The following is a 57671-nucleotide window of genomic DNA, read 5'->3' on the forward strand; positions in this document are numbered from 1 at the left end:
GGGCGTGGCACCCCCAAAGGGGCTACCAGCTACCCCCGCCTCCTCCGCCGCCCCCCCCCCCGGACGATCCACCACCGCTGAATCCCCCGCCACCGCCGCTCCAGCCGCCGCCAAACCCGGAATCGCCCGAGCTGAAGCCGGACCCTGAGCCGTAGGAGGTGACCGGCGCGATGGCCGACGACCACGTATCTTGGAACGTGGTCAAGTCGCTCATCAGCGTCGCCGTCCAGTAGCCGTCGTAGGGGCCGACGTACCAGCCGGGTTGGCGCAGCCCGATTCCGTCGAACGCCCGCGTCCACACGTCCACGAGACCGAACGCGATCGCGAACGGGAGGAGCTCCTCGAAGAGCGCCTGATCGGGAACACGATCGACCAAGTAGTTCAACTCTTTCTTGTGGGCTCTCGCGATGAACTCCTCCAGCCCGCGGAGGGCGTGTCGGACCTTGGCGCCTTCGGGCGTCAACAGGTCCGTTCGAACCACGGCGATGAACCCGACAACCACGGCCGCCGCCAGTCCAAGAAGGACGGGCAAGCCCGCAAACAAGAAGCCCGCCGACGCCGCCACGAAGAGGACCAGGCAGAGCACGATGCACCCACAGCCCTCGGTGCGGTTGGCCCGCGCCCATCCTCGCGCTGCCATCTCTCGTCCCGCGCCGTTGTTCAGATCGCGGTACGACTCGGCAAACGCCCCCTCGAGCAGATCCGCCGTCACGATCGGGCCGAAGGGCTCCAGAGCCTCGAACAGCCGCCGGTCCGAAGGGGTCAGGTTCTTCGCGCCCTCCAAACTGCCCACTTCGAACTGGATGCCCTCGTCGGCGTGGATCAGCCGTCCGGCGCCCTTCTGGGCGAGTCCCACGATGGCCCCGACGATATCGCCGGGATCCACCTTCCCATCCATCAGGTACCCCGCCTCGATGGGGCCAACCCCCTCCGGCGCTTCGTATCGCACGACGAGAGGTCCCGGGTTGCGCTTGAAGTGGTCCTTGTACAGCCACCAGAAGAGTCCCGCAGGGATCAAAGGGATCACAAAGCCAAGCGGATTGGAGGGCAATCGCTCGTACGGAAGGGGGTCGGGGGTGGGGATGAACCCGGCGGGGTCCGAGGTGTCGCCCCCCTGCCCTTCAGGATGGGACGACGGAGGGGGTGGGGCTTCGAAGGCCTCGAGCGGGAGGCCCAGCACGAGCGTCGCGCCCTCGTGCGGCTGGAGCGTGCGTTTGATGCGGACCCGAAGCGTGGTGGGCGATGGGTAGCTGAGGTCGACCAGCGGTGCGTTGCCGACGAACTTGCCGCCTCGTTCGAGTTCCCCGCCGTCCCGAGAACCGCGCGCGCCCACAAGGACTCGGGCGCGCACGGAGCCCTCCACCTTGGGAAACCCGACGTCGACGGTCGCTTGGCGAATCGACGTCGGCCAATCTGTGGGGAGGACGTTCCAGAACAGCTCGTCGTGCGGACCGATGTTCGCGTCGGTTTCGAAGCGGGTGAGGGCACCTTGGACGCGGTAACGGATGCGGTACGACACGCGCCCGCTTTCCCACCGGTTGGCATCTCCGATCCGAAGGGCCCAGTCCCCGCCCTGATTCGACTGCTGAGCCGGAACCGGAGCCCAACTCCCTCCGCGTTTCAACTCGGTGGAGAGGAGGTCGTATCGGACCTCGCGCACCCTCCCACCGCCTTGCGTGCGGAAGGGGATGTTTCGAAGCAACCCGTGCTGCCGCTCGAGGAACCGCACCGATATCGTCTCCTCGATCTCGACCGTCCGGTCGCGAAGGAGCTGGTACGAGGAGTGGAAGCTCTCGGTTTCGAACTTGGCGCCCAGCGACAAGGCCGCGAGCGAGAGGGCCACAAGCAGGCAAGCGACACGCACCCAGAAGGTACGAAGGCCGGGCCCCGCAGGATGCACCCCCCGTATGCCCCCGTTCATTGCGGGTGCTCTGCCGCACGCCCGTCAAGCGGGCGTGGCACCCGCCCCCCCTTTTGCGCCCTTAGCGTTCCTTGCGTGTGCTCTGCCGCACGCCCGTCGAGCGGGCGTGGCACCCGCCCCCCCCTTTTGCGCCCTTAGCGTTCTTTGCGTGTGCTCTGCCGCACGCCCGTCGAGCGGGCGTGGCACCCGCCCCCCCTTTGCGCCCTTAGCGTTCTTTGCGTGAAACTCTCCCCCTTGCGCCCTTAGCGTTCTTTGCGTGAAACTCCCCCTCCCCCGCGCCTCAGCGTGTGCGTGAAACCTCGACGGCCCACCCATGGCCCCGGTCGTCCCAGTTCGTCACGGTTCCTTCGGACCGCGTGCGCGCCAACGCCTCGAGATCCAGTTCCGCAAAGGCGATCTCCTCGCGATGGGCGTGCGTGGCCGCCAAGACACCGTCGGCCGGGAACGGAGGGTGGTTCGGCGCGACGATCGCAGCGCTGCCGTACGTCGAAGGAACCGGCTCGCGGCCAAGCGATCCCACGAGCGCGGCGTGGAGGACGAACACGTGGTTCTCGAGCGCCCTCGCATGCGCGGCTTGCCGCACGCGGTGGTATCCGTGCTTCGTTTCCGTGAACGAGGGCGCCGCGACAACCCTGGCCCCGTGCTCGGCAAGAGCCCGCACCGAGCCTGGAAACTCGAGGTCGTAGCAGATCGCGACTCCGAGGCCAAGCTCCGGGTTCGTGCGCAGGATCTGCCCGGGAACCAACCCCCACACGTCCCGCTCGTATCGGGTGAGGAGGTTCTTGGGGTGGCGTGAGCTGCCGTTCGGCGAGGCGGTCACGCAGACGTTCTCGACGCCGCCCGCCCCTTTCGCAAAGTGCGAGCCGCCCACCAGCGTGATTCCGTGGCTCCTGGCGAGCGTTTGAATCCACGCTTCGAGGAGGGGCGCGTACTCGGCCAGCGCGTTCGGGACGTTGCCCTCCGCCACCTCTCCAAGGGCCCCGAGCAGTTCCAGGACGAACAGCTCCGGCAGGACCACCAGTTGCGTCTCCCCCACGCAGGCGGCCTCCACGCACTCGCGCAAATGGTCGGCGAACTCGGTCTCCGTCCGTATCCTCCGCAGCCTCCAGGCCACGGCCGCAACCCTCAAACCCACGAACCGCAGTCTACTGGTCCGGCGAAGGCCCGGCGGGGGAGTGGCACGCAAGGAACGCAAAGAACGCTAAGTGCCCGCGGCGCAAGCTGCACCCCTGCGCAAATCCCTTGCGCCCTTGGCGTTCCTTGCGTGAAACCTACGATCCCCTTGCGGTCTTGGCGTTCCTTGCGTGAAACCCGCGAATCCCTTGCGCCCTTGGCGTTCCTTGCGTGAAACCCGCGAATCCCTTGCGCCCTTGGCGTTCCTTGCGTGAAACCCGCAAATCCCTTGCGCCCTTGGCGTTCCTTGCGTGAAACCCGCGGGCCCACGAGACGTTTCACTCACATGAAGTGGGTTCTTGCGATCGCAGCGGCGGCCTCGATGACGGCCGCGTCGGGCCAGCAGCTTCCGCGCCGGACACCGGTGCCCGTCCGCCTGCAGATCCTGCACGCCGACCCCTGGTTCGTGAAGGGCATGCTCGAGGGCCAGCAATTGGTCTCGCCCGAACTCAGCTCGATCTTCGGCTTCATGGGCTTTCCCGAGGGCACCGGCAACGCGATCAACAGCCTCTTTTCGGGCGGCAAGCTGATCGTGAACCCCACGGACAACAGCCTGTGGTTCTTCCCCGACTGGGATCGACGGAGTTAGGCCTTGGGCCTTGGGCCTGCGGTGTCGGGTCCCTTCTGGGCGGCGCTTTCCAGTATGCTCATCGGCATGGTACGAACCGTCTTTCTGGCGCTGAGCGCTGTGATCTTTCTTGCCGGCTGTGGATCGGGGTCCGACAACGCCCCTGCTCCCGACACCTCAACGACTCCGAACGAAACGAGCGCGGCGGCTCCGGCCCCCGAGGGCGGGGCCACCATGGCTTCGTACGCGGAGGTGCAGGCGATCTTCGACAAGAGCTGCGTCCAGTGCCACGGCGCGGGCTCGCCCAAGGAGGGCATCGATCTGCGCTCCTACGAGTCCGTGATGAAGGGTGGCGATGAGGGCCCGGTCGTTGTGGCCGGGGACCCCTCCGGAAGCCTGCTCGTCAAGGCCTTGCGCGGCAATGGCGCCAAGCAGATGCCGTTCATGCAGTCCGCGCTCCCCGAAGAGGAGATCGCAAAGGTCGAAGCTTGGATCAAGGACGGAGCGAAGCAGTAAGGGTTCGTTTGTCGTTTGTCGTTTGTCGTTTGTCGGGGTCGGGGTGGAACGGGATCCGCCCCGACCCTGTTCTTTGAGGCATGGCCTCCGAAAAGACCGACTCCAAGAATCGGATTCGGCGTTGGGCGTTGGGAGTGCTGCTCGTTTGCCTCCTTGCCTACGGGCTTGAGACATTCGTTGCCGAAGATGCCTGGGGCTCGATGTGGGTCCTCCACCTCCCCCAAGTGCTCTTCTTCGTGCCCGCGGGGATCGTCGGTCTCCTCGCTTGGCGTGCCCGAGACCTGTCTGCGGTAGGGATTTCGATCGGCGCGACCACGGTCGCCCTCCACCTTTGTGCGCCCTGCTGGCGGGGCCTGCTTCCCTGCGACGCGACGCGCGAGCGCTCGGCAGCCGTCAAGGTGGTCACGTTCAACGTCCAGCACGATCACGGGGGCGCCGAACGGATCGCAGCCCTACTCCGGAAGGAAGCTCCCGATGTCGTCGCGTTCGAGGAGGCGTCCTTTCTCGGCGACCGCAGCTCCGAATCGAAGCTCGTCGTCGACGCTTTGCCCGGGTTCCACTGGTACCGCGTGGCCAACCAGGCGATCGCCTCCCGGTGGCCCCTCGGCAGGCGCTGGGTGTCCGAATTCAAAGTGCCCACCCACACGTGGGCGATCTTCGCCGAAGTCCTTCGGGACGGGCGACCCGATCAGCCTTTGTTGGTGGGGGCGGTCCATCTCAATCCGTTGAACTGGGACCGGTTTCTTTCGCCTGAAATCGGCAAACTGCCCGAGCATCTTCGAACCACGGCGCGCATCCGGGAGCGCCAGGCCGAAGAGCTCGTTCGGGAGCTGGCCAAGGTGGACGCCGACGTGCCCGTCGTCCTTTGCGGAGACTTCAACGGCCCTCCCCGAGGGGTGGTTTACAGCACACTGACCCGGGGCCTCCGCGACGCGTTCCGACAAGCAGGGGTCGGCATGGGATGGACCATCCCGTCGGTGTGCCCGGTCACGCGTCTCGACTACGTGTACGTCCGCCCGTCCAGCACGGTCCTAAGCGCCCGCGTCCTTGGCAATGCCGGTTCCGACCACCGCCCCCTGATGGCCGAGCTCATCCCCTAACCACAAACCACAAACCACGATTCCCCCCTAGCTGCACCCCGACGTTTCGCCGCACGTGTTGCACTTGAGGCACACGCCGTTGCGCACGAGCGTGAACGCGCCGCAGTTGCCGCACGGGTCGCCTTCGTAGCCCTTCATCTTCGCCTCGCGGATCTGGTCCGCGAGCAACGAGGGCGGGACGACCGCCCGCGTCGCCGCCACGCCGGCCGGCGATCCGACGCGCGTGCCGGGCGTGTCGAGCTGGTACGTGGGGCTGCCCACGGCCTTGGAGTTGCCTTCGAACGGAAGCGTGTCCTGGATGGTGCCCACCGCGAAACCCGCGGCCTCGTGGTCCTCAGTGGCGCTGCCGGGCGCCGTGCCTTCGAACGTGCCTTGGTCCTCCTCCTCCTCGTAGTCGGGGAGTTGGGAAGGCGTGCCCACGGCGTCGCCTCGAAGGTCCTCGGGCTTGACCTGCACGAGGTCCGTGCGGCCCAGATACGAGAGCGCGAGTTCCCGGAACAGGAAGTCGATCACCGACGTGCTCATCTTGATGTTGTCGTGGCCCTGCACCGAACCGTTGGGCTCGAACCGGGTGAACACGAACGCGTCGACGAACTCCTCGAGCGGCACGCCGTACTGAAGCCCCAAGGAGATCGCGATCGCAAAGCAGTTCATCAGCGAGCGGAACGCCGCGCCCTCGCGGTGCATGTCGACGAAGATCTCTCCGAGCGAGCCGTCTTCGAACTCGCCGGTGCGCAGGTACACCTTGTGCCCACCCACACGCGCCTTCTGCGTGTACCCGCGCCTTCGGTTCGGCATGAGCCGCCGTTTCGCGATGTAGCGGTACACCAGCTTCTGCGCGGTCTGCATCACCTCGTTTTCGACCGCCGGCTCCTCATCGCCCAGCGACGCCTCGAGGATGGCCGCCGCCGCCTCGTCGCTCGACGCGTTGAGGGGCTGGCTCAGCTTGCTGCCGTCCCGGTACAGCGCGTTGGCCTTGAGGCCGAGCTTCCACGAGAGGGTGTAGGCATCGTCGATCGCCTGGATCGACGCGTCGCCCGGCAGGTTGATCGTCTTGCTGATCGCGCCAGAAAGGAACGGCTGCACCGCGGCCATCATGCGGATGTGCCCCTCGGCCGAGATGAAGCGCCGGCCCTTGCTGCCGCACTTGTTCGCACAGTCGAACACCGGCAGGTGCTCGGCCTTGAGGTGCGGCGCGCCTTCGATCGTCATCGTGCCGCACACGTACTCGTTGGCGGCCTCGACCTGCGCCTTGGTGAAACCGAGCCGCCCCAGGAGGTCGAACGACCAGTCGTTCATCTCCGCGTCGGTGATCCCGAGCACGTCCCGGCAGAAGGCCTCGCCGATCGTGAACTTGTTGAACACGAATTTGAGCTCGAACGCGTTCTCAAGCCCCTGCTCCAGCCGCTCGATGATCTCCGGCGTGAAGCCCTTGGCCGCCAACGACTTCTCGTTGATGTGCGGCGCGCCGGCAAAGGTCTTGTGCCCCTTGCAGTACGCCACGATCTCGTCGACCTCCTCCGAGGCGTAGCCCAGGGTGTTGAGCGCCACGGGAATCGACTGGTTGATGATCTTGAAGTAGCCGCCTCCCGCGAGCTTCTTGAACTTCACAAGCGCGAAGTCCGGCTCGACGCCGGTGGTGTCGCAATCCATGATCAACCCGATCGTGCCCGTCGGCGCGAGCACGGTGACCTGTGCGTTGCGGAACCCGTGCTGTTCGCCGAGTTCGACCGCCCGGTCCCACGCCTCGCGCGCGGCTTTGAGCATCTCGGTCGGGCACTCGTCTGGATCGATCCCCACGGGCAGGATCGAGAGGGCCTCGTACTGATCCTTCTGCGCGTTGTACGCCGCGCGCCGGTGGTTGCGGATCACTCGAAGCATCGACTCGCGGTTCTTCTCGTACTTGGGGAAGGGCCCCAGCTCGCCGGCCATCTCCGCGCTGGTCGCGTACGACTCGCCGCCGAGCACCGCGGTGAGGGCGCCCGCGATCGCTCGCCCCTGCTCGCTGTCGTAGGGGATCGCCATCTGCATCAGCAGCGCGCCGAGGTTGGCGTAGCCCAGGCCGAGGGTGCGGAAGTCGTAGCTGAGCTGCGCGATCTCCGGGCTGGGGAACTGCGCCATCAGCACGCTGATCTCCAGCACCGCCGTCCAAAGCCGGATCGCATGGCGGTACCCGTCGAGGTCGAACGAGCCCGTCTTGGGATCGAGGAACTTGATCAGGTTGATCGAGGCGAGATTGCACGCCGTGTCGTCGAGGAACATGTACTCGCTGCACGGGTTGCTCGCGTTGATGCGCCCGTCCGCCGGGCACGTGTGCCACTCGTTGATCGTCGTGTCGTACTGGATCCCGGGGTCGGCGCACGCCCACGCGGCGTTGCAGACGTCGCCCCAAAGCTCGCGGGCGGGCATGGACTTCACAACCCGCCCGTCGAGGCGCGACGTCAGGTTCCACTCGCCGTCGCTCTCGACCGCGTGGAAGAATTCATTAGGCACCCTAACGGAATTGTTCGAGTTCTGGCCCGAGACGGTGAGGTAGGCCTCGCTCTCGTATCCGGTGTCGAACGTCGGGAACTCGATCGACGTGATGCCCTGGGTCGCGAGCTGCAGCACGCGCTGGATGTAGTTCAGGGGGATGTTCGAGGCCTTGGCCTCGGCAATGGCTTTGCGGAGCGCGTCGTTCTTGCGGGGGTCGGCGTTGATCGACCCGCCTTCGGTGCGGCATGAGGCAAGAATGGCGTTGAGGTGCTTCTGGTTGAGCTGGCTGCCGGTCACCAGGCTCGCGACCTTCTGCTCCTCGACGACCTTCCAGTTCACGAACTGCTCGACGTCCGGATGGTCGATGTCGAGGCACACCATCTTCGCAGCGCGGCGGGTGGTTCCCCCGGACTTGATGGCGCCGGCGCTGCGGTCTCCGACGCGCAGGAACGACATGAGGCCGCTGGACTTGCCGCCGCCCGACAGGCGCTCGTTCTCGCCGCGGATCTTCGAGAAGTTCGTGCCCACGCCGGAGCCGTACTTGAAGATGCGCGCCTCGCGCGTCCACAGGTCCATGATGCCTCCCTCGTTCACGAGGTCGTCCTTCACCGAGAGGATGAAGCACGCGTGCGGCTGGGGACGGCCGTAGGCGTTCTCGCTTCGCTTGAGCTTGCCCGACTTGGGATCGACGTAGAAGTGGCCCTGAGGCGTTCCGGTGATGTCGTACGCGAAGTTCAGGCCCGTGTTGAACCACTGCGGGCTGTTGGGGGCCGCGACCTGTTGGGCGAGCATGTGGCACAGCTCGTCGTAGAAGGCCTGGGCGTCCTTGGCTGTGTCGAAGTACCCGTGCTGTTCGCCCCATTGGCGCCAGCAGCCGGCGAGCCGGTGGAACACCTGCCGCGCGTCGGATTCGGAGCCGTCCGTCCCATCGGCCTGTTTGACGCCGGCCTTGCGGAAATACTTCTGGGCGAGGATGTCCGTGGCGACCTGCGACCAGTGCGCGGGCACCATCACGTTCTCCATCAGAAAAACCGTGGACCCATCGGGGTTGCGGATCTCGCTGCGTCGCGGTTCAAAGGGGATTCCGGCGTACGGATCCTTTCCTTCGGCGGTGTAGTACCGGCTGATCTTCATCCTTGTTGTTTCCTCCCTCCGAGGTTAAAAATCGATAGCTTCGCCCGACTCGGCACGGTCAAGCCGTGGGGGCGGGTGCTTGGGGCGGACGGCGGCTCGCACCGCTCGGGTCCGCCTGGCCGCGCGAACGCGACCGGCTCCCATACAGACCCTCGAGGGCCCATGAAAGACTCAGAAAAATGCGGCGATCGCGCGCCCCGAATCTGCGGTTTGTTTGAAACGGCAGCCGGGCGCCCTCGCCATCGCTTGCGTGTCATCGACGACCCTCCGCAGCGGTCCCGATCGCGTTCACGGACTCGACGATTTCCCGGAAATCGCTGAGCGAGGCGAATTCCCGGTACACGCTTGCAAACCGCACGTAGGCGACGGTGTCGATGCCCATCAGCGCCTGCATCACGCGCTCCCCGACTTCGGTCGAAGGCACCTCGTCCTCGAACTCCGTGAACAGATCGCGCTCGATGCGCTCGGCGGCCGCGCGAACGGTCTCGATGGGAACGGGGCGCTTGCCGCACGCGACCAGCATGCTGCCCAGCACCTTCTCGCGGCTGAACTCCTCGCGCGCGCCCCCGCGCTTCACTACGAACAACCGCGGCCTTTCGGGCGCCTCGAACGTCGTGAATCTACGACCGCACGCGTCGCACTCGCGACGGCGCCGAATCGCCTCGCCTTCTCGGGCGGGGCGGGAGTCGAGCACCTTCTGCTCGCAACTTCCGCAATAGGGGCATTTCATGGCAAGAAGCACAAGATGTTGTGCTTATGTTCAGTATACACCACGACATGTTGTGATGCAACCCACAAGGTTTGCACACCTTTTCCCCGCCCCTCTGGGAGTGCGCAAGCTTGCTCGCCGCCCCTCTGGGAGTGCGCGAGCTTGCTCGTCGCCCTGACCCCGAGCGGCTTGCCGCGAGCACGGGCCGGACAAACTCAAGGCAGCACGCGAGCAGGGCCGGACAAGTCCGGCGTCACACAAGGCGGCGCGCAAGCGCGCGCACTCCCAGAGATCAGCCCTCCACTCGGTTGCGGAGGAACGCCGCCCTGTCCCGGGCGGCCACCTCGGTGTTCGAGTTGCCGCGCACCTCGAGCATCGTGAGCCAGCGATCCACCTCGCGCGGGCTTGTGGGAAAGCCCTCCAACTGCGCGCTCGCCGCCCAGCGCACCCAGCCGAGCACCCGCAGCGCGTCCGCGAGCCCGATCGAGCGCGAGCCGATCGCGAACTCCGCGGCCTGGCGCGCCCGCTCCTCGAGGACCGCGCGCCCGATCTCCGAACGCGCGTCCCGCTCTTCCCGCAGCAGGTACTCGCACGCACCGACGAACTCCACCCGGGTGCCGCTGGAGATCGACACCTGGACGAATGCGCCCACCGCGCGGCTCGACTCTCCGAAGAGCCCTCTTGCAGCCAGCCCGCGGGCTCCCAGCGCCTTCAGCACCGACGGCAGACGCTTGCCCTGCGCCAACCCGATGAGGTGGAACATCGCCGACAGCCGTCGCCCCTCGCCCGCGTTGAACGGGCTCGCCGAGAGGTAACCGAACGCCGGCGTCCAAGCGAAGTCGAGCGTTTGGGACAACCCGTCGAGGGTCTCTCGCACCCGCGCATCCGCCGCATCGATGGACCAGCCCGGGCTCAGGCACTGGACCCGAAGGTGATCCTCCTCGTTGACCATCACGCAGCGCGAGCGCTCCTGGTCGAGCAGGAGCGCGCGGCCCGGCTCGTTCCACCGAAAGTCGTGCGAGGCCAAGCGGCTACCCACCAGGTAGTCGCGCTCGGCCTGCGTCGCGTGCCGCTGCACGTCGAATCCTCCGCCGGCCGCGGCCACGACCCGCTCGAGGATCTCGCGAAGCTCCGCCTCGGATGCGTGGTGCGGGAAGCGATGGCCCTTCAGGTTCCGCATGACCCGCGCGCGCGAGCTCAGCACCACATCGCCGTGGGGAGCATCGGAGTCCAGCCAAGCCGGGGGCGGCATGGAACGAAGCACCATCTCGCGCCAGGATTCGGAGGCACTGCTGGCGCGGGGCATAACCGATTCTAGCCCCTCTGGGAGTGCGCGGACTTTATCCGCGCTTTCACTTCTCCAGCCGGCCAGGCAAAGCGCCGATCAAGAGTCTGTCGCAAACTGCAGTGAAGGGCTCCGGGTGCCACGCCCGCTGGACGGGAGTGAGTTCAAGGTTGTAGCTGAAAGCCCCCGCACGCCCGCCAAGCGGGCGTGGCACCCAGGGTTTTGCGACAGTCTCTTCATCGGCGCACTCCCACAATGCTAGCGAACGTTGAAGTACTTCGCCTCGGGGTGGTGGACGATGATCGCCGATGTGGACTGTTCGGGCATAAGCATGAACTCCTCGCTCAGCTCCACCCCGATGTCCTCCGGCTCCAGCAACTCGAAGAGCTTCGCCTGGTCCTCAAGATTCGGGCACGCGGGGTAGCCGAACGAGTAGCGGGAGCCGTGGTACTTCGCGCCGAACAGACCCTTGACCGTCTCAGGCTCCGTGTCCGCGATGCCCATCTCCCGGCGAATCTGCAGGTGCCAGTACTCGGCTAGCGCCTCGGCAGTCTCGACGCCCATGCCGTGCACGTAGAGATAGTCCTGGAACTCGCCCTTGGCGAACAGCTCGCGCTCCAAGACCGACACGTCCGGCCCGACGGTCACCAAATGGAAGCCCACGGTGTCCACGGTCTCCGAGCCCAGCGGCTGGAAGAAGTCGGCCAGGCACTGCCGTCGGCCGTCGCGCTGGCGGGGGAACGTGAACCGTACGCGTTCGGTGCGCGCGTCCTCGTGGAACACGACCAGGTCGTTCCCTTCCGACGCGCACGGGAAATAGCCCCACTTCACCTTGGGTTTGAGCACCGACGCGAGTTCGCGCTGCATCCGCTCGAACACGGGCCGCGCGTGCTCCTCGAGCCACGCGTCGAAGGCGGGGTTATCCATGCCGTCGGGCCGCTTGAACTGCCATTGACCGCGCCACAGCGCCACGGGGTTGATGTACTTGTACACCTCGAAGAGATCGAACTTGGTGTGGCGGCGCGCTCCGTAAAACGGAAGCGGCGGCGGCGCGACGGGCTGCACTTCGCTGCGCGTACCGTCAAACACGTAGAGCGTCGGGTCCAGATCGGGAAGCCGGTGCGAGGCCACGCGTCCCTCGCCGACCTCGACCTCCGGCGTCGGAGCCTCCGACCCGCCGCACAACTCGCCCATGAGCTTCAGGCCCTCGAACGCGTCCTGCGCGTAAAACACCTTCCCCTCGTACTGCGCGCGCAGATCCTGCTCGACGTAGCCGCGCGTCAACGCCGCGCCACCCAGCACCACGGGAAAGCCGGACAGGCCGCGCTGGTTCATCTCCAGCAGGTTCTCGCGCATGATCACCGTGCTTTTGACCAGAAGGCCCGACATGCCGATGACCTGGACGCGGTGCTCGGCCGCCTTGTCGAGGATGTTCTGGATCGGCTGTTTGATGCCGATGTTCACCACCCGGTAGCCGTTGTTGCTCAGGATGATGTCCACCAGGTTCTTGCCGATGTCGTGGACGTCGCCAGCGACGGTCGCGAGCAAGATCGAGCCCTTCTCGCTCCCCTCGACCCGCTCCATGAGCGGCTCGAGTTGCCGCACGGCGGCCTTCATCACCTCGGCGCTTTGAAGCACGAACGGAAGCTGCATCTTCCCCGCCCCGAACAGCTCGCCCACGGTCTTCATGCCGTCCAGCAGGATGTCGTTGATGATCGCAAGCGGCTCGTAGGTCTCCAGCGCCTTCTCGAGACGGCCTTCCAGCCCCTTCTTCACCCCGTCGACGATGTGCTTCTTGAGGGCGTCTTCGATCCCGAGCCCCTCGAACGGGTCGCCGGTGGTCGCCGCCGCCCGCACGTTCTCGAACCGCGCCATCAGTTCGTGCAGCGGGTCGTAGGTGCAAACGCGATCAGCCATGCAAGTCCATTATGGGAGTGCGCGGATTCAACCGCGCTTTCAACGGGCGCAAGACCCTTGATGTCCACGCCGACTTGGCGGGCGTGCGGAGGCTTTCTGCGACCGCGTCACAAGGCACGCCCGTCCAGCGGGCGTGGCACCCAGACTCTCCGAAACCGCGCTCCCAAACTAGCTGGCCTGGTAGGGGTAGACGCTGATGCGGCGCCGCTTGTCGGGGCCCTCGAACTTGACCTGGCCGTCGGCCATGGCGTACAGCGTGAAATCGCGGCCCAAGCCCACGTTCGTGCCGGGGTGGAACTTCGTGCCGCACTGGCGCACGAGGATGTTGCCGGCCTTCACGACCTCGCCGCCGTACCGCTTGATCCCGCGCATCTTCGGCTTGGAATCCCGACCGTTGCGCGATGAGCCTTGACCTTTCTTATGTGCCATTTCGTGTTACCCGCCGACGATGTCGGTCACGCGAAGGTGCGTCTGCGGCTGGCGGTGTCCCCAGCGCTTGCGCTCGTTCTTCTTCGCTTTGTAGTTGAAGCCCTCGATCTTCGGGCCCTTGCCCTGCCGCACGATCTCGACCTTGACCTTCGCGCCTTTGACGAAGGGGGCGCCGACGGTGACCTTGTCGCCGTCGCAAACCATGAGCACCTCGGCCAAATCGAGCTTGGTGCCCGCTTCGCCCTCGAGCTTTTCGACGATCAGGGTCTCGCCCTTGGCCGCCTTGAACTGCTTACCACCGGTCTTGACAATCGCGTACATGAGATTCACTCGCGCAAGAGAGCGCGCGACTTGCAATGATGACATAACTTCGAAGCTCCGGTCAATGGCACGCATGGCCTCAGCTAAGATCGCACCGAACGGTGGATCGTAGCCTCATATAAGAATCGCACCGAAGGGTATGCGTGGCAGCACCGGTCCCTTTACGGGTCCGTGCGGCCCGCCAAGATGGAATCTGGAAACCATGGGTGTGGGGCGCACGATGGCGGGTCGCTTTTGGACCAGGTCGCTCTGGATCGCCGCAGGGTTCGCCGCGTCGATCCAAATCGCAATCATTCTCGTTTTCTTCGCCCTTCCCGCCATCCCGTGGGGCAATCTCGCCCTGAAGGTTTCGGCGGCGGCCGTGGCGGTCTTCCTCGCCTGGATGGCCGGTTTGCGCGCGCGCGATTGCCGCTGCAACGCCCTCCACGGCCAGATGTGGGCGATGCTGGCGGTCGCGGCCGGGCTCTGGGCCCTGGGGCAGGCGCTGCTGGCCTGGGACCAGTGGTCGCCGATCCCCGCCTCGCTGTCCGACGCGGCCCATCTCGCATGCGTGGCGGCCTTCGTCCCACGGGCGGCGGCCGCTCTGATGCTGCTGTTCTCCGCGCCGATCACGGGTCGGATTCGGCGCATGCTCGACAGCGCGATCCTGGCGACGGGCACCACCGTCTTGACGTGGCACTACGTCCTCGGCCCCGCCCTCGCGATTCCCAAGGGCACCTGGGTCAAGACCACGATCTTCGTGGGCTACCCCCTGGGAGCCGCTCTGACGCTCGGGCTCGTCGCCATCGCCGTCTTCAGCCTCGCCCCGATCCGCCGCTGGTCGCTGCCGTTGACGCTCTTCGGCTTGGGGGTGGCGGCGGGATCGATCGGGGCGCTTCTCCGCAGCGCCGCCTGGCAGCAGCTCGCCTCGGCCAAGGTGCCTTGGATGGAGGTGTTGTGGCCGATCGGCGCCCTGTTGCTCGTCGCGTCCGCGCTCGTTTGGCCGGAGGAGACGTTCGAGGCGGAGAGCCCGACCGAAGCGCTTCGAAGAAGGACGAGCGGCTCGCGGACCCTGCTCTCGTTGGCCGCGCCACATGCAATCGCCCTGACCGCCTTCGCGATCGTCGCCGGAGCGGAACTGGCATCCCGAGGGTCGGTCAGCCCCACGGTCTTCTACTTCGGCACGGGAATCACGACGCTCGTGGTCCTGCGGCAGATCCTCACCCTTTTGGAGAACTCCCAACTGAGCCAACGCGTGGCGAGTTTCAACGCCGACCTCGAGACCGTGATCGAGAACCGGACGTCGCAGCTTCACGCCCTCTACGCGCTCTCCCGCTCGGTGGGCAACTCGCTCCAATTGGAGGACGTGCTGGGGAGCACGTGCCACCACGCCCGGGAAGCCCTCCAAGGCGACGCGATCGTGATCAACCTCACGCCTTTCGCCCTGACTCCGCACGCCAACGTGGGCTGCCTGGTCCTTCAGGAGGGCCTCGACGGCATGGAGTGGACCCTCGACCACCTGGACATTCTCGATACGCCCTGGCACGGGCGCGTGGGGACGTTTCACGACAAGGGCCTTCTCAGCCACGTCCGGTACGTCATCGCGCCGATCGTGTGCAAGCAACAACCCCTGGGGTGGATCGCCATCCTCCGCCGCGAACTTCCCTTCGAGGAGACCGATGTCGACGTCCTCGGAGGCATCGGCGTCGAGGTCGGCACGGCCCTTGAGAACGCCAGGCTGTACGCGATCGCGCGCATGATGGCCGATGTGGATTCCGTCACGGGGCTCCTGAACCATCGGGCCGCCCAACAACGGTTCGAGGCCGCCTTCGAAGCCGCTCGGCGCCAAAGCGAGCCCCTGAGCGTCCTCATGCTCGACGTCAACAACTTCAAGCACTTCAACGACACCTACGGACACATGGCGGGCGACCAGGTGCTCAAGCAGATCGCCTTCCAGATCCGAGAAACGTCGCGGCCGCACGACGTGGTCGCGCGCTATGGAGGGGACGAGTTCCTCGTGCTGCTTCCCAACACCGATCCCGCGGAGGCGACGCGCTTCGTCGAGGAACTGCGCGGACGCGTCGCGGGCGTCGGTTTCGCCGTGCCCGGGTCGGACCAGGTCATCCCGTACACGATCAGCGTCGGCCAAGCCAGCTACCCCCATGACACCGAACGAAGGCAGTCCCTCATCGAGGCCGCCGACCGACAGATGTACGCCTCCAAGCGGGCGGGGCGCGGGTCGAAACCCGCGCTTGGACGAAGCGCCCGGCCCACGGAGCGGACCGAGAGCTACGACCTCCTCGAGGCCATGGTGATCGCGATCGACAACAAGGACCTTTACACCCGGGCGCACTCCGAGGAGGTCGCCGAATACGCGCTTTGGATCGCGAAGGAGCTGGCGCTCTCCGAAGACGCCTGCAAAACGATTCGAAAGGCCGCGCTGCTCCACGACGTCGGCAAGATCGGCATTCCCGATTCCATCCTCAGCAAACCGGGGCCGCTCCTCGAAGACGAGATTGAGATCATGCGCCAACACCCCGTCGTCGGCGCCCTGATCGTCGGTGCGATCCCCGAAGCGCGGGACATCATTCCCGGCGTGCGCCACCATCACGAACGATGGGACGGCGAGGGCTATCCCGACCAGTTGCGGGGGGAGTCCATCCCGCTGCTCGGGCGCATTCTCGCCGTCGCCGACGGGTTCAGCGCGGTGACGACCGATCGCCCCTACCGCAAGGGCCGGCCGTGGCACGAGGCCCTCGAGCGCATCCGGGTCGAGTCCGGCCGCCAGTACGACCCAATGGTTGTGGAGGCGTTCGCCAGAGCGGTCCACCAGCGCATGGACGAGGACCGCGCCGGCCAGGCGGCCTAGGCGGCCTGGTCGAGCTCGAGGGCTGCGGCGACGATTTCCGGGTCGAAACGGCCCGGGTCCTTGGCGAGGGCCTCCGGTTCGGACCGCAGCGCCGCGGCGACGGCCATCACCCGGGCCAGCAGCGGGATCTTTGGACCGTCCACCTGGTTCGGCCCCGTTCCGTCGAAGCGTTCGCGCAGCCCTTGCAGCGCCGGCTCGAGCAGCCGGAACGACTCGATCGACTCCATCTTTCCCAGAGCCCCGGCGTCCTCGCCGTCCATGGCCCTGGCGTACGGCTCGGCCAAACACGCGAGGCCGCGAAGCAGTTGGTGCTGGGCTTCGGAGAGCTGCAGACGTTCGGAAAGCGATTTGAGCAGCGGCTCCAGTGCGCGAAGAGTCGTGCGCGCCTTCTCCTCGGCGGGTTTCGGCACGCATCGCAACACCCCTTCGACGTCGAACTCGCTGGGCCGATCGGCGGCCTTGAAACTCCCTTCGAACGCGCGGCACTGGTTGCGGCCCGCGCGCTTGGCCTCGTACATCGCCGCGTCGGCCGCCTTGAGCAGCTCCGCGGATTCGCTGGCCGTCTCGGGCAACGACGCGCATCCGAGGCTGGCGCTGACCCCGCGCATGCGTCCGGAGGCCGTTTCGTACGAGAGACCCTCGATCGCCACCCGGATGCGCTCGGCCATCTGTAGGGTCGCGTCGATCGTGCAGCCCGGCATGACCACCACGAACTCCTCTCCGCCGTAGCGCGCGGCCAAGTCGTAGGGCCGAATCGAGTGGCGAATCGTGTCGGCGACCATGCGCAGCACGCGGTCTCCGGCGTCGTGGCCCTCCTCCTCGTTGAAACTGCGGAAGTGATCGACGTCGATCATGATCACGCCCAGCGGCTGGTCCGTGCGTCGCGCCTCGAGCACGCGCCGGTGAAGGAACTCCTGCATGCTGCGGTGATTGGCGATCCCGGTCAACGCGTCGTTCGTCGCCAACCGCTCGACCCCTTCGAACAGCACCGCGCTGTTGAGGGCAAGGGACAAATGCTCGGCGATGGTCTGGAACAAGCCGAGGTTGTCGAGGAACATCGGATCGCCCTCGCGCCCGATCAGTTCGAGCACGCCGAGCAGGCGGTTCCCGATGACGAGCGGATGAATGCTGACGCCGCCGGACTTGAGGTAGCAGATCTTGGCCTCGAGCTCCGAAGCCATGAGGTTGTCGGTGGCGTTGGCCAGGTGAAACGGCTGCTGGCTCTCCGCGACCAGTTCGGCCAGACACGCGCTGCCGCCGTGGGGAGAGATCACCTCCAGCGCTTGGGTGGCATGGCGGTTCGCACCGGTGTGCGCGACCAGCGTCAACGCGTCCTCCTCCGACTCGCGGACCCACAGCAGCACGGCCGCCAACTCCGCGGCGCTGGCGATCTCGTGGGTGGCCGCAATGCAAAGGGGCCGCACCCGCTGGTCCATCGTGAGCGACTTGCCGATCCGGGTCAGGGCCGACGCCGCGCGCGTGCTGCGAGACTCGTTTCGACGCGCCTCGCGCTCCTCGAAGGCGTTGATGACGAGCACGAACACGCAGGTGGCAAGGCCGATGTGCAGCCCGTTCGCATAGTAACGCAGCCCGTCCAGATACATGGAGCCGCCCACGCCGTCGAACGCGGACGCGATCAACGGTCCGACCTCCGAGGTCAGGCAGTTCTCGCGCTTCTGGAACGGGGGAACGCGGGACGCCAAGCCCCAGAGGCGGGAGAGATGGCCGTTCGGACCTACGATCGCAACCCCGACCTGTTCGGGATCGAGCGAACCCAGCGCGCCGGGCGTGGGCAGATCGAGGACGATCTCCTCGCCGTTGGCAAGGCTCAAAGTCAGCGGAAAGCCCGACGGACTGTCCGTCGGTTCTGCCAAGGTCGGCACCCCCAACTGGTTGAGAAGGGACGCCAGGGTTCGGATCGAAGCTTCAGAATCGCTCACTCCCCACTCATTGTTGGTTGGTCCCGAGTCCAACGCCACCTACCCAAGTCCCATTCTTAGGAGAATTGAACAGGAGCGCCCAGGCGCACGTCTATGATGGGAAGCTCGTGATGAACGCCCTCCGCATTCGAACCCCGCTGATCCTGACCTTCGCAGCCCTCCTCGTCGGCCTGTTCGCCCTCGTTCCAGCGGGCTGCGGCGGCGGTGGCGGCGGAGCCAAGGCCGCACTCGTCTACTCGACGGACTGGACGAACCGCACCCAGCCCGGCGGGGGCCTTTCGCAGCGCGTGCAGGTGTTCGATCTCGAAGGACGGCTGCTCCTCTCGATCGTCATCAACCAAGACGCGGACGGGGTGCAGCAGACCACGCTGACCGGGATCGGGAAGGGCACGTACCGCCTGTTCGCCGAGCTGTTCTCGCAACGCGACCTGGGCGGCGTCAAGACCGGCGAACTGCAGGCGCTCGTGACCGTCAACGGCAACACGGTGTTCGAGAGCGGCGTCGGCGATGCCGTCACTTCCGTGGGCGTGTCGCCCCCGAGCGCGTCGATCACGGTGCAGCAGAGCAAACAGTTCTTCGCGACGGCGTACTCCCTGCCCGGCAAGGCCACGTTCGTGGTCGAAGACGGGTTCTCGTGGACCGCGTTCGGCGGGGTGGCGACGGTGGACGACAACGGGCTGGCGCTCGGAACAGCCGCCGGCAACGGCTCGATTCGAGCGACCCACCAAGGCACCGGCCTCCAGGGCGGGGCGACCCTGACGGTGACCCCGTTCAACACGACCAACACGAAGTGGACCGTGCTCGTCTACATGAACGCGGCCAACGATCTTTATAGCTTTAGCACGTTGAACATGAACCAAATGGAGCAGGTGGCGGACAACCCCGACGTGCGGTTCGTCGTCCAGTGGAAACAATCCACCGACCTGTTCTCCTCGTCGAGCTTCAACGGCACGCGGCGGTACCTCGTCAAACCCGACACCACCCCCTCGATCGCCAGCGAGCTGATCCAGGACATGGGCACGAACGTGGACATGGGCGATCCGCAGACGCTCAACCAGTTCATCCAGTGGGGCAAGACGTACTACCCGTCCACCCGCACGGTGCTGGTGGTCTGGAACCACGGGAACGGCTGGATCAACCGGGCGCCGAGCGCGGGGCTGCCGACCCGGGGCGTGAGCTACGACGACCAGACGGGCAACTACATCCGCACCGACGAGTTGGGCGCGGCCTTGGGGAACAACGTGTTCGACATCGTCGCATGGGACGCGAGCCTGATGCAGATGCTCGAGGTCGCGTACGAGATCAAGGATCAGGCGCACTACGTGGCGGGCAGCGAGGAGAGCCCCCCGGGCGAGGGTTACCCCTACGAGCGGATCTTCGGCGTCTTCCGCGACACGCCCGACGCCTCCACGCTGACGCTGAGCAAGGCGTTCGTCGACGGGATGCTGGCGGTGCCCCAGTACGCGAACCGAAAGATCACCCAGAGCGTGATCGACACGGCCCAACTGCCGTCGCTCGCCACCGCGCTCGACGGCCTCGCGGGCCAGCTGATTGCGAACGCGGGTGCGATCGCCGGGGGCGTTCCCACGGTGCGTGCGCAATCGAAGAGCTACAGCCCGAACATCAATCCCCCGCGCTACTTCTACGATCTCGTGGACCTGTGCCTGAAGATGGAGTCCATCCTCAACGTGCCGAACGTTTCCGCCGCGGCCTCGGCCGTGCGCACGGCGGTCGGCAACGCGGTCGTGTGGGAGGGCCACAACGCGAATTCGCCCGGCAGCAACGGCGTCTCGATCGACTTCTCGCCCTCCTCCTCGTTCAACGCCAGCGGCTACGCGTTGGACTACAGCCAGTTGAGATTGGGACAGGCGACGCGATGGGACGAGTGGCTCGGCATCGCGCCGTAGGCTCTCAGACCTCCTTGGTTTTCCAAGCGCCCTTCTTGAAGGCCGCCATGGCCAACAGGCCCTGCACGGCTTGGCTGATGCTCATCGCGAGCCACGCGCCGAAGGAGCCGATCCCCAGAGGGATCGCCAGGACGTAGGCCAAGGGCACACGCAGTCCCCACAGCGCCCAGATCGTGATCCACATCGGGCTCTTGGTGTCGCCCGCGCCCTGCATCGCGCCGATCAGCACCATCGCGTAACCGAAGAACACCTCGGTCACGCACAGGGTCCGGATGAGCAGCGAGGCCTCCGAGGCCATGGCCTCTTTGCCTCCCACGATCACGTGCGCGATCCCCGGCGCCAGGAAGAACAGCGGCACCACGAGGATGCCGATCACCAGCGCGGCGTGGTGGCTTGCGGTCCAACCCAACCGCTCGGCGCGCCGGGGCTTGCGCATGCCGAGGCTCTGGCCCACCAGCGCCGACGCCGAGACGGAGAGGCCGAACGCGGGCATGAACATGATCGACTCGATCGCAAACCCGATGCTCATCGCCGCGATCGCCGTCGATCCGTTGGGCACCCCCTTCAGAACGAGGGTGAAGGCGGTCAATGAGCCGACCCGCAGCACCGCCATCGTTGCGGCGGGCAGCGCGATGCGCAGGATGCGGACCACCCACTCCTTCTCCGGAACCGTGAAGCGCCACGCATCGCCAAGCGGCGTGCTCCGGACGTGCGCCATGTAGGCCAGCGCTGCCAGCCACGCGCTGGTGGCCAACGCCGCCGCCGCGCCCACAAGGCCGAGGCCGAGGCCGGGGATCACGAATCCCGAGGCCATCGCGCGCGGCGGAAAGATGAACAAGAAGTTCAGCGTCATGTGCAGCAAGATCTGCATGCCCGAGATCACCATCGGACTCTTCGTGTCTCCCACTCCGCGCAGCGACCCCGCCAGGGATTGGATGACGAAGAATGCCGGCAATCCGATCGCGAAGACCGTGAGGAACCGCGTGGCCTGCCCGATCGACTCGAGATCGCCGGGCGGAAGCAGCGCGCGGGACGCTGCGGGGGCAGCCGCCGCCGTCAGCACCGCCAACACGACGCCCGCGATGATCGAGACGCTGAGCGATTTGCGGCTGGCGACCTGAACCTCCTCGTGGCGTTCGGCGCCGTAGGCGCGGCTGACCAACGCGGTGGCGCTGGTGGCGAGGGTCATGGAAAGCGACACCGTGAGGAACACGACGTTGAGCGACGCCCCGTGGCCCGTGAGGGCGGCCGCCGCGAGATGTCCGATGAAACCGCGATCCAGCAGGCTGTTGACCACCTGGAGGGAGTTCAGCGCGACCGCGGGCCACGCAAGATTCCACACGATCTTCGAGGGGTTCTCGTCGGGGGAATCGAACGCGCCGGGATCGTCGTTCTCAAGAGTGGAGGGGGCCGCCAATTCGGGCTTCATCGTACCGCGCCGCCCGTGCGATTGCGGGGCTGTCCGCACAGTTCCCGTATTCTCACGCGCGCAATAGGACGCGGTTTTAGGCTCGTCGGCCGCAGCCTGGTAGAAATGGAGAGTGTTCCCCGACCCGGTGCGGGAAGAACCCACTCGACAGCTACAGCGGAAGGGACGCTCCAGCCAGGAAGCGAAGAGACGTCCTCTCCATCCTCCACACCCTCCAGCCCAGGGCCGGCCCGCCAGCCGGCCCCCTTTTCTTTATCCGTGGGTCGTTGATCGTTTGTCGTTTGTCGTGGGGGCACCCAGGATGGCTGCGGCGACCGTGAGGGCTCGATGCGCCTGTAGGACGTCGTGGACCCGGAGGACCTTGGCTCCGTTCACTTGGGCGATGGTGTGCGCGGCCAGGGTGCCCTCGATGCGCTCCTCCACCGACAGTGGATCGTCCTCCGTTCCCAACACCTTCCCGAGGAACGACTTGCGGCTCGCGCCCACCAACACCGGGTAACCCGTCGCCACCAGTTCGGGCAGGCGACGCAACAGTTCGAGATTCTGAGCCACGTTCTTCGAAAACCCGATGCCGGGGTCGATCCAGATGCGCTCTCGCGCTATGCCGTCCCGACCGCACCGCTCGACGGAGGCCATCAGCTCGGCCTTCACCTCCGCCACCACGTCCGCGTACACCGTGTGGGATTGCATGGTGCGCGGATCGCCGCGCATGTGCATCGCGCACACCGTGCAGCTCGAATCCGCGGCCACCGCCCGCATCGCGGGATCCCGCAGGCCGGTCACGTCGTTGAGGACCACGGCGCCCGCCCCCAGCGCCTGGCGGGCGATCTCCGCTTTCGACGTATCGATCGAGACCGAAACCCCCCGCGCGACCAGCGCCTCGACGACGGGCAAGACCCGCCTGCCCTCTTCCTCGGCCCGCACCTCGGCGGCACCGGGGCGGGTGCTCTCTCCGCCGACGTCCACGAGGTCCGCACCCTCCTCCACCATCTGGAGCGCGTGCTCCACCGCGTGTTGGCGGTCCAGGTACCGCCCGCCGTCGCTGAACGAATCGGGAGTGACGTTGAGCACGCCCATCAGTGCCGGCCGACCCTCGGGGAGAACGAACATCGCGCCTAGGCTTCGGCCTCCCGGACCAAGAACCGTTCGTGAAGCAAACGAACGGCTCGCTCCGTTTCCGCCTCTGGAATGAGACACGAGAGCGAGATGTCGCTGTCGCTGGTCTGGAGAACGGACACCTGCGCGTCGTAGAGCGCGGAGAGCACGCCGTAGAAGACTCCGGAGCTCTGCATGTGCTCTTGGCCGATGAGCGAGACCATCGTGCAACCCTCGGTCAGGTCGGCGACGATGCGGCGGACCTCGCCCAGAGAGTCCAAGACGCTCGCCTGCGTCTCCACCTCGCGTGAGGGGGTCTGCCCCACCTGGAAGAGGTAGAGCGCGTTCTCGGTCCCCTGGAGGGGGAGCACCAGGCCGTCGAGAAGGTCCATAACGAGCGGGTACTGGGAGCGCGGCACGCCGAATCCGGCGCCGGCGGGGCTGACGTTCATCATGAACAGGTTCACGCCGTTGCGCTCCATGGTCTCGAACACCTTCTCCTGGAGCGCCGACCGATGGTCTTCGGGGGCCGATTCGAAATTGAACTGAAGGTAGACCAGCTTCCCCGTGTGGGTGACACCGGTGACCCGCCGTCCGGGGAAGCTCTCTCTCGGCACAATTTCCGTCCCGGGATCCTCGGAGAACGTGCTGAGCACCCGCAGCGGGATGCCGTACTTCATCGCGATCTCCGCGGCGCGCGGGTGCAACACCTTCGCGCCCAGGTGCGCGATCTCGGCGACCTCGTCGTAGGTCACCTGCCTCAGGGTCGGCGCGCCCGGCACGTAGTCCGGGTCGGCGGTCTTCACGCCCTCGACGTCGGTGAAGATCTCCACGGCGTCGGCGCCCAATGCGGCGCCCAGCGCCGAAGCGGTCGTGTCCGAACCTCCGCGCCCCAACGTGGTCAGCTCGGCGCCCGGTTCGCCGGGGATGGCGAAGACGCCTTGGAAGCCGCAAACGATGGCGATGTCGCCCGCCTCGAGCGCATGGTGCAGGCTCACGGGCTTGATGCTGACGATGCGCGCGTTGCCGTACACCCCGTCGGTGCGGATGCCGGCTTGCCCGCCGCGAAACGCATGGGCGGGGTGCCCGAGGATGCGCAGGGTGTGGGCGAACACCACGGCGGAGAAAATCTCGCCGCACGCGATCATCATGTCGAGCTCGCGCGGGTGGGGATCGACGGCCGCATCCATGTCGCGCAGCAGGCTCACCAGGGTGTCGGTGGCGTAGGGCTGACCCTTTCTTCCCATCGCGCTGACCACGACCACCGGCGCAAACCCCTGCTCCTTGGCCGACACCACCCGCAGCGCCGAGATCATGCGCGACTCGGGCGTGGCGAGGCTGGTCCCGCCGAACTTCATCACCTTGATCTTCAAGTCGCCACCTCGACGTGGCCTTCTCGGAACGACTCGAGGGTCTGTGGCACATCCGCGGCGTCCATGACGAGGAGCACGCGGTCGTGCATGTCCCCCAGGTGGTCCACGCGCACGCCGCTCGCGATGACCTTGCGCACGATTCCCGCGATGAGGCCCTCCTCGTCGCGCATGTTCACCGCGTGCACGATGACTACGGCCCGGTCGCGGCCGAGCGTGTACTTGGCGCCGATCAGGCGCAACGCCTCCTCGGCCTGGGGCGCGCGATCTTCGGCCACGAGAAACGAGACGCCCCCGTGGGTGAGCTTGACGAAGTCGATGCTCACCGAAGACTCCGCGATCGAGCGGAGCACCTTCAGGCGCTCTGCGGCGAGGTCGGCGGCGAGGCCGCCCACGTGGACCATCGCGAACCCGCGGCGCACCTCGACGCGGCTGATGCCGCGCGGCTTCTCAAAGTCAGTTCCCGGTGTCGCCAAGGATCGTTTCCGCCTCCGCCCAGACCTCTTCGGGCAGTTCCAGCCCGCTTGCCTTCGCGTTCTCTTCGATCTGCTCGGGCCGCGTCGCACCGATGATCACCGAACTCACGATGGCCTTGCGCAGGCACCATGCGAGGGCGAACTGGGCGGTCGTCGCGCCGTGCTTCTCCGCGAGGAGCTTGAGCTTCTGCACGCGGCCGAGCACGTCGTCGGTCAGGTTGTCGGCCATGAACATGTTCGACTTCTCGTCGGCCCCGCGGCTTCCCGCAGGAACCGGTGCGCCGGGGGCGTACTTGCCGGTCAGGACGCCCTGTGCGAGCGGCGAGAACACGACCAGCCCCATCCCCAGCTCCTCGCACGCAGGCATCACTTCGTTCTCGACGCCGCGGTTCAAGGCGTTGTACACGGGCTGGTTGCTCGACGGAGGATTGGCGTTCAGCTCGCGGGCGACCGAGGCCGCCTCGCGGATCCTCTCGGCGGGCCATTGGCTCACGCCCCAGTAGAGCACCTTGCCCTGCTTGATCAGCTCGTCGATCGCGCGCACGGTCTCGTCGACGGGCGTCTCCGGATCCATCCGGTGGAACTGGAAGAGGTCGATGTAGTCCGTTCCGAGCCGGGCGAGCGAGTTGTGCACCGATTCGACGATGTGCTTCTTGCTCAAACCCTGGTCGTTCGGGCGTTCGCTCATCGGGAAGAAGCACTTGGTGGCGAGGAACAGGTCGTCGCGCCGGAAGTCGCCGATGACGCGGCCCAGCGCCTTCTCCGCCTCCCCCTTGTTGTAGACATCGGCGGTGTCGAAGAAGTTGATGCCGAGGTCGAACGCCTTGTGGACGAGGGTGCGGCCAGTGGTTTCGGCCACCGTGCGCCCGATCGTCAGCCAGCTTCCGAGCGCCACCTCGCTCACCTTGACGCCGCTGCGCCCCAACCGCCTGTAGTTCATGGGCGAAGGTTACCTAGCGGGAATCGGGAATCGGGAATCGGGAGTCGGGGGTGTTAGTATGAGACATGGTGCACAGGCCGTTTGTGGCTCTCCTTGGCATGGGCGGGGTGTTGGCTTCTGTTTCAGCCCTCGCCCTGTTCCGTGGCCAGAACCCCTCGCCCCCAGACCGCCTTGGCGAGGTGAGGATGTTTCACACGTGGACCCGGGTGAACCCCGAGCCCGTGGAGATCGGCTACAGGGCGGACGCCTTGTGCGTCAACCCGAGCCCCGAACTCAGACACAAAGCAGAGTCCAACCCGCACCGCTTCAAGACCATCACGGTTTGGGTGAACGCCCAGGGCAAGCGCACGATGATGCGGGGCGGGACGTTTCCCGTTGGCAGCGTGATCGTGAAGGAGAAGCGCCAAGAGAAGACCGGACCGGTCGAACTCTCCACGGTCATGATCAAACGCCCGAGGGGTTTCAACCCCTCTTGCGGAGATTGGGAGTTCGCCGTGCTGGACCGCTCGGGGGAGAAGGTGCAGGCCCGGGGAAAGCTCTCCACGTGCCAGGCTTGCCATGTGGAACAGGTCAAGACCGACTACGTGTTCCGTGGGTACGTGCCGAAGAACCCCGATCCGAGATGAGCCGGCACGCCCGTCAAGCGGGCGTGGCACCCAACCCTCCCCCCCCCTTCGCCCCCCCATAGCGTTCTTTGCGTTCCTTGCGTGAAACCCTCCCCCCATAGCGTTCTTTGCGTTCCTTGCGTGCCCCCCTCCCCCCTCAACGCACTTCGAAGAGCAGGCCCGACCGGAACTGCGCGACGAGTTGCAGGTCTCCCGCCCGAACCGCATCGGCCAGGAGCACTTTCCAACGGGTCTGGAACTGGTTCAGGAGCGCCTGCCGCTGCTCCTCCGGGAACGCGTTCCCTTCGGCGAGGCCCATCGACGCGAGCCACGGGCCCACGAAGCCGGGATCGGCCACCACCGGGCTCAGGCTCACGTACACGTGGGTGAAACCCTGCCGCTTGAGCGCGGCGGCGTACTCCCCACCCGTGTCCAGTGCCGCGTAAGGGATCTCGCTCGAGTGGCCGGGATTGGCCCAGAAGTAGGGCACGTCGAGGAAGTAGCCGAACACCTCGTCGTACAGCGCCACCTTGCCGCCCTTCACCTGCTCGTTCAACGCTTGGCTCGGGGCGTAGAACGGCACGCGTCGCGTCAGGAACTCCTCGCGCGTGACCCGGCCCAAAGCCACGGGCAGACGGTCGTCGATCAGCAGGGTCTTGATCATCCATAACGAGTACGCCGCCTGGAGAGCGACGACGCCCGCCAAAACCGGCCCGGCGCGCAAGCGCACCGCCGCCCCGCCGGCGAGGATCGAGAGCGGTACGGCGAGGGTGAGGATGTACCGGCTCTGCTGGCTGAGCACGAACCAGAGCGCGAGGCTCAGCAACACCGAGGCGAGAACCGCGGCCTCCAAACGACGCCCCCGCCTCAGCCCCGCAAACGCCCACAAGAAACCGCCCGCCAACACCGCGACGCCCAGCGTGCCCAGCGGGTACTGCCCGCGGTTGATGAACGGCTCCGAGGCGGCGGCCAGCCCCACCACGGCCTCGCCAAAGGCGGTCAGATCGCGGCCGGATTCGGTCCTGCCGACACCGAACGACTGCTGTTCGTCTCGGTACACGTCGGCCTGGGGCTGGGACCAGTTGCGCCCCCCAAAGCGTTCGAAGAAGAACGGATAGACCGGGTTCCCCGTCCACGCGACGTTCTTCGCGTACCAAGGCGCGGCAAGGACGACCGCCAGGACGCCCATGAGCGCGGCCGCGCGCACGCCTTCGCGGAACCGCCCCAGCACGACCGCTCCGGCGCCCAGGACGGCAAGCCCGACGGCCAGCGACTGGAGGCCCGTGTACTTGGAGCCCATCGCTAGCCCGAGGCCGAGCCCCGCCAACACGGGCGGCGTACGGTCCTCCGATTGGTCCAGCCACGCTGCCACGAACCAAAGGCCCAACCCCGCGAACAACCCGTGGCCGATGTCGATGTAGGCGGTTCCGCTCTCCCAAAGCACTGCGGGTATCCCGGCGAAGCAGAGGGCCGCCCACCACCCCGCCCGGGCGCCCCAACGACCCCGCGCCAACCCGAACAACGTCGCGAGGCCGAGCCCGAAGATCGCCACGGAGAACGCCTTCGCTCCGGACTCGCCGCCCCACTGCAGACCCCACGCGTACAGCAGGTCGATCGCGAGCGGGAAGTTCGAGTGATGGATGAAGCTCACATAAGAGATCTGGCCCGCCGCGATCCACATCTTCGGCACGGCCAGGTGGTACGCCAGGGAGTCCCAATCCGACATGTCGCTGGGGGTGATCGCCCCCACCAGCGCGAAGAGCAGAGCGAGCGCGAGCGCCGCGACAAACGCCCACTCGCCCCCCTCGGGTTTGGCACCTCTCAGTTCGCCCTTCCGCCGCCATCCGACCGCAAAGCCCCACAGCGAGAGCGCGAGGGGGAGCCCGAGGCCCCACTTCAGCCCCCCTGGAACCAAACCCACCAGCAACGAGGCGGTTCCGAGCAAGCCCAAGCCGAACAGGCCGCCCACGCCCCACGCCGCCGCCGGGTCCAACTCGTCGAGCCAGCGACTCAACATCGAGCGCCCCCATGCGGCCACTCCCGCGCACACCGCGAACGTGATCAGGGCACCCAGCATGGGCTTAGTATGGTTTGTGGTTTGTGGTTTGTGGTTCCTTGCGTGCCACCATGGCTTTGGGTAACGTCCCCTCGTGGGGCGGTATCGACGGGTCTATCGCGCGTTCTTCAGCAGCTCTCTCGCAAGGGAGCTGGAGTTTCGTGCAAATTTCTTCGCCAAAGTTGGTGAAAACCTGGTGTGGACGGGGTTCTTCGTCCTCATCGTCCTCGTGATCTACCGGAACACGGACAGCGTCGCGGGCTGGTCCCGCGGAGACGCGTTTGTGCTCATCGCAAGCTGTTTCCTGTTGGAATCTCTTCACTCGGCGTTCTGTTTTTCGCTCCTCGAAATCCCCGAGCAGGTGCGCAAGGGCACGCTGGATTTCGTGCTGGTGAAGCCGGTCGATCCCCAGTTCTGGGTTTCGCTCCGTCGCTTCAACTTCAGCCAGGGCGGAACGATGCTGGCGGGCGTGGGCCTGCTGATCGCCGGGATGGTCATGACCGGGCAGCATCCCTCGCCGGCACAGTGGATCGCCTACGTCTCCCTGCTTCTCAGCGGGCTGATCCTCTTCTACTCGTTCAACCTCGCCCTGATGACGCTCGGGATCTGGTTGGTTCGTGTGGACAATCTCTGGGTGCTCAGCGAATCGGTGCTCCAGGTGTCCCGCTTCCCGCTCGACATCTTCGGCGTCTCGCTGCGGCGGTTGCTGACCTACGCCCTCCCCCTCGCCTTCATCGCGACTATCCCGACGCGCCAGCTCATCCAGGGGTTGGACGTGCCGATGCTGACCCTTGGATTGGTGTGGTCCCTGGGTGCCTTGGCCGCCGCCAGAGCGTTTTGGAAGTTCGCGCTCACGCGCTACCAGAGCGCGTCGAGTTAGAAATCGCGGCCGGTGCCGCCGCCGATCGCCTGGCCCCGCTGGCCGGTGCCGTAGCCCGTATTGAACGGGAACGCCTTCAGGCGGAAGAAGAAGTTGATCTCCCGCCCGCTGCGGAAGCCGAGCGGGTTGTCGATGATCTGCAGGACCGCTTCGGCGCAGTGCAGATCGTAACGGAAGTCGAAGTGGCGGGCCTCGAACTGCTTGAGGTAGCCGTTGTACACGAGGTCGGTGCTGGCCTGGAACCGGCCCCACTTGAGGTTCAGCACCGAAACAGCGACCTGGCCCCACTGCTTCCGGATGCCGTCGTACCGGGCGCTGGCCCGCACCAGGGTGGCCCCGGGCTTGTACGCCACGTCCAAGCGCAGGTTGCTCCACCCCTTCTGGTACGGGTCGTAGGTCGAGTTCGCCCGGAAGAGCAGCCACTTCGCCGGCTCGTACTCCACCCGAACGCCCACGGTCTGCCAGTTGGTGCTCGAGAGGTTCTTGCCCAACAGGTCGTAGCCGGTCTGCACCGCCAGAAGCACCGTGGGCACGGGACGGATGTTGATGTCGGCGAACACCTGGTGGTACTCGCCGCTGCGGTCGAGTTGGAGCGGGGAGAAGCCGAACGGGCGCAGGTAGTTGTAACGCACGTTCACGCCCGTGTCCTTGCCCAACTTGTAGCGGGCGTTCGCTCCCATCCCCACGACGTACTGCGCGGTGTCGTCGCTGTAGACGCCTTGCCGGAACTTTCCGTCCCAGTTGAACGTGAACTTCTTGCCGCTCGTGTCCGGGCGCTGAAAGGCAAAGTCGAAATAGCCTCTCGAGATGCGGCTGCGGGATCTCGAGTCCACGAACTCTCCCAACGAAAGCTGCGTTTGGAAGGGCATTCCGAGGCCTGCCCGCTCGCTTCCGAACATCTGCTGCGAACTGGACCGGAGGGTGAAGACTGGCGTCCGGTCCGAAGCGCTGAAGAAGTTCGTCGTTTCGCCCACCGGAATGCTCCGGATGTACTCCAACTCCGCGGTGGCGCGCTGGAGGTCCTGCTGGCCCCGAAAGCGCACGTCGAGCTGTTGGCGTTCGATCGGCGTGCCCGACGAGAACTCGCTCTTGTTCGCCACCAGGTTGAGATCCAGCGTCGTGCGCAGGGCCTTCGACCACGTGCGCTGGTCGGAGAGCGTCGTCGTCTGCTGCTCGAACGAGAAACCCGGGCTGTTGTTCCCCGTGCGCATGAAGCTCAGCCGCGTGTTCGAGGCCCCTTGTCGGTACATGAGGTTGCCCCTGGTGCTGAGCAAGGTGCTTTGGGGGGCCGTCAGGTAGTTGTTGCGCTGATACTCGTTGGACACGTCGATCGTGAACGCGCCGAAGGTCTGCGAGTGGCGGTTCGACGCCTGCAGACTTCCTGGGCCGCCCGTCAGGCCGAACACTTGGATCTGGCCGCTCGATTTCGCGTGCTCGTACCGATAGTCCGCGCCCAGCCCGCCCCCGAGCTTGGTGTAGTAGTCCACGCGCGCGTCGAGCGAGGTCCTCGGCGACGGCAGCGGCACCCCGGTCCGCGTGCGCACGTAGTAGCCCTCGTCGCGGCTCTGGCCCACGTCGGGGAGATACCGGTCCGAGTAATCCTCGAGCGGAATCGACACGTAAGGCAGCCGCAGGATGCGATGGTCGAGAATGCGGATCTCCACATCGCGAAGGATCAGTCGCCGGCCTGGACGGACGGTGGCGAACCGCGAATCCAGCACGTAGTGCGGGTGGTCGAGATTGCAGGTGGTGAAGTACGACTGCGACGCGAACGCTTCGCGCTCGGAACCGTACGTCAGCTTCCCTCCCAAATACACGTCGTCGAGGGTCCTGCCCTTGAGGAAGCTGGGACGGAGCTGCGCTTCGCCGTCGGTGGCGCGAAACGACCGCTCCTTGAACATGACCTGGACCGCCCCGCCGGTCACCACCGAGTCGATCCCGATGAGCTTGACTTGGCCCGTGAGGAAGAACACCTGCGTGTCGAGGTCTCCCTCCACGCGGTTCGCGAATATGTCGTACCCTTCGTACTGCACATGCACCCCGCCATCGAGCACGATCTGCTGCCCGACTCGCTCCACCGTGCCGGTTTGGAGGATCTGGAGCGTTCGGTCTTGGCTCTGCGGAGGGGGAAGGGCGCCCGATTTGGGAGGCAGTCCGGGAAAGCCGGACGGCTCCTGGGGATCCAGACGGGGCGGCGGTTTGATCAGTCCTCGATCGGTCAGAACCCGAAATCCCGCGCTGATCGGGGTCGTCGGTAACTGGGCAAGGGCCAGGCCGGCGAGCCCGAGGCAAGGCGTGATCGCCAGGGCTCTCACTCCAACCTCCGAAGGCCGATCAGACCCAAGACCGCAAACAACACGTTGGGCAGCCAAGCCGCCACCACCGGACTCAGCCACCCTTCCTTTCCGAAGATCTCCGTCGACACGACGTGCACGTTGTAGTAGAGAAAAACGAGCACGATGCTGAGGAGCACCCCCACGAACCCGCTCCGCGAGAGCCAGATCGCAAACACCGGCCCGACGATGGCGAACACGAGGCACGCGGCCGGCACGCTGTAGCGCACGTAATACGCGACCCGCAGGGATCGCGTGTCCCGACCGAAGCGCTCGCCCTCGTCGATGGCCTTCTGCAACTGGGCCGCGGTCTGCTCTTCGGGCGCGGGATCGAGGAAGAGCTGATCGACCGTGATGGGCTCTTCAATGCGGAAATCGCGCACCTGGAAGTGCTGCACCCGCTCGCCCTTGAACGTCCAGATGCGGGCCTTGGGAAGGCTCCAGTTGCCCTTCTGGTAATCCCCGAAGTCCGCGAGGTAGAAGACGATTTCGCCGACCCGGGGACGCTCGACGAGCATGACGTTGGAAAGCAGGATCGAACCGTCGGGCGCGCGGTTCACCGTCCCGATAAACGCCGTGAACGCGCGCAGCCGCACCGTCACGTTGGACTGGAACTCCGGCCCCGCGCTGAGCAGGGCGACCTGCTGTTCCACCTTGCGCGCCTCGCGTTGAGCCACGGGCACCACGCGCTCCACCAGGTAGAAGTTGGCGAGGGAGACGACGAGGCCAAAGGCCGCCACGGGCAGGATCACGCGAAGCAGCCGCACCCCGGCGCCGCGGATCGCCGTCAGCTCCGATTCGCGCGCGAGGCGCGACATCGCCAGCGAGGACGCGAGCGCCATGCCCACCGGGAGCGTCATCACCAGATAGCTGGGTGTGCGGAACATCAGGCTTTGGAGGATGGCGGACGCCGGCACGGACTGCAGCGAGAAGGCCTTGAACTGCGCGATGAGCTGGTTTGCCTGGAACATCAGCACCACGGCGATCGTGCCGATCAGAAATGGCACCACCAGCTCGCGCAGGACGTAGCGGTCGAGGTGTTTCACAGCACGACCTGCCGCCTCTCCGGCCGAAACGCAAGCCACAGCACGCCGCCCACCAGTGCGAACAAGACGACGATCGCCAAAACCGCCACGACCGGCGGAAGCGCCGCGGCCGCCGAAGGAATGCCGACCATCGCCAAGATCGCAGAGATCCACACCGCGACGAGCTTGCGGGCGGTCCGATCGCCGCTCCACCGCCCCTGCGCCCAGTCCAACAGGAAAGGCGCCCGGCACCGGCTGCAGTACAGGTCTCCGGGACCGTTCGACTCGCCGCACGCCGCGCAGACGATCGGGCGGGACGCGTCGGGGTAGGCGCCTTGAGCCTTCCACTTCGCCGCTTCCCGCAACTCGGCGGTGAAGTGGGCTTCGGGCAATCCGTGCAACGCCGCATAGGCGATTGCGGCCGCGTGGCCCGGAAGGCCCTTCTGCGCGATCACCCGCGCGATGCGGAGGCGCGCGCCGACGTTGTCCGGCTTCTCCTTGAGCGCGTCGTGCGCGCTGGCCAACGACTCGTCGTCGATCCGGGCGAGCGCGCGTCGGTCCAGGGCGGCGCGCAAGCTCGGAAACAGCACCACACCGAGGACGGCGACCATCAGGAAGACCGGCGACAAGGCGGGGGTGGGAGGGTTCAGGGTGAACCCGCCGAGCACGAAGGCCGCGATGACGCCGGGGATTCCGAACACCACGTCGATGTCGCCCTGGATCATCCAGTGCACGAGGGAGATCACCCAGATCGCGACGGGAATCCAGACGACGCAGCCTCCGAAGAAGACCAAAGGGTGCTCGGTGATGCGCTCGAGCATGGCTACTTCTCGGACGCGCCTCCCGGGTCTTCCGGTGCGTCTGCCAATGGACCTCCCCGTTGCGAGGCCGCCTTCTCCTTCGAATCGCTCAGCGAGAACTTCGCTTCGGTCCCGGCGAGGAGGCGCCGGATGTTGGGAAGGTGCCGGACCGTCACCCACACCCCCAGCGCCCCAAAAACCCCCATCAGCGTGGCCGATCGTCCGTACAGCAGGCCGAAGCCGATCATCGCCACGGCAGAGACGACCGAGGACAAACTCACGTAGCCGCTGAGTCCGAACGAGATCAGGAACGCGCCGAAGGCCGAGAGCGCGACCGCGGGGCTGCTTCCGAGAAGGGCGCCCAGGCCCGTGCTGATGCCCTTGCCACCCTTGAAATTGAGGAATGGGGAGAGCGAGTGCCCAAGTACCGCGAACAAGCCCACGGCCAGCGCCCACTCCTCAGAACCCGTGCGGGCCCGGACGATCATCGCCGGCACCAAACCCTTCAGCACGTCGAGGACAAACACCAAGAGAGCCGGCTTCTTGCCAAGCGCGCGGTAGACGTTGGTGGCCCCCACGTTGCCGCTTCCGACCTGGAACAGGTCGACGCCGTACCGGCGCGCGGTCAGGACCCCGAAAGGAACCGCACCCAGAAAGTAGGCGAACACGAACCAGATAGCCAACTCGAATGTCATGCGTTCAGCCGCTCCAACCCCTCTTCGTAGATGGTCCGCACCGTTCCCGTGACCTGCCCGTGGAATGCAAGAAACGCGTTGCCGGTCTCGAATCCCATTCCGTGGGCGAGACGATCGAGTTTATCAGGATTCTCGGGGACAAGATCGCCGGCGTAGTCGAGCAGCGCCAACCGATTCCGAACGTCGAGCAAGTGGGCGCGGCCCTCGACCAGTTCTGAAAACTCCACCGCGTTGATGAGGTGCGCCCTGCTGAGCGCACGGAGTCGGTCGAGCATCGTCGTCGCCTCACCCGCCGCGGTCGCGGTCGGATAGCGCATCTCGTAAAGGTGGACGAACCACTCGATATCGCTTAGCCCGCCGTGACCCAGCTTTACGTGCCGATGCACGTGTTGGGGCATGACCCGCTCGCTCTCGATGCGCTTCTTCATGGCGACGAGCTCCTTCATGCGCGGGGGCGAAAGCGGCATGGCGTACGCGGCCCGGAGGAGCTCGGCGGCGGCGCGGGAGGCGGCATGGACGGGTCGCGAGAAGCCCAACGCGAAGCGCTCCCACATCTCCATCCGCTCGAGTTCGTACGCCCGAAGCCCCTCGTAGGTCCTCACGAGAAGCCCCTGCCGGCCCTCGGGTCGGAGCCTGAGATCCACGCCGGGCACGGCGCCGAGGCGGCGGAGTCGAGCCAGCATCGCGATGAACTGCTGGGCCTGCAGCTCGGCCTCATTCTGCAGCCGGGGGTCCTCGACGAGAAACACCATGTCGAGGTCGGACCCGAAGCTTGAGTCGGTCAGCGCGTAGCTGCCCAGGGCAACGAGATCGAACGTCGCGTAGAGGCGCGCGTGGCAGTGGCGCAACGCCGCATCCCAAAGCCGGCACAGCTCGACCCCCAGTTGCTCGTCCGATCCGAGGAGCCAGCGGGTGGCCAACGTCGCCTTGGCCGACACGAGCGCGTCGGCGACCTGGTCCAGCGGGGTGTCGGGCGGGAGCTGCGCGATGCGCGCGGCGACGTCCTCCAGCTCTTCGATCTCGCCGCTGAGGATGCGCTCGGTCAGCGCGGTCGATTGCTGGAACGTCGGAACGAGCACTGGGGCCTCTTCCAACAGCCGTTTCACGCGTCCCAGGCTGCCCTCGTTCTCGGAAAGGCCACGGTAGAACGCCTCGCTTGCCGGCAGCGCATCGAACCAGGTGCCCGCCGCGGGGGCCAGCGCACCCAGCCATCCGAGCACCGAGTCCCGCGGGGGCCCGCCCGAGTCCAACGGCATGAGGATGCGGCGGAACAGCTCGCGCACGGCCCGCCGGTGGCGCGACAGGGTTGCCTCGAGTTCAGCCCAGTCCGCCATGCCCGTGATGCGGGCGAGGTGCTCCCGGGCCTCGGGCTGACTGGGGATGCGGTGCGTCTGCTGGTCCCCGACGAGCTGGCAGCGGTGCTCGACCTGGCGAAGGAACCGGTAGGCGTCGATAAGCGCCTCGCCATCCGAATCGGGGATTCGGCCCGCCTTGACCAGCGCGCGCAGGGCGTCGCACGTGGCTGGCTCCCGCACGGAGGCGTCCGCATGCCCATAGACCATCTGCAGCACCTGGGTGAGGAACTCGATGTCCCGGATGCCGCCCGAACCCCGCTTGAGATCGTCTTCCGGCGCGTGCTCTTCGATGCGCCGTCTCGTCGCGAGAATCTCCTGGAGGGCAAACTCGCTGAGTTTGTGGCCGAAGGTCGTGCGCTCGACCATCGTGTTCCATCGTTCCGGCAGTCCCTCCGGGCCCATCAGGGGGCGCGACCGGATGAGGGCTTGGCTCTCCCAAAGCTCGGCGTGCAGATCGTAGTAAGCCTCGACGGAACGCATCGAACGCACGATCGGTCCCGCGCCCCCAAAGGGGCGCAAGCGCAGGTCCACCCGGTACAGGGAACCCCGACCCATGCGCTCGCTGAGAGCGCGCCCCAACAACTCGCAGAACCGCTGGAGGTGCTTCTCCAACGCATCGTCGATATCGTCGACGTGCACGTACACGAGATCGACGTCGGAGCTGTAGTTCACCTCGCGGCCACCCAGCTTGCCGACCGCGACCACCATCATCGGACACAGCTCGGGCACCTCCTTGCCTTGGGCGAAGTTGGCCCACGTGGACTCCACGGCGAGGACCAACAGCGCATCCGCGACGTCCGACAGCGCGCGCCACACCGTTTCGGGCTCCCACAAGCCGGCGAGATCGCAAACCGCGATGGGAACGGTCCATCGCTGCTTCAGGAACCGAAGCCGATCTCGACGGTACGCGTGCGACTCGGCGGCTTGGAGCAACGCCCTGCCCTCGCGCTCGATGGAGGCGCGTTGCGGGACGACCGTAAGCTCCGAGGGGTCGAGCACGAGCGATGCCAACTCCGGGTTCTGGATCAGGGCATCGGCCAGGGGCTGGCTGGCGCCCAAGAGGAGCGCCAGCGGTGGGGCCAGGCGGGGGTGCTGGGCCACGTGTTCGAGCGTGGTGCCGGGGCTTGAGCTGGCCATGATCCAGCGATCGAAGTTCGTGAGGGCCGCGTCGGGAGCCGGGCATTCGGCGAACGCTCCGGTCCAAAGGGGACCCAGATCCAGATCGGTGAGCGCCTGCAGCCGCTCGATCGACTTTCCCGCGCGTTCTGGATCGGCGAACCCCTTCATGAACGCTTCTTGCCCCTCCGACGCTGTTGCAGCTCCTTGCGGCGCTTCTCCGGACCGCCCTTCTGTTTCCAGCGGCAGAGGTCGGGCACGGCGCACTCCTCGCACAGGGGAAGCGGGGCCCGGCACGTGAGCCGCCCGTGTTGGATCAGGGAGGTGTGGAACCGGAAGGCGAGATCGGGAGCGACCAGCCGAAGGAGCGCGTCGTGGGCCTTGGCCTCTCCCAGGGTCTCCGGGATCATCCCAAGTCGCCACGCGACGCGGTACACGTGGGTGTCCACCGGGATGGCGCCCATCCCGAACGAGAAGCAGAGCACGATCGAGGCGGTCTTCGGACCGACGCCGGGCAACGACTGGAGCCAGGCGCGGGCGTCGAGCATGGGCATGCCGCGCAGCGGCTCCAGCGTGTACGCGCCGTTCCGTTGGTGGATCTCCTGAAGGCAGCGCACGATGTTGCGCGCCTTCTGATTGGCCAGCCCGGCCGTCCGCACGGTGTCCGCAACGCGCTCAGGCCCGGCGTCGACCACGTCTTGCCACGTCTCGAACGTGGCCCTCAAGCGCGTGAACGCCGGGAAGCTCTTGGCGTCGGTGGTGTGCTGGCTGAGGATGCAGCTCACCAGCTCCTCCAGCGGGTCGAACCGGCTGATGAACCGGGGGCGTCCGTAGACGGCCTCGAGTCTCGAGACCAAGCCTTCGATGTCGGACGACCGCCAGCGCATGGGGAGTTAGCTTACACGGGTTCAAAGGAGCGAGGGCCCAAAAACAAAGCCGCGGTCTCGAAGGCTCGAGACCGCGGCGTGGTGCGCCAACGAACGGACGTTACGCCTTTTTGCGTCGGCGAAGGAGCGCCGCCGCGCCGAGGCCGAGAGCCATCATCGTGGCAGGCTCCGGAACGGGCTGGCCGTCGATCCAGAACGGCACGTCCTGGGCTTCGCCCGAACCGTTGTCGATGCCAGGCACCCAACCGGGAACGCTCGGGTCGAACTGCTGCGAGTTGGTGCTGCCGGACGGTTTCAGTTGTCCGGCGGCCGTCAGCGGAGGAGCCCAGGGGCCCGACGCACCCGTGCCCGTCGCCTCGATCGTCAGCCAGTAGGTACCCGGATCCAGGTGCACGTTGGCAAAGGTCGAGACGACCTTCTGGACCTGGCGAGTGTCATCGTTGGCGGCGGGAGCCGTGCGGTAGATGTTCGTGTACACCGCGCTCTGGAACGTCCCCGAGAACAGGAGCGAGCCCACGGCGCCACCGTTGTTCGCGTGAATTTCAACGGTCGTTCCGTTCACGGATCCCGTGGCCCCGGCGGTGCCGGTGCTGCCTGTCATATAAAGGAAGTTCGTGACGCTGGTCACGTTCCAGCCACCGGCGCCGACGGTGAAGTCGTCGGCCATGATGAAGTCGAGCGCCGTCCCGAATCCGTAGAGGATGCCGGGGTCCGTGATCCGGCTGTAGAACCCACCCGCCGCTCGGGTTTCCGTAGCGAGCCCCTCGGGGCCCATGAGCCCACGGCCATCCGCGTTGTTGAACAACGACTGGGCGCCGACCACCGACACGGTGGCCATAGCGGCCAAGACAAACAAAGACTTATTCAAACTTCTCTCACCTCTCCTACCAGCCGGCTGAGAGGACCGGCCGGGAAATGGAAGCACACAATCGCTGCGCACCTGCACCTAGAGTATAGGCCAAGAGAGCGAGATTTGGAAGTGTCAATCGCCCAATTCGGCAAGGCTGGCATAATTGCCGGTCCCAAGGGTCCTCAGGCAACTGTGCCAGACTATGCGCATGAAGATCCTCCACTTGCTGGCGTGGACCGTGCTCGCCGCTCTGCTCGTCGGCTGCTCGAAGAACCCCATCGTCGGTACGTGGGAGGGATCGGACCCGACGATGCCCACCACCGCCGCCGCCACGTTCCAGTTCGACGGGGACGGGACGTACACCACCTCCGTCACGATTCAAGGAATGTCCCTCGCGGTCAAGGGCAAGTACACGTTGGTCGAGAAGACCCTGACGATGACCCCGGAGACGCTGGAAGCCTCCGGCAACGCGCTCGCCGAGATGGCCAAGGACGCCTTCGCCAAGAGCGAGAAGAAGCCGATGACGAGCACGGTCGAGTTCAAGGACAACGACCAGATGACGCTCACCGTCAACGGCGCCACGACGACGCTGAAGCGGAAGAGTTAGGGGGACGGGAATCGGGAATCGGGAGTCGGGAGTCGGTCTTTCACCGATGCGATGGTCTTTGCCAGGCCTACTTCCAAAGTTGTCTCCGCCTCCCATTTGAGAACGTTTCGGGCGCGCGTCAGGTCGGGGCGACGTTGCCTGGGATCGTCCTCGGCTGCGGGTGCGAACACGATCTTGCTGGACGAACCCGTCACCCGCTTCACCGCCTCGGCGAACGCCAAGATGGTCATCTCGTCGTCGTTTCCTAGGTTGACGGGGTCGTTGAAGCGGGCGTGCGCCAGTTTCCACACCCCGTCGATGATGTCGTCCACATAGGCGAACGAGCGCGTCTGGAGCCCGTCGCCGTAGACGGTCAGCGGTTCGCCCGTCATCGCCTGGCTCACGAAGGAGGGCACGGCGCGCCCGTCGTCCAGGCGCATCCTGGGTCCGTAGGTGTTGAAGAACCGCGCGATCCGGGTGTCCAGGCCGTGGAAGTTGTGGTACGCCATCGTCATCGCCTCCGCGTACCGCTTCGCCTCGTCGTAGACTCCTCTCGGCCCGATCGGGTTCACGTTGCCCCAGTACGTCTCCGGCTGGGGGGTGACGAGCGGATCCCCGTAGACCTCGCTGGTGGACGCGAGCATGAAGGAGGCGCCCTTGTGCTTGGCCAGGCCCAGCGCCTTGTGGGTGCCCAGCGCCCCGACCTTCAACACGGGAATGGGATAGCGCACAAAGTCGATCGGGGATGCCGGGCTGGCGAAGTGGAACACCCAGTCCACGTCCCCTTCCACGTACACGTACTCCGTCACGTCCTGCTTGACGAAGTGGAAGTTCGGATGGCCGAACAGGTGCCCGACGTTCTCTAGGTTGCCGGTGATCAGGTTGTCGATCACGATGACCGACCAGTCTGCCGCGATCATTCGGTCCACCAGATGGGAACCGAGGAACCCCGCTCCCCCCGTCACAACAGCTCGCATGGGTGGTTCGATTATGACCAAGCCGATTGCGCTTTCCCCATAATGGCGACCGTGGATACGATTGCGTTCATCATGGCCGGCGGTGTGGGAGAGCGGTTCTGGCCCCTCTCGCGGGCCCGGCGCCCGAAGCAGCTCCTTCGACTCGGCAGCCGCGACGCCACGCTGCTCGAAGAAGCCGTGGCGCGGATCGAGCCGTTGGTCGGGCGCGACCAGATCTTCGTCGCCACGGGGCGCCTTCTCGCGACGCCCGTCGCGGAGGCCCGTTGCGTGCCCGAGGGGAACGTGCTGGCCGAACCGGCGAAGCGCAACACGCTGGGGTGCCTCTGCTGGGTCGCCGCCAACGAGTTGGCGCGGGGCCGGGAGGATGCGGCCCACGCGGTGCTCACGGCCGACCACAAGATCGGCGACCCCGAGGCGTTCCGCACGTCCGTGGCCGCTGCTGTCGAGACCGCGCGCGCGACGGGAGGGCTCGTGACGCTAGGGATTCGGCCGACGCGTCCGGAAACGGGCTACGGCTACATCGAAGTCGACCACGGAACGACCCTGCCGACCGGGGCCTTCCGCGTCGCGCAGTTTCGCGAAAAACCCAATGCCGAGGCGGCACGGGAGTATGTGGATTCCGGGCGTTTCCTGTGGAACAGCGGCATGTTCTTCTGGACCCTGCGCGGGTTTCTCGCCGAACTCGAACGCGCCCAGCCCGAGGCGTTCGCCACCACGCTTCGGATCGCCGAGCGGCTGCGGGCCGGGGATGCGTCGGGAGCCGAATCGGCGTTCGAGGATCTCCCGTCGATCTCGATCGACTACGCCCTGATGGAGCGCGCGGAACAGGTGTGGGTGCACGAGGCGGGATTCGCGTGGGACGACCTCGGGGCCTGGGACTCACTCGGCCGAAGCCTCGGCTCGGACGAGGGGGGAAACACGCAGGTCGGCGACGTGCTGGCCGTCGACTGCCGCAACACCACCCTCCTCAACGAGCAGAAGGGCCAACTCCTCGCGGCGATCGGCGTCGAGGATCTGGCGATCGTCTGCACGGCCGACGCCATCCTCGTCGTGCCGAACAAGGACGCCCAGCGCGTGCGCGAGATCGTGGAGCGGCTGAGGGCCGAGCGGCCCGAACTGATTTAGGTTTGTGGTTTGTGGTTTGTGGTTTGTGGGCCCCAACGACAAACGACAAACGACAAGCGATCACCGATAGTAGTCCCGGTACCAGTCGATGAACCGTTGAATCCCCACTTCGATCGGGGTGTCCGGATGGAAGCCCACGTCTCTCGTGAGATCGTCCACGTTGGCGCTGGTGGCGGGGACGTCCCCGGGTTGCAGCGGCAGCAAGTTCTTCTCCGCCTTCATCCCCAGCGCGTCCTCGATCGCCTCGATGAACCGCATCAGCTCGACGGGGTTGTTGTTGCCGATGTTGTAGATCTTGTACGGGGCGCGGCTGGTCCCGGGATCGGGCGCGTCTCCCGACCATTCGGGGTTGCCCCGCGCAGGCCGGTCCGTGACGCGCACGACGCCTTCGACGATGTCGTCAATGTACGTAAAGTCGCGCTGCATCTTCCCGAAGTTGTACACATCGATCGGTCGACCTTCGAGGATCGCCTTGGTGAAGAGGAAGAGCGCCATGTCCGGACGGCCCCACGGGCCGTAGACGGTGAAGAAGCGAAGGCCCGTGGTCGGCACCCCGAAAAGGTGGCTGTACGTGTGGGCCATCAGCTCGTTCGCCTTCTTGGTGGCGGCGTAGAGGCTGACCGGGTGATCGACATTGTCGTGGACCGAAAAGGGTTGCTGGGTGTTCGAGCCGTACACCGAGGAAGAGGATGCGTACACCAGGTGGCGGACCCCGTGGTGGCGCACCGCCTCCAGCACGTTGACGAATCCGACGAGGTTGGCGCTGACGTACGCCTGCGGATGGAGGAGCGAGTAGCGCACCCCGGCCTGCGCCGCGAGGTTGACCACCGCGTCGAACCGTCCCTGCGCGACGATCTCGTTGACGGTCTCCGCGTCCTCGAGCCGCTCCCGGTGGAACACCCAACCGGGTCTTCCCTCGAGTTGCGCGAGCCGGGCTTCCTTCAGCGCGGGGTCGTAGTAGTCGTTCACGCAGTCGAACCCCGCGACCGCGCGCCCTTCGTCGAGCAACCGTTTGCACACGTGGAACCCGATGAAGCCTGCAGCTCCCGTGACCAGCACCCGTTCGGCGCGTTGAGACGTCGATTCGCTTGCCATGCTCATCCTCCTGTGGACATCCTCTCTTGTTGGGCGTGCTCGATCACCTCGGTGAGAATCGCCTCGGTTCGATCGAGGATCCGTTCGATGGTGTAGTTCTCTAGGATCACTTGCACACCTCGGGCCGCAAGGCGCCATCCAAATGGCGGATCGTCGAGGACTCGCTCGATGCAATGGGCGAGTTCATCGCTGTCTTCCTTGTCAAAGACCAGCGCCGATTCCTCGTGGACAACAACTTCGCGCGAGGAACCGTCGGCGCTCACGATGAGCGGTGTGCCGCTGCCGAGCGCTTCGATAATCGTGTTCGCGAAGGGCTCGCCAAAGGTCGACGCACTGATGAAAGCGGTGGACGATGCCATCGCCTCCAAGAGCTCCGCTCGGGACAGTCTCCCAAGGAACGTCACCCGATCCTCCATTCCTTCGTTCTGGATTTGCCGGTGCAGGTCCCGAAGGTAGGCGTCGCCCGACTGGGCGACAAGGTCCAAATTGTCGGCCCCCCCGGCAATGGCAAGCGACCAAGGAAGTTCCGGGCGCCTCCGAGCCAACTTGCCCAAAGCTTCGATTGCTCGGTGGAAGCCTTTGATCGGCGAGATCCTGCCTGCCATGAGTAACCGAGGAGGGACCACCCTTTGCCGCTCAACGTCGGTTCGGGGGGCGAACTCGATCCCCCTCGGAATAATCGCTCGCACACCGGTTCCCCGATTCGGCGCCTCGAAGAATCCCGCCGCCTCCCCTTGTTCGATCAGAAAGCGACTCACGTAGCCCAGGTAGCGGAGGTCCACCTGCTCCTCCATCTTAAGAAGAGCGCGGCGGGCGCGCAAGAACACCGACTCCTTTGGCGCGCGGACGTAGCGGGCTTCGAGGTAGCCGCCTCCTTGGTGGAAGAACGCGGGGATGCCCCGCCTCGTGAACGGCAGGGTCGTCGCGGGGCCGATCAGGCTCATGCCAAAGCAGTACGCGATGTCGAACTCGCGACCTGTCAGCCAGCGGTCCGTGGCCCTGACGTTGTGACGCAGCGCCGACACCTCTCCGATCAGCGCCTTCAACAGCTTGGGCTTGCCTGCGAGGCCGGTCCACTCGCTGCTCCACGGCGGAGCCAGCCTCAGGACGCGGTGCACCCATTCGGGAGGCGGTTCGTTGGGCACGAACCCGGGACGGTACCGACTGGTGAGAACTTCGACCTGATGTCCGCGCCCCCGAAGCCCGTTGGCGACCTTGAGCGCGTTGACTTCCAGCCCGCCATCCGAGTCTGGAGGAAACATGTTGCTGATCAGGGCGATGCGCATGGCGGCGGGCCTCATTGTATCTGGGGAACCCAAGGGAGTACTCAAACCATGGACCGTGCCAAAGGCCCTCGCCGCAGCAGGAATCCCATCGATTCAGGCATCCCTACCGGCTGGTGGTTCTTCCGGATACGGAACGACTCCACCATGGCACGCACGGAGTTGTTGGGAGGGGTGGTGTTCACCTTGGGCCTGCTGGCGGCAGGCGCGAGCGCCCAGTTGGTTTCGGAATCGAAGGTGCTGGATCCAAACCAGCTCTTCAACAACGGGTACCTCACGACGTTTCAAGCGTCGGTGAGCCGGGATACCTCGCACGGAGACCAAGCGGGTCTCAACGTGTCGTTTCCCAACCAATGGGCTTTGGTCGGTCAACGCTGGAGCTCGGCGAGGGATTGGTCGACGGCCAACGCGTTCGGCATCAAGATCGAGAATCTTGAGAACTCGCCTGCGCGCCTTGTGCTTCGGTTCGAGAAGAGCGCCGACTACTCTCAGGCGGAACAGCAACTCGTGGTGGTCCCCGCGCTGCAGACGGTGCAGATCGTGTACGACCTCGATACCTCCGACGTGCGCGCCTTGGGTCTCAAATCGCTTCCATCGGCCTACATCACTCCACACGTGCACCTTGCCCCGACCTCCAACGTCAACCTTCGCCAGATGTTCGGGTGGCAGATCTACAACAGGGGAACCAACCCGGTCCGCCTCAAGGTGTGGGACGCCAAACTCCTCCAAGTCGAAACTCATCCGGTCGGACTGATCGACCGGTACGGGCAGCCCGCTTTCGGATCGTGGGCCCGAAAGGTGGGCAGCAACTCGGACCTGGCTTCCCAGCGCTCCGCGGAAGACGCCGACTTGGCCGCCAACCCCGGCCCTGGGGGGCTCCAGGGATCGAACACGCTTCCCACCCAGGCGCCCTCGAACAAGTGGCGGACCCTTCGCCTTCCGTCGGGTCGTTGGTATCTGGTGCACCCTTCCGGGAAGCTGTTTTGGAGCATGGGCATCACGACCGTGCGCCATGAAGAGGGCACGCCGTTGACCGGCCGGGAGCAGCTCTTCACCCAATTGCCGCTCCGAACTCCGGAGAACCCGCACTACGGAACGATCCTGCGCAACGGGCAGTCGATCGAGACGGTCAACTTCTACACGGCCAACCTCGAGGCGAAGTACGGCTCGAACTGGCGCACGGCGTTCGCTTCCCGGGCCTTGCAACGCGTGAAATCATGGGGCTTCAACACCCTTGGCGATTGGGCGGACCCGAGCATCCTTCCCCAGTCGGACGTCCCCTACCTCTTGGGAATCACCACCAACGAGTTCCCGACGCGGCTTCCGACGACCATCAACTCCCGCACGCTGCCGGATCCGTTCGACCCTTCGTTCCAGGGCTTCGTCACCAACCGCCTCGCGACGGCCATTGCCGGCCACAACGGCCGCCCCGAGTTCATGGGCGTGTACGTCGACGGCGAGCTTCCCTGGGGAGCGATGGACACGAATCGCAACCGGGACCTCGTCGCGTTCATGGCGATGAACGCGCCGGATTCCCAACCGGCCAAGCGGGTGCTGATCTCGATGCTTCGGAACAAGTATCGATCCATCAGCAGGCTGAACCGCTCGTGGGGCACGTCGTTCTCGAGTTGGTCCACCATCACCGATCCAGGCCTTGACATCCGTCCGATCGCGCACTCCGATTGCCGCGAGTTCGCCGCCGCCTACGCGCTGCAGTACTTCCGGGCGGTCTCCAACGCATTTGACGCAACGGGGTGCACGGGGCTCTATTTCGGATCCCGAGAGGGGTGGCAATCCACGCCGGAGGTCACGAAGGCCGCCGCCCGTTACGTGGACGTCTTCTCCATGGGCATCTACCAGCGTTCTGAGCTTGTGGATTGGAACTTCGGCGAGATCGACAAGCCCGTCATCGTCAGCGAGTTCAGCTTCGGTGCCACGGACCGCGGGAGCTGGAATCCCGGCCCGGTCTCGGCCACGTCGCAGCTCGACCGCGCGAACATGATGCGCGACTTCTATCTGACGGCGCTGCAATCGAACAAGGTCGTCGGCGCGCACTGGTTCCAGTACGTGGACCAGCACGCGACAGGGCGGTTCGACGAGGAGAACTACAACATGGGGTTCCTCTCGATCACCGACACGCCCCAACCCGAGATGATCGACGTGGCCCGCTCGATCGGCGGGTCGCTCTACTCGATCCGCGGGATCGGCGGAACGCCCCCGCTGGGGAGACCCGTGGGTCCCCTGCTTGGTCGCCCCGGAGGACGCTAGACGCGTGGCGGTGGAATTCAGCGCGCTCGGAATGGGCGGGCGAGCTGGTTCCACCCAAAGCGCAGGGCCCAAAGCAAGAAGTAGGGGATCGAAGCCGGACGTTTGCGGGCGAACTCGAACATCACGGCCCACCGCCGGGCGCCCCGCTCCTCGAGACGGACCCGGTTCATCATCATCAGCAGGTTGTTGAAGAGGGCGTGCCTCGAGTCGATCCAGTAGGTCCAGCCATCGTCGGCGATGGCCCGGTTCTTTCTCATAACGGCGACCGCCATGTCCCACATCGTCGTATGGCCGCGCGACATCGAGCCCGGCGCCTCGCGAACGTCGGCACCGGGGATGGGGTCGTACACGAGCCGATACCGTTTCGAGATCCGGATCTGAGAGTCCCAATCCTCGCACGCCCGCAGGAACGGATCGTAGAGGCCGCACCGCTCCAGGGCCGAACGCCTGAGAATCGTTCCGCACGTCGCCCCCCAATTGCCCCTCACGAAGTTGCGGAACTGCGGATCCGGGGGCGAGTCCCGTCGCATGCCCTCGCGTCCGGTGTCCCGCAGCGCTGGATCGACGAAGCGCACGTTGCCCGTGATCATGCCGGACTTGGGATCGGCGAGGAGCAACGCGACCCGCCGCTCCAGACAGTCGGGGTGAAGCCGATCGTCCGAGTCGAGGATGGCGACCAACTCCCCGCGACCCGCGAGGATGCCGGCGTTCCGCGCACCTGAAAGGCCCGTGTTCGGCTGCTCGAGGAGCCGGACCCTCTCGCCATACGAGCGCGCTACCGCGCTCGTGTCGTCCGGGCTCCCGTCGTTGACGACGACCACTTCCACGTTGGGATACGTCTGGGCGAGCGCGCTCTCGATGGCGTCGGGCAACCAGTGGGCCTGCTTGTAGCACGGAATCACGACGGTCACGAGCGGTTGGTCAGCCATGCCGAACCTCCCGAACCCGGAGGGGTCCCGTCCCGAAAACCCACAAGACGCGATTCCAGACGTAACGGACCGCCCAGACGACGAACAAGGGCGCAACGCAAGGGCGCTTCACAAGCAGGCGTCCGAACGCCCGCGCCTTTCCAACCCCGCGCGTCTCCTTCAGGATGTTGCCGAACACGCTGCCCGCCACCTGGTTGAACCACCCCGCAAACGCATCGATCCGGTACCGGAAGTCGTTCGAAGCGTAGGCGCGGTTCTTCCGCAAGACCTGCAGCAGCGAATCGACCATGACGAGATGGTCGCGCGACATCGACCCGGGAAGTTGACGGTAGTTCGCACGCATCGCGGGCTCGTACACGTGTCGAAACCGCCGGGTGACCCGCATCTGCATGTCCCAATCCTCGCACGCGCGCAGGAACGGATCGAACATGCCGCACACCTCCAAGGCGCGGCGGGAGAGCAGAAGGCCGCAGGTGGGCGACCACGCTTCGCGGATGTAGAGGGAGGGCGAACCCACCTTCGGGGTCCGCCAGCGCTGCTGATCGTCCGGGTAGGGGTTCAGGTGCTCGTCCACGAGGCGGAACCCCCCAGCAACGATGCCCACCGACGGGTCCTCGAGGAAGAAGCGCACCCGTTGCTCCACGCAATCGGGATCGATCGTGTCGTCGGCGTCCAGCACCATTACGTAGGGAGCGGAGGAGGCGCGAATGCCGGCGTTGCGGGCCGCCGCCAGGCCGGCGTTTTCTTGGGTGACGACGCGGATGCGGTCGCCAAACGCGGCTGCCACAACCGCCGTTTCGTCGGTCGAGCCATCGTTCACCACGATGGCTTCGACGTGGGGGTAGGTCTGGCAAAGCACGCTCTCCACGGCGTCGCGCAGATAGCGACCCTGGTTGTAGCAAGGTATAACGACCGAGACCGCGGGGGCCTCTGCGGGCGTTGCCGCCGATCCCTCTTCTTCGCTCATCCGCCCAGCCATGGTGCAAACATCGGTCCAAACCGTCCCGTGCCCGTGTCGAGGGGCAGGAGACCCCATTATGGGGGACCGCGTTCGCACCGATCTTAGGTTGATGGCACGCGCCGGGAGAGGAAGCACGCCGTGAACCGGAGCGAGGCGGCGTCCGGACTCGCTTGGAACACGTTGTTGGCGCTTGCCGCCAAGGTGGTCCTGCCGATCGTCGGCATCCTGATCGCCCGTTTCGTCGGCCCGACGGAGATGGGGATCTTCGCGATCATCGCCGCGGTGGCGGCGGTGGTGGATATCTTCCGCGATGCGGGTTTGGCTCAGAGTTTCATCTCCGAGCGGGATCCCACGGAACAGCGCGACCGCGCCTATGCGAGCCTTGCGCTGGTCACCGGGGTCGCCCTGGCCGCGATCACGTTTTTGGCTCGCGGCTTCCTCGCCCACGTGCTGCGCCAGCCGGAGTTGACGTGGGGTCTATCGATGATCAGCGCGACGTTCGTCGTGAGCGGCCTCAGCACCATTCCGTTCGCCAAACTCCAGCGCGAGGCGCGGTTCAAGGCGGCGAGCTTGCTTGAGATCGCCACCTTGGTGGTCTCCTACGGCGTGGCGGCCGTCCTCGCGTTTTCCGGCTACGGCTACAAAGCTCTGGTGGTGCAGATGCTCACGCGCGTCGCCCTGCTCACGTGCGCGGCCTACGTGCTGGCGCCGGTGGGCTTCGGCGCGTTGCGCAAGGAGTTCGTGTTGCCGATCTGGCGGCGCTCCATGACGATCCTCGTGGGCAGCTTCGTCTCCAGCGTTTACACGATCCTCGACAACTTGCTGATCGCGCGGCTCTTTGGCTCCAAGGCGACCGGCTACTATGCGATCGCGTTCAACGTGGCGATGAAGCCGGTCGAGTTGATCAGTTGGCCGCTGTCCCGCACGATGTTCGTCGCCTTCTCGCGCGCGCAGACCGACCACGAACGTCTGCGCCACGTGTTCTACAAATCCATCACCGCCGCAGCGTTTCTCACGCTTCCCCTCTACGCGTTCATGCTCACCCACGGGCGGGAGATCATCCTCGCGCTGTACGGGACGAAGTACGAGCCGAGCGGCCCGTTGCTGTCGGTGCTGGCGATCTACCTCGGCACGCGCTCGATCGGGACCCAGTGTGGGGGCCTGCTCGTCGCGATCGGCCGGACGAGTCTGGGCAACGCCACCTGGATCTTCGCGTATGCCATCGGGGGTGGGGGGATTGCCTTGACCTGGGGCTCGCTCACGCTCGAGAGCACGGTGATGTGGCTCACCGCCGGCGCCTCGACGGCGTACGTGCTCGGCACGATCTTCGCGATGCGTTGCGTGCCGCCGGACGCGAAGAACCGGGCGAACCTCTACCGGGTCGCGGCCATCACCTTGGCCCTGGCGGGTTTCTGCGTTGCGACGCACTGGGTTCCAATGAGCGAGTTGGCCCGGGTCGTTGGCACGGGCCTCTTGTTGCCGGTCGTGGGCTTGGTGCTTGCGGGTGCGCTGTACGAGGGCTCGCCCTTCGGCTGCCTCACCCGAGCGGGAATCAAGCGTGTTTGGGAGAAGCTTTAGGCTTCCAGGGGCGCCGCAGGCACGGGCAGCTTCTGCCGGATGTCCTGCTTCCGCAGCGCGGGCAGCGCGAACATCGCGATGAAGACGTTGGCAAAGGACATCAGCGACGTGCTGAAACTGCTGTTCTCGGCAGCGGCCGCAACCGCGATGGCGGCCGCAAGCATCGTGAATGAGAGCGCGTAGGCGGCATGGATGCGCTTCGACAGCCCCACGTACCCCAGGACGATCACCTGCCCCATCACAAACAGAAGACCCGCAATTCCGTAGGAGACCCAGGCGAAGGTGTAAGAGTTGGTGGTCAGCGCACGATAGCTGTAAGAGTTGCTGGTGATCATGTCCAACCGGTTGATGCCCGCACCGGTGGCGCCCACCCCTGACATGGGGTAGTCCAATGCCTTGTCGATGGCCGCCTTGTTGGCGTCCTGACGGAGGTACCAGCCACCAATCTCATCCGCCTTGGCCCTCGCTACGGTCCCTTCCCCTTCGATGAAGATCTTGAACCGCTGGATATCGAAGACGTAGATCGAGGCAACGAAGGCAAAGCCCAGCAGGATCGCTCCACAAAGAGCGGCGGCTGCCTGGATCGTACGCTTCTTGAGCAAAAGGAAGACAATAACCGAACCGAACACAGCGGCCGCACTCACGATGCCAATGCGTGAGTAGGTACCAAAGGTCGCCGCGCCTAACAGCAGCAGAAGGGGGATCGCCAAGGGCTTGAGCTTCGGAAACCGGAAGCAGGCGGGCACCAGCGCGAAACTGAACACCATCATGACCGCGAGACCGTTGGCATGTTGGAAGGGGCCGCGCCCCTGGTAGACCTCGGACGGGCCCTGCAACATCCGGTCGTTGTACGCCCAATTGAAGAAGATCGCGGATCTTTCCCGCATGCCGGCGATATCGAGTGCCTGCACAAGACCTAGCGCGCCTGCCAAGGCTGCCGTTCCAACCAACCAACCCAACAGAATGTCCGGCCGGTACCCTTTGCGCAACGATGCTTCCTGCACCACGATGAAGAAGAGGAGGGGCGTCGAGAAGACGGCAATCCAGTCGACAAAGACCGCTCCTCCCGACAACCGCATCATCGCAAGGTCCGCAAAGATGAATGAGAGACCATAGGCGACGAGGAGCATCCCATAGAGAGCGTCCCACGCCGTCAGTCGATAGCGCCCCACTCGCCCAAATCGGTCCAAAAACAACCAAACCGCCACGAAACGGATGGGTATATCAGTCGGTGAGGTAAACCACTCGTCCCGCAAGCGAGCAAAGATCTCTGCCCCCGCGCCCGTCTTTAAGAGCAACTGACCGAAGATCGCAAAGAAGACGGCGAAGCCGATCAGGTGCGCGAGAATAGCGCCCTTGTGCCGAAGAACCGTCCGGTCCGCCAGCTTCTGGATGCCCGAATGCCGCGCCGGAGCGACCAAACTCACGATGGCAGCGCGCGGAACTCCGCGGGATCAGAGGCGTCGGCGATGGCGTCGCTTTCCGACCCACGGGCCAACATGATGGTGATGTGCTGAACTCCCGAGTCCTTGAGGGCTTGCTGCACGGCAAGAAAGTCCACACTATTCACGCGATTCGCGCGCACCAGCAAGACCACCTCATCGAGTTCAGACGCGACGAACGCGTAATCGGCGGCGTCCGTCGAGGCTTCGAAGTCGAACACGGTGACGTCGCGCTCCAAGGCGGCCAAACTCTCGTTGATGCTGGTCTTTCCGCCGGAGCCGACGACCACGTCCACGCCGGTCATCTCGATGAACGAGAGGTGATCGTTCACGCGCTGAACGCCGGCACCGGTCATCCCGAGACGGCGGGCATTGGGTGAACGCGGATCGAGCGATACCAGGAGGGCGTTCAGGCCTCGGCGCGAGGCGGAGACGGCATAGTTCAGCGCGCCAGTCGAGGATCCTGAATCCCGCACGATGCCAACGAATCCCACCCGATACGGTCTCTTGTCTGCGCGCAACGCCGTCGCGACGAGGGCATCGAACGTCTCGGGAGGCGTCCGGTCCAAACCTCGGAACGGGCTGCTCATGTTCGGCAACGCGCGGAACACGGGTTCATCCGAGAGGAGGTTGAGCTGCATGATCGACCGAATTGGCTGTCTCGAGGACTCCGTGCGCAACATCGACATGATGCCGAGAATGAGACCAAGAACCATTCCGACCAGCATGTTGATGATGGGTTTGGGACTCACCGGATCGGGGTTCACGCTCACACCCGCCAAACGTGTCGGTGCCGATCGACCTTGTTCTGCCAACTTCAACGGTTCCAAAAGGTCGGCGTACTGGGCGTACACCCGCTCAAGGCTGGCCTGTTGGCGGCCGAGGGCGACCAACTGGGTTTGAGCCTCCGGGTACTGCTCCAACTGCGTTTCCGAGACCGACAGTTCCTCTTCCGCTTGGTTCAGGCGCTGCCGAAGGGCGTTGACGGTGGCCTGGGCGTCGCTGAGTTGGCCCTCCATGCTTTGATAAAGCGGATTCGGGGCGACCGTGCTGCCCGCCTGGATGTTGGACAACTGGCTCGCACGCTCCTGCTCGATCTTCTGGATGCGGGCCCGCGTCGCCTTGACCTGCTCGTGGTCCGGTGTGAAGCGCTCCTCCAAGGCCACCAGGTCTGAGCGCAACGTTGCAAGTTGCTGGTCCAGCGCGTAAAGGTTCTGGTTGAACGCCTCCGACTTCGATGCAAGGATGGTCTTGGGAACGTCCTTGATGTTCCGCTCGAGAATCCGCAAACGCCCCTCCGCAGATGCCAGATCGATGGCGGCGAGGTCTCGCTGATCCTTCACATGGGCGATGTTGCCAATGTCCGCTTGGACCTGGGCGTCGAGGTTCGGGGCGTTCAGCTTCTCACGGAGGTTCTTGGCACGGGTATCCAAATCGACCAATCGGGTGTTCACACCCTTCATCTGCTCTTCCAAGGACAAGATCGCCTGTCCCGCGAGTTCGCGGGTCGTCCTGATATTGAAGTCCTGGAATGCGGCATAGAGATTACTCGCCATCGTCTCGGCGTACTTCTGAGTGCTCATACGTACTTGCAACGAGACGATGTCCGAACCCACCTCGGCATCGATGGAGATGTTCTTGACTAGCTCATAGACGTCGAACTCTTCCGTTGGCGGGCCACCGGGACCCACCTGCTCCCAGGTCGCCTGTGCAGCAGTACTAATGACACCAAAACTGGTGAGCTGCTTGACCTGCGTCGTGATGCCGCGTGATCGTGCAAAGTCGGTGAGGTCGCTGACAGAGGCGGCCACAGAATTCACCGGGATGTTGGGAATGACTGCCTTCTGGTCGATCAGGATCTGCACCTGGCCCTCGTACTTCTTCGGCACGACCAGCGACACGCCAAGGGCGATCGCTCCTCCCACCACCATGAATACCAACAACCGAACCCAATAGGACTTGATCACGCGCTGCTCCTCACTCCGCCCGGGCGCACCTGGGCACCCAGAACCCTCTCTTACCCACCATTATGCAGGAACTCGACTCAAGGGACCAGTCGTCCCGATCGAACGCCTCCCTAGAAATAGCCGTTGCTGGTCTTCCCGGCCGCCTCCAAATACTGCTTGATGAACTCGACAAGCTCGTCCTCGGTCGCGCCGCCGTAGGTGGGAATGAACCGGTAGAACACCCCCTCCAAGTCGATCGAGCCCTTGAGCTGGCGGAGGAGGTTGTCGAAGGCGAAGCGCTGCGCGGTCGCGTAATACCCATTGTTGCCCCGATAGAAAAACGCCGTGATCATGGGTTCGCCCTGCAGCGATTTCATCTTCGCGAACGTGATCGGAATCGGGCCCCGCGAGGTCTCGACGTCCTTCTGCACCTCTTCCAGCAGCGTGTAGCCCTGGGACGTGAAGCAGAGGCGCGGATCGTGGAAGCTCTCCTTCCGGTTGCTCGCGATCAGCACGACGTCGAACGAGCGAGTCCCGTTCTGGAACACGCGCGACACGATGCCGAACGGCTTCAGCTCGTCGTACGTCATCTGGTTCATCTTGTAGGACTGCCCCGGGTCGTCCTGGCCCGGAATCATCTTGTAGTCGTCCACCTGCATCGGAGCCAACTTCTCGAGCTGGTCCTCGGTCTTCCCCGCCGCGAGCGAAATGCGGGGGGTGAGCTGGATCGCCAGGCCCGCGATGATGAGCAGGCCGGCCAACACGTACGTTCTCTTCTTCAGTCTTTCCATCCAAGTAGCCTCGCAAATTTGAAGAGCAGGAAGAAACACACCAGCAACGTGATGTACCCGCTGTAATCGTGGAAATCATGTCCCGCTTGAGGCCCGTAGGCGTTCCCCACCACCCCGATCAGCGCGATGCGGAGCCCGTTGACGAACACGGTCAGGGGAAGCAGGATCGCCACCATGGCCATGTTGCCCCACCACTTCAGGTTGGCGATCAACATGAAAAGGATCGTGAACGCGCTCAGGGCGAGCACGAGCTTCAAGCCGCTGCAAGGCACCCCGACGTCGAGCGTGAAGTGCGGAAGGTAGATCGTGGTCGCATCGCCCAGATAGGGGTCGAGCTGAAAGGCTGCGAGCATCTTGAACGCCGCCTTCGTCGAGACGACCTGCAGCGGGTTGGTGTACGTCTGGATGAACGTCGACCAGAGGGGCATCGCGAAACCCAAGTACAGGATCGGCAACGAAAGGTTGGCGGCCCAGCGCCCGCCCGCCAGCAGCCACACCGAGGCGATCAGCGTGAACATGAGCGTGATCGACATGAGCGAGTAGATCTGCGTGACGTGCGTGACCCGGGCAAACCAAAGGAGGGCCAACAGCAACACGCCCGCCGGCAGGAAGGGCCGTACCGGGATCTTCTGCAAACGCGGCCACCAGCGGTAGACCACGTAGACCGAGATCAGCGGTACGAGAAATCCGTGCGAGTAGTAGCCGTCGTCGCCGGTCCACAAAGGCAGCAGTTGGGGCCACAGCGAACCGAATACCAACGCGATGCCGACCGCCAACAGCAAACCTGGTAGGAATGCCGGCGATCGAACGATGGCGCCTAGGTCGAATCCCCCGCCCTTGATCGGCTCCGGAGTCTCGGCAGCCGCCTCTTTCTTGTCTTCGGTGTCGATCATCGTTCTCATCCAGAAACGAACCGCGAACGCGCGGCGTTCCCTGCTTCTCGTGCGGCAAGGCGCGTGCCATCCGCCGATGGCGCTCGTTACAACCTACACGAAAACGCCTCGAGCGTCGTTTCCGCAGTACGTTTCCACGTAAATACGCGGGCGCGTTCCAAACCGTCGCGCACCATCCGCCCGCGAAGGGCTTCGTCCTCCAAGACCGTCTCCATGGCCGCCGCCATCGAGGCCGTGTCGGTCGGGTCGAACGTCCGCACCGCCTCGCCCCCGACTTCCGGCAAAGAGCTTGTCGCGCTGCACACCACGGGGGCCCCCAACGCCATCGCTTCGAGCACCGGCAGTCCAAACCCCTCGTACAGGCTCGGAAAGGCGAAGAGGCGCGCCTTCGCGAAGAGAGCGGGCAACGATCCATCCGGCACGTACCCGAGCAGATCCACCCGATCGGCCAACCCCAGCTCCTCGATCCGCTTCAACAGCGGCGCGTGCTGGTCTCCCCGATTCGCCCCGACGACCACCAGCCCCAACGTGTCGTCCCGCAGCATGGCGAAAGCCTCGACCAAGCGAGCCAGGTTCTTTCGGTAGTCGAGATTGCACAGGGTGAGCACGTAGGACTCGCGCCGCACCCCCAGCGCGGCCAGTTGCTCGTACGCCACGCTTTCGGGGGTGACGGGTTCCACACGATTGCCGGGCCCCAAGGGTGTGACGACGATCTTGGCAGGATCGGCGCCTAAATGCTGCACCAAATCGTTCTTGGTCGCCTCGCTGTTCGCGAACACGACTCTTGCGTTTCGGCACGAGTGCCGGAGAGCCCAGCGATAATAAAGCACCGTTCGCCTCGGGTGGAACTCCGGGAACAGCAACGGGATCATGTCGTGGATCATCACGGCACGGGGCACCGCTCCCGAGAAGGGGATGGCCTGAGCCGCGCTGAACCACCAGTCGGCCCGTATCGAGCGCGCCAGGCGGCCCGCCGTCACATGTTCCCAGAACACGCGGGCGGGCAACGAACGAATGCGAACGGGATGGTGAGCGAAGCCCCGGTGTCGAAGCCACGGTTCGGGCGCCTCGAAATCGTCCGGCGTGAACAAGTCGAACGCATCCTCGGGGGCGAGGGGGAGCATCGCGTCCAGGAGCGCGGCCGCATAGCGCGAGAGCCCGGAGTTCTTCGCCCCCATCGCCGAACTCAACCACATGCCGCTGATCCCGATCCTCACGCTTCGAGCAGCTCCTTGTAGACCTTGAGAAGACCGTCGACGTGCCGCTCCATGGTCGGAGGATCCGCCCAGAAGCGGCGGTGGGCTTCTGCTCCCATGGGGGCAGCCGCTTCGGGAGTCATCGCAAGCAGCGCGTCGGCCAGAGCGCGAGTGTCTCCCGAGCGGAACACCAGCCCGTTCACACCCGGTTCAATCGAACCCGACGCCGCCGCCGCATCGGAAACGATCGCGGGCACCCCCATCGCGGCGGCTTCGAGAACGGCCATCCCCAACGTCTCGAAGAGCCGCGACGGAAAGACGAGCGCCCGGGCCCCGCGCAGCGCGCGCTGCGCCCCGTCGGCGGGAAGCCACCCGGCGAACTCGCAAGAGGGGTAGGCGGCCGCCAGTCGCGCCCTCTCCTCTCCGTCCCCCACGAACTTCGCTCGAACGCCCGCCCGCTCGGCCGCGGCCGCGAACACCTCCGCGCCCTTCTCTTCGGTGAGGCGTCCGAGATAGACGAACTCCTCGGACTTGGCGACTTGCGCCGGACCGCGATCCTCGACCTCGATCGGATTGGGCAACAGCTCGACGCGGGCCCGCTCGGGAAGGTAGGGACGAAGAAGGTCGCGGCTGAACTCCGAGACGCATAGGTAGGCCGCGTCCGCCCGGGGCGCCCCGCCGCGCGCCTTCTGCAGGCTGAGCCGAACCGCGCGCCAAACCTTGCGGGGATAAGGCGCCGTGGAACACGCCGTGGCCCAGCACTTGACGGAGAGCCCCCGCCGGCCGCAGGGCGCCTGGGTTCGGTAGTTGTAGAAACCGCCGTAGGGACACGCCAACCCGTACTCGTGAAGGGTGAACACCGCCCTCGATCCCGGCGGATGGGGCACGGCCGTGACGCTTCCGGTCAGGACGTCGGCGAAAGAGTGGAAATGCACGATCGGGCGGGGACCGCACGCCTCGAGACAGCGCTCCAGCGCGGCCGCGGACTCGCGGTCCCAGAGTCCCCTGACCAGGCCGCCTTGCTCGCGGTTCGACGCCCCTCGTTCCAGGCAAACCACCTTGTGTAGGGCGGCTCGCGCCTCGTCGTCGACGGGGCCTCTGCCCGCAAACAGGGTCACGCGCACGTCGCGGGCGGCCAGTGCTTTGGCCGACGCGAGCGCCACCGCCGACGCGCCCCCGGAAGCGCGGGCATCGTCGCTCACGATCACGACGTGCAGATCCATGGGCCTTCCAGTATAGATCGGTGTGGGCCCTGGCCCGGGTAAAAGAGGAGCCCATGGTCGCTCCACGCAACGTGGTGATCCTGTCGGACTTCGCCCACGTCGCCGGAGGGGCCGAAAAGGTCGCGCTCGTCTCAGCCCGGGCACTGGCCCGACGGGGTCACGAGGTCGTCCTTTTCTCCGCGATCGGACCCATCGCCGAAGAGCTGAAAGGTGTTCCCGGATTGACGGTGCACTGTCTGGAGCAGCAGCCGTTTTTCAAGAGCTCGGGGCGGCTTCGAGCGGCGGCAAAGGTCTTCTGGAACGCCGAGGCTCGGGCCGCGCTCGGCGCCGTTCTCGAAACCCTGGATCCCGCCCAATCCCTCGTCCACGCGCACAGCTACCTGAAGCTCCTGAGTTCGTCCACGCTCGACCTCGCGCTGAAACGCGGGTTTCGGTGCGCCCTGACACTCCACGACTATGGGATCGCGTGTCCCCAACAGAACTTTTACGACCACTCATCGGGAACCATCTGCCATCGCAAACCGCTGGGATGGGCGTGTACGACGACCCAGTGCACGCCGCGCTCGTATCCGGTGAAGGCGGGCCTTCTGCTCCGCGGCTGGATCCAGCAGCGGTTGGCGCGGCTCCCCGCAAGACTCGACGCCTACCTCTCGGTGTCGGAGTTCAGCCACGACGTACTGCGCCCCTACCTCCCTGCCTCCACGCCGGTGATCCCCGTGCGCAACCCAGTGGAGCTGGAGCGGGGCGAGCGTGTGGCCGCCGAAGCGAACGCGCGTTTCACCTTCGTGGGACGCCTCACGACCGAGAAGTCGCCGGAGCTGCTGGCCAAGGCCGCGACCTTGGCCGGCGCCTCGGCGCTCTTCGTGGGCGACGGAGAACAGAGGGCTGCGATCGAAACGGCATGCCCGGGCGCCGAGATCACCGGGTGGATCCCCTCCGAAGACGTCGCGGGGCACACGCGCTCGGCGAGGGCGGTGTGCGTGACGTCGAAGTGGTACGAGGCGGCCCCCCTCGTCGTGTTCGACGCCCTCTCGCAGGGGATTCCGCTCGTGGTCTCCGACGCGTGCGCGGCGCAGGAGTTCGTCGAGGAAGGGGTCACCGGCCTGCTCTTCAGGAGCGGGGACGCGGAGCACTTGGCCGACCGCCTTCGAACCCTGCAGGACGATAGCCTCGTGGAGCGCATGAGCCGCGCCGCCTACGACCGGTTCTGGGCCGATCCGCCG

General features: G+C 65.7%; 45 protein-coding genes (1 of these 45 running past the window's edge). 12 read left to right on the forward strand and 33 right to left on the reverse strand.

Going from position 1 to position 57671, the window contains the following annotated elements; genetic code table 11:
* Nucleotides 1-22: 22 nt before the first annotated feature.
* Nucleotides 23-1864 (reverse strand): DUF2207 domain-containing protein, encoded by a 1842-nt coding sequence (locus tag M9921_12410; GenBank protein MCO5297650.1) that lies wholly within the window; start codon nucleotides 1862-1864, stop codon nucleotides 23-25.
* Nucleotides 1865-2201: 337 nt separating this feature from the next.
* On the reverse strand, nucleotides 2202-3056 hold the full coding sequence (locus M9921_12415) for a hypothetical protein (GenBank protein MCO5297651.1): 855 nt from the start codon (nucleotides 3054-3056) through the stop codon (nucleotides 2202-2204).
* Between the two features lie 324 nt (nucleotides 3057-3380).
* On the opposite strand from M9921_12415, the gene M9921_12420 reads away from it, so the two are divergent.
* The 3 genes from M9921_12420 (at nucleotide 3381) to M9921_12430 (ending at nucleotide 5278) form a co-directional block, all read left to right on the forward strand.
* A complete protein-coding gene (locus tag M9921_12420; GenBank protein ID MCO5297652.1) occupies nucleotides 3381-3683 on the forward strand; it encodes a hypothetical protein in 303 nt (100 codons plus the stop codon).
* 66 nt (nucleotides 3684-3749) lie between these two features.
* Entirely contained in the window at nucleotides 3750-4178 is a 429-nt protein-coding gene (locus M9921_12425; GenBank protein MCO5297653.1) for a c-type cytochrome, read from the forward strand.
* Between the two features lie 80 nt (nucleotides 4179-4258).
* Nucleotides 4259-5278, forward strand: coding sequence for an endonuclease/exonuclease/phosphatase family protein (locus tag M9921_12430; protein ID MCO5297654.1), 1020 nt, complete (start codon nucleotides 4259-4261; stop codon nucleotides 5276-5278).
* 27 nt (nucleotides 5279-5305) lie between these two features.
* Here M9921_12430 and M9921_12435 read toward each other — a convergent pair whose 3' ends face one another.
* The 6 genes from M9921_12435 to rplU all read right to left on the reverse strand — a co-directional run bounded on the left by M9921_12435 (nucleotide 5306) and on the right by rplU (nucleotide 13548).
* Nucleotides 5306-8887: a vitamin B12-dependent ribonucleotide reductase gene (locus M9921_12435; protein ID MCO5297655.1), complete on the reverse strand. Its 3582-nt coding sequence runs from the start codon at nucleotides 8885-8887 to the stop codon at nucleotides 5306-5308.
* 253 nt (nucleotides 8888-9140) lie between these two features.
* Nucleotides 9141-9617, reverse strand: coding sequence for a transcriptional regulator NrdR (gene nrdR / locus M9921_12440; GenBank protein MCO5297656.1), 477 nt, complete (start codon nucleotides 9615-9617; stop codon nucleotides 9141-9143).
* A gap of 271 nt (nucleotides 9618-9888) precedes the next feature.
* On the reverse strand, nucleotides 9889-10902 hold the full coding sequence (locus M9921_12445) for a hypothetical protein (protein MCO5297657.1): 1014 nt from the start codon (nucleotides 10900-10902) through the stop codon (nucleotides 9889-9891).
* Nucleotides 10903-11139: 237 nt separating this feature from the next.
* Nucleotides 11140-12798: a B12-binding domain-containing protein gene (locus M9921_12450; GenBank protein MCO5297658.1), complete on the reverse strand. Its 1659-nt coding sequence runs from the start codon at nucleotides 12796-12798 to the stop codon at nucleotides 11140-11142.
* Between the two features lie 168 nt (nucleotides 12799-12966).
* Nucleotides 12967-13227 (reverse strand): 50S ribosomal protein L27, encoded by a 261-nt coding sequence (gene rpmA / locus M9921_12455; protein ID MCO5297659.1) that lies wholly within the window; start codon nucleotides 13225-13227, stop codon nucleotides 12967-12969.
* 6 nt (nucleotides 13228-13233) lie between these two features.
* The gene (gene rplU / locus M9921_12460) at nucleotides 13234-13548 is read right to left on the reverse strand and encodes a 50S ribosomal protein L21 (GenBank protein ID MCO5297660.1); all 315 of its coding nucleotides are present in this window, start codon (nucleotides 13546-13548) and stop codon (nucleotides 13234-13236) included.
* 202 nt (nucleotides 13549-13750) lie between these two features.
* Here rplU and M9921_12465 point away from each other — a divergent pair, with 202 nt between their 5' ends.
* Nucleotides 13751-16396 carry a diguanylate cyclase gene (locus M9921_12465; GenBank protein MCO5297661.1) on the forward strand — a complete coding sequence of 882 codons (2646 nt, stop codon included), beginning with the start codon at nucleotides 13751-13753 and terminating at the stop codon, nucleotides 16394-16396.
* Here M9921_12465 and M9921_12470 read toward each other — a convergent pair.
* The gene (locus M9921_12470; protein MCO5297662.1) at nucleotides 16393-18336 is read right to left on the reverse strand and encodes a diguanylate cyclase; all 1944 of its coding nucleotides are present in this window, start codon (nucleotides 18334-18336) and stop codon (nucleotides 16393-16395) included. The two genes, M9921_12465 and M9921_12470, sit on opposite strands and share 4 nt — an antisense overlap.
* A 65-nt stretch (nucleotides 18337-18401) precedes the next feature.
* Here M9921_12470 and M9921_12475 point away from each other — a divergent pair, with 65 nt between their 5' ends.
* Complete coding sequence (locus tag M9921_12475) at nucleotides 18402-20243, forward strand: clostripain-related cysteine peptidase (protein ID MCO5297663.1); 1842 nt, start codon at nucleotides 18402-18404, stop codon at nucleotides 20241-20243.
* A 4-nt stretch (nucleotides 20244-20247) separates the two neighbouring features.
* Here M9921_12475 and M9921_12480 read toward each other — a convergent pair whose 3' ends face one another.
* The 5 genes from M9921_12480 to M9921_12500 form a co-directional block, all read right to left on the reverse strand.
* A complete protein-coding gene (locus M9921_12480; GenBank protein MCO5297664.1) occupies nucleotides 20248-21672 on the reverse strand; it encodes an MATE family efflux transporter in 1425 nt (474 codons plus the stop codon).
* Between the two features lie 252 nt (nucleotides 21673-21924).
* Nucleotides 21925-22782: a dihydropteroate synthase gene (gene folP / locus M9921_12485; GenBank protein MCO5297665.1), complete on the reverse strand. Its 858-nt coding sequence runs from the start codon at nucleotides 22780-22782 to the stop codon at nucleotides 21925-21927.
* A 5-nt stretch (nucleotides 22783-22787) separates the two neighbouring features.
* Nucleotides 22788-24140: an aspartate kinase gene (locus M9921_12490; GenBank protein ID MCO5297666.1), complete on the reverse strand. Its 1353-nt coding sequence runs from the start codon at nucleotides 24138-24140 to the stop codon at nucleotides 22788-22790.
* Complete coding sequence (locus tag M9921_12495; GenBank protein ID MCO5297667.1) at nucleotides 24137-24613, reverse strand: hypothetical protein; 477 nt, start codon at nucleotides 24611-24613, stop codon at nucleotides 24137-24139. The genes M9921_12490 and M9921_12495 overlap by 4 nt, the downstream gene beginning before the upstream one ends.
* Nucleotides 24594-25553, reverse strand: coding sequence for an aldo/keto reductase family protein (locus tag M9921_12500; protein ID MCO5297668.1), 960 nt, complete (start codon nucleotides 25551-25553; stop codon nucleotides 24594-24596). The genes M9921_12495 and M9921_12500 overlap by 20 nt, the downstream gene beginning before the upstream one ends.
* A gap of 83 nt (nucleotides 25554-25636) precedes the next feature.
* Here M9921_12500 and M9921_12505 point away from each other — a divergent pair, with 83 nt between their 5' ends.
* Nucleotides 25637-26179 carry a cytochrome P460 family protein gene (locus M9921_12505; protein MCO5297669.1) on the forward strand — a complete coding sequence of 181 codons (543 nt, stop codon included), beginning with the start codon at nucleotides 25637-25639 and terminating at the stop codon, nucleotides 26177-26179.
* A gap of 136 nt (nucleotides 26180-26315) precedes the next feature.
* On the opposite strand, the gene M9921_12510 is transcribed toward M9921_12505, so the two are convergent.
* Nucleotides 26316-28235, reverse strand: a complete 1920-nt coding sequence (locus M9921_12510; protein MCO5297670.1) for a hypothetical protein — start codon at nucleotides 28233-28235, stop codon at nucleotides 26316-26318.
* 175 nt (nucleotides 28236-28410) lie between these two features.
* Between M9921_12510 and M9921_12515 the strand changes: the two genes are divergently transcribed.
* Nucleotides 28411-29094 carry an ABC transporter permease gene (locus tag M9921_12515; protein ID MCO5297671.1) on the forward strand — a complete coding sequence of 228 codons (684 nt, stop codon included), beginning with the start codon at nucleotides 28411-28413 and terminating at the stop codon, nucleotides 29092-29094.
* On the opposite strand, the gene M9921_12520 is transcribed toward M9921_12515, so the two are convergent.
* The 7 genes from M9921_12520 to M9921_12550 form a co-directional block, all read right to left on the reverse strand.
* The gene (locus M9921_12520) at nucleotides 29091-31409 is read right to left on the reverse strand and encodes a hypothetical protein (protein ID MCO5297672.1); all 2319 of its coding nucleotides are present in this window, start codon (nucleotides 31407-31409) and stop codon (nucleotides 29091-29093) included. The genes M9921_12515 and M9921_12520 overlap by 4 nt on opposite strands.
* The gene (locus M9921_12525) at nucleotides 31406-32473 is read right to left on the reverse strand and encodes an LptF/LptG family permease (GenBank protein MCO5297673.1); all 1068 of its coding nucleotides are present in this window, start codon (nucleotides 32471-32473) and stop codon (nucleotides 31406-31408) included. The genes M9921_12520 and M9921_12525 overlap by 4 nt, the downstream gene beginning before the upstream one ends.
* Complete coding sequence (locus M9921_12530) at nucleotides 32470-33273, reverse strand: hypothetical protein (GenBank protein ID MCO5297674.1); 804 nt, start codon at nucleotides 33271-33273, stop codon at nucleotides 32470-32472. The genes M9921_12525 and M9921_12530 overlap by 4 nt, the downstream gene beginning before the upstream one ends.
* Before the next feature lie 2 nt (nucleotides 33274-33275).
* Nucleotides 33276-33947: a glycerol-3-phosphate 1-O-acyltransferase PlsY gene (gene plsY / locus M9921_12535; GenBank protein MCO5297675.1), complete on the reverse strand. Its 672-nt coding sequence runs from the start codon at nucleotides 33945-33947 to the stop codon at nucleotides 33276-33278.
* On the reverse strand, nucleotides 33944-36589 hold the full coding sequence (locus tag M9921_12540) for a hypothetical protein (protein MCO5297676.1): 2646 nt from the start codon (nucleotides 36587-36589) through the stop codon (nucleotides 33944-33946). The genes plsY and M9921_12540 overlap by 4 nt, the downstream gene beginning before the upstream one ends.
* Nucleotides 36586-37305 carry an endonuclease III gene (locus M9921_12545; protein ID MCO5297677.1) on the reverse strand — a complete coding sequence of 240 codons (720 nt, stop codon included), beginning with the start codon at nucleotides 37303-37305 and terminating at the stop codon, nucleotides 36586-36588. The genes M9921_12540 and M9921_12545 overlap by 4 nt, the downstream gene beginning before the upstream one ends.
* 100 nt (nucleotides 37306-37405) lie before the next feature.
* Nucleotides 37406-38173, reverse strand: coding sequence for a PEP-CTERM sorting domain-containing protein (locus M9921_12550; protein MCO5297678.1), 768 nt, complete (start codon nucleotides 38171-38173; stop codon nucleotides 37406-37408).
* Between the two features lie 190 nt (nucleotides 38174-38363).
* On the opposite strand from M9921_12550, the gene M9921_12555 reads away from it, so the two are divergent.
* Nucleotides 38364-38762, forward strand: coding sequence for a hypothetical protein (locus M9921_12555; protein ID MCO5297679.1), 399 nt, complete (start codon nucleotides 38364-38366; stop codon nucleotides 38760-38762).
* Here M9921_12555 and M9921_12560 read toward each other — a convergent pair.
* Nucleotides 38759-39718, reverse strand: a complete 960-nt coding sequence (locus M9921_12560) for an SDR family oxidoreductase (protein ID MCO5297680.1) — start codon at nucleotides 39716-39718, stop codon at nucleotides 38759-38761. The two genes, M9921_12555 and M9921_12560, sit on opposite strands and share 4 nt — an antisense overlap.
* 51 nt (nucleotides 39719-39769) lie before the next feature.
* On the opposite strand from M9921_12560, the gene M9921_12565 reads away from it, so the two are divergent.
* Nucleotides 39770-40843 (forward strand): sugar phosphate nucleotidyltransferase, encoded by a 1074-nt coding sequence (locus M9921_12565; GenBank protein MCO5297681.1) that lies wholly within the window; start codon nucleotides 39770-39772, stop codon nucleotides 40841-40843.
* Nucleotides 40844-40903: 60 nt separating this feature from the next.
* On the opposite strand, the gene M9921_12570 is transcribed toward M9921_12565, so the two are convergent.
* Nucleotides 40904-41938, reverse strand: coding sequence for an NAD-dependent epimerase (locus tag M9921_12570; protein ID MCO5297682.1), 1035 nt, complete (start codon nucleotides 41936-41938; stop codon nucleotides 40904-40906).
* Nucleotides 41939-41940: 2 nt separating this feature from the next.
* A complete protein-coding gene (locus tag M9921_12575) occupies nucleotides 41941-43224 on the reverse strand; it encodes a glycosyltransferase family 4 protein (protein ID MCO5297683.1) in 1284 nt (427 codons plus the stop codon).
* A 48-nt stretch (nucleotides 43225-43272) separates the two neighbouring features.
* Between M9921_12575 and M9921_12580 the strand changes: the two genes are divergently transcribed.
* Nucleotides 43273-45489: a hypothetical protein gene (locus M9921_12580; protein ID MCO5297684.1), complete on the forward strand. Its 2217-nt coding sequence runs from the start codon at nucleotides 43273-43275 to the stop codon at nucleotides 45487-45489.
* Between the two features lie 17 nt (nucleotides 45490-45506).
* Here the strand turns inward: M9921_12580 and M9921_12585 are convergent, their stop codons facing one another.
* On the reverse strand, nucleotides 45507-46418 hold the full coding sequence (locus M9921_12585; protein ID MCO5297685.1) for a glycosyltransferase: 912 nt from the start codon (nucleotides 46416-46418) through the stop codon (nucleotides 45507-45509).
* On the reverse strand, nucleotides 46411-47385 hold the full coding sequence (locus M9921_12590; protein MCO5297686.1) for a glycosyltransferase family 2 protein: 975 nt from the start codon (nucleotides 47383-47385) through the stop codon (nucleotides 46411-46413). Before M9921_12590 ends, M9921_12585 begins: the two co-directional genes overlap by 8 nt.
* Before the next feature lie 132 nt (nucleotides 47386-47517).
* Between M9921_12590 and M9921_12595 the strand changes: the two genes are divergently transcribed.
* On the forward strand, nucleotides 47518-48957 hold the full coding sequence (locus M9921_12595) for an oligosaccharide flippase family protein (GenBank protein MCO5297687.1): 1440 nt from the start codon (nucleotides 47518-47520) through the stop codon (nucleotides 48955-48957).
* Here the strand turns inward: M9921_12595 and M9921_12600 are convergent.
* The 6 genes from M9921_12600 to M9921_12625 form a co-directional block, all read right to left on the reverse strand.
* A complete protein-coding gene (locus M9921_12600) occupies nucleotides 48954-50384 on the reverse strand; it encodes an O-antigen ligase family protein (protein MCO5297688.1) in 1431 nt (476 codons plus the stop codon). The two genes, M9921_12595 and M9921_12600, sit on opposite strands and share 4 nt — an antisense overlap.
* Nucleotides 50381-52366, reverse strand: a complete 1986-nt coding sequence (locus M9921_12605; protein MCO5297689.1) for a hypothetical protein — start codon at nucleotides 52364-52366, stop codon at nucleotides 50381-50383. Before M9921_12605 ends, M9921_12600 begins: the two co-directional genes overlap by 4 nt.
* A gap of 110 nt (nucleotides 52367-52476) precedes the next feature.
* Nucleotides 52477-53136, reverse strand: coding sequence for an exosortase-associated EpsI family protein (locus M9921_12610; GenBank protein ID MCO5297690.1), 660 nt, complete (start codon nucleotides 53134-53136; stop codon nucleotides 52477-52479).
* Nucleotides 53124-54029 (reverse strand): exosortase/archaeosortase family protein, encoded by a 906-nt coding sequence (locus M9921_12615; GenBank protein ID MCO5297691.1) that lies wholly within the window; start codon nucleotides 54027-54029, stop codon nucleotides 53124-53126. The genes M9921_12610 and M9921_12615 overlap by 13 nt, the downstream gene beginning before the upstream one ends.
* Nucleotides 54030-54115: 86 nt before the next feature.
* The gene (locus tag M9921_12620; protein ID MCO5297692.1) at nucleotides 54116-55246 is read right to left on the reverse strand and encodes a glycosyltransferase family 4 protein; all 1131 of its coding nucleotides are present in this window, start codon (nucleotides 55244-55246) and stop codon (nucleotides 54116-54118) included.
* The gene (locus M9921_12625; GenBank protein ID MCO5297693.1) at nucleotides 55243-56448 is read right to left on the reverse strand and encodes a glycosyltransferase; all 1206 of its coding nucleotides are present in this window, start codon (nucleotides 56446-56448) and stop codon (nucleotides 55243-55245) included. Before M9921_12625 ends, M9921_12620 begins: the two co-directional genes overlap by 4 nt.
* Nucleotides 56449-56501: 53 nt before the next feature.
* On the opposite strand from M9921_12625, the gene M9921_12630 reads away from it, so the two are divergent.
* Nucleotides 56502-57671, forward strand: partial view of a glycosyltransferase gene (locus M9921_12630; protein ID MCO5297694.1) — the 5' portion only. Its footprint extends 66 nt past the window's final position; 1170 of the gene's 1236 nt are visible here — the first part of the coding sequence; it begins with the start codon at nucleotides 56502-56504; the stop codon falls past the right edge of the window.

Source organism: Fimbriimonadaceae bacterium (genome assembly GCA_023957775.1).
Taxonomy (GTDB): Bacteria; Armatimonadota; Fimbriimonadia; order Fimbriimonadales; family Fimbriimonadaceae; genus JAMLGR01.

Coding starts and splice junctions, on each gene's coding strand:
- M9921_12420 (MCO5297652.1), top strand. CDS start 3,381: ATGAAGTGGGTTCTTGCGATCGCAGCGGCGGCCTCGATGACGGCCGCG.
- M9921_12425 (MCO5297653.1), top strand. CDS start 3,750: ATGGTACGAACCGTCTTTCTGGCGCTGAGCGCTGTGATCTTTCTTGCC.
- M9921_12430 (MCO5297654.1), top strand. CDS start 4,259: ATGGCCTCCGAAAAGACCGACTCCAAGAATCGGATTCGGCGTTGGGCG.
- M9921_12435 (MCO5297655.1), bottom strand. CDS start 8,887: ATGAAGATCAGCCGGTACTACACCGCCGAAGGAAAGGATCCGTACGCC.
- nrdR (MCO5297656.1), bottom strand. CDS start 9,617: ATGAAATGCCCCTATTGCGGAAGTTGCGAGCAGAAGGTGCTCGACTCC.
- M9921_12445 (MCO5297657.1), bottom strand. CDS start 10,902: ATGCCCCGCGCCAGCAGTGCCTCCGAATCCTGGCGCGAGATGGTGCTT.
- M9921_12450 (MCO5297658.1), bottom strand. CDS start 12,798: ATGGCTGATCGCGTTTGCACCTACGACCCGCTGCACGAACTGATGGCG.
- rpmA (MCO5297659.1), bottom strand. CDS start 13,227: ATGGCACATAAGAAAGGTCAAGGCTCATCGCGCAACGGTCGGGATTCC.
- rplU (MCO5297660.1), bottom strand. CDS start 13,548: ATGTACGCGATTGTCAAGACCGGTGGTAAGCAGTTCAAGGCGGCCAAG.
- M9921_12465 (MCO5297661.1), top strand. CDS start 13,751: ATGGGTGTGGGGCGCACGATGGCGGGTCGCTTTTGGACCAGGTCGCTC.
- M9921_12480 (MCO5297664.1), bottom strand. CDS start 21,672: ATGAAGCCCGAATTGGCGGCCCCCTCCACTCTTGAGAACGACGATCCC.
- folP (MCO5297665.1), bottom strand. CDS start 22,782: ATGTTCGTTCTCCCCGAGGGTCGGCCGGCACTGATGGGCGTGCTCAAC.
- M9921_12500 (MCO5297668.1), bottom strand. CDS start 25,553: ATGAACTACAGGCGGTTGGGGCGCAGCGGCGTCAAGGTGAGCGAGGTG.
- M9921_12510 (MCO5297670.1), bottom strand. CDS start 28,235: ATGCTGGGTGCCCTGATCACGTTCGCGGTGTGCGCGGGAGTGGCCGCA.
- M9921_12530 (MCO5297674.1), bottom strand. CDS start 33,273: ATGCTCGAGCGCATCACCGAGCACCCTTTGGTCTTCTTCGGAGGCTGC.
- plsY (MCO5297675.1), bottom strand. CDS start 33,947: ATGACATTCGAGTTGGCTATCTGGTTCGTGTTCGCCTACTTTCTGGGT.
- M9921_12540 (MCO5297676.1), bottom strand. CDS start 36,589: ATGAAGGGGTTCGCCGATCCAGAACGCGCGGGAAAGTCGATCGAGCGG.
- M9921_12545 (MCO5297677.1), bottom strand. CDS start 37,305: ATGCGCTGGCGGTCGTCCGACATCGAAGGCTTGGTCTCGAGACTCGAG.
- M9921_12555 (MCO5297679.1), top strand. CDS start 38,364: ATGAAGATCCTCCACTTGCTGGCGTGGACCGTGCTCGCCGCTCTGCTC.
- M9921_12560 (MCO5297680.1), bottom strand. CDS start 39,718: ATGCGAGCTGTTGTGACGGGGGGAGCGGGGTTCCTCGGTTCCCATCTG.
- M9921_12570 (MCO5297682.1), bottom strand. CDS start 41,938: ATGGCAAGCGAATCGACGTCTCAACGCGCCGAACGGGTGCTGGTCACG.
- M9921_12575 (MCO5297683.1), bottom strand. CDS start 43,224: ATGCGCATCGCCCTGATCAGCAACATGTTTCCTCCAGACTCGGATGGC.
- M9921_12580 (MCO5297684.1), top strand. CDS start 43,273: ATGGACCGTGCCAAAGGCCCTCGCCGCAGCAGGAATCCCATCGATTCA.
- M9921_12585 (MCO5297685.1), bottom strand. CDS start 46,418: ATGGCTGACCAACCGCTCGTGACCGTCGTGATTCCGTGCTACAAGCAG.
- M9921_12590 (MCO5297686.1), bottom strand. CDS start 47,385: ATGAGCGAAGAAGAGGGATCGGCGGCAACGCCCGCAGAGGCCCCCGCG.
- M9921_12610 (MCO5297690.1), bottom strand. CDS start 53,136: ATGGAAAGACTGAAGAAGAGAACGTACGTGTTGGCCGGCCTGCTCATC.
- M9921_12615 (MCO5297691.1), bottom strand. CDS start 54,029: ATGATCGACACCGAAGACAAGAAAGAGGCGGCTGCCGAGACTCCGGAG.
- M9921_12625 (MCO5297693.1), bottom strand. CDS start 56,448: ATGGATCTGCACGTCGTGATCGTGAGCGACGATGCCCGCGCTTCCGGG.